48 protein-coding genes and 1 pseudogene (1 of these 49 running past the window's edge) are annotated in these 57,671 nt (G+C 49.4%); 24 read left to right on the top strand and 25 right to left on the bottom strand.

Features of this window, described 5'->3' with window-relative positions:
- Positions 1–334: 334 nt before the first annotated feature.
- The 4 genes from P2G85_RS17030 to P2G85_RS17045 all read right to left on the bottom strand — a co-directional run bounded on the left by P2G85_RS17030 (position 335) and on the right by P2G85_RS17045 (position 3,263).
- Positions 335–853, bottom strand: coding sequence for a sigma-70 family RNA polymerase sigma factor (locus P2G85_RS17030; protein ID WP_275865316.1), 519 nt, complete (start codon positions 851–853; stop codon positions 335–337).
- A gap of 82 nt (positions 854–935) precedes the next feature.
- Positions 936–1,184: a thioredoxin family protein gene (locus tag P2G85_RS17035; protein WP_275865266.1), complete on the bottom strand. Its 249-nt coding sequence runs from the start codon at positions 1,182–1,184 to the stop codon at positions 936–938.
- A gap of 50 nt (positions 1,185–1,234) precedes the next feature.
- Complete coding sequence (locus P2G85_RS17040) at positions 1,235–2,221, bottom strand: permease (RefSeq protein ID WP_275865267.1); 987 nt, start codon at positions 2,219–2,221, stop codon at positions 1,235–1,237.
- Between the two features lie 136 nt (positions 2,222–2,357).
- Positions 2,358–3,263, bottom strand: a complete 906-nt coding sequence (locus P2G85_RS17045) for a LysR family transcriptional regulator (protein WP_275865317.1) — start codon at positions 3,261–3,263, stop codon at positions 2,358–2,360.
- 117 nt (positions 3,264–3,380) lie between these two features.
- Between P2G85_RS17045 and P2G85_RS17050 the strand changes: the two genes are divergently transcribed.
- Positions 3,381–5,399 carry an alkyl sulfatase dimerization domain-containing protein gene (locus tag P2G85_RS17050; RefSeq protein ID WP_275865268.1) on the top strand — a complete coding sequence of 673 codons (2,019 nt, stop codon included), beginning with the start codon at positions 3,381–3,383 and terminating at the stop codon, positions 5,397–5,399.
- A gap of 60 nt (positions 5,400–5,459) precedes the next feature.
- On the opposite strand, the gene P2G85_RS17055 is transcribed toward P2G85_RS17050, so the two are convergent.
- The 6 genes from P2G85_RS17055 to P2G85_RS17080 form a co-directional block, all read right to left on the bottom strand.
- Complete coding sequence (locus tag P2G85_RS17055; RefSeq protein WP_275865269.1) at positions 5,460–8,300, bottom strand: AMP-binding protein; 2,841 nt, start codon at positions 8,298–8,300, stop codon at positions 5,460–5,462.
- A gap of 237 nt (positions 8,301–8,537) precedes the next feature.
- On the bottom strand, positions 8,538–9,164 hold the full coding sequence (locus P2G85_RS17060; RefSeq protein ID WP_275865318.1) for an START domain-containing protein: 627 nt from the start codon (positions 9,162–9,164) through the stop codon (positions 8,538–8,540).
- A 228-nt stretch (positions 9,165–9,392) separates the two neighbouring features.
- A complete protein-coding gene (locus tag P2G85_RS17065; RefSeq protein WP_275865270.1) occupies positions 9,393–10,238 on the bottom strand; it encodes an enoyl-CoA hydratase-related protein in 846 nt (281 codons plus the stop codon).
- A 24-nt stretch (positions 10,239–10,262) separates the two neighbouring features.
- Entirely contained in the window at positions 10,263–11,867 is a 1,605-nt protein-coding gene (locus P2G85_RS17070) for a carboxyl transferase domain-containing protein (protein WP_275865271.1), read from the bottom strand.
- Between the two features lie 28 nt (positions 11,868–11,895).
- Positions 11,896–13,065 (bottom strand): isovaleryl-CoA dehydrogenase, encoded by a 1,170-nt coding sequence (locus P2G85_RS17075; RefSeq protein ID WP_275865272.1) that lies wholly within the window; start codon positions 13,063–13,065, stop codon positions 11,896–11,898.
- Positions 13,066–13,187: 122 nt separating this feature from the next.
- Complete coding sequence (locus P2G85_RS17080) at positions 13,188–13,562, bottom strand: MerR family DNA-binding transcriptional regulator (RefSeq protein ID WP_275865273.1); 375 nt, start codon at positions 13,560–13,562, stop codon at positions 13,188–13,190.
- Between the two features lie 248 nt (positions 13,563–13,810).
- Between P2G85_RS17080 and P2G85_RS17085 the strand changes: the two are divergent.
- From P2G85_RS17085 to P2G85_RS17120, 8 genes and pseudogenes are all read left to right on the top strand, one after another.
- Positions 13,811–15,026, top strand: a pseudogene (locus P2G85_RS17085) (thiolase family protein).
- A 30-nt stretch (positions 15,027–15,056) separates the two neighbouring features.
- Positions 15,057–16,550, top strand: a complete 1,494-nt coding sequence (locus P2G85_RS17090; RefSeq protein WP_275865274.1) for a CoA-acylating methylmalonate-semialdehyde dehydrogenase — start codon at positions 15,057–15,059, stop codon at positions 16,548–16,550.
- A gap of 10 nt (positions 16,551–16,560) precedes the next feature.
- Positions 16,561–17,715, top strand: a complete 1,155-nt coding sequence (locus tag P2G85_RS17095) for an acyl-CoA dehydrogenase family protein (RefSeq protein ID WP_275865275.1) — start codon at positions 16,561–16,563, stop codon at positions 17,713–17,715.
- 26 nt (positions 17,716–17,741) lie between these two features.
- Entirely contained in the window at positions 17,742–18,530 is a 789-nt protein-coding gene (locus tag P2G85_RS17100) for an enoyl-CoA hydratase (RefSeq protein WP_275865276.1), read from the top strand.
- A 9-nt stretch (positions 18,531–18,539) separates the two neighbouring features.
- Positions 18,540–19,667: an enoyl-CoA hydratase/isomerase family protein gene (locus P2G85_RS17105; protein WP_275865277.1), complete on the top strand. Its 1,128-nt coding sequence runs from the start codon at positions 18,540–18,542 to the stop codon at positions 19,665–19,667.
- Positions 19,668–19,677: 10 nt separating this feature from the next.
- The gene (mmsB, locus tag P2G85_RS17110; protein WP_275865278.1) at positions 19,678–20,580 is read left to right on the top strand and encodes a 3-hydroxyisobutyrate dehydrogenase; all 903 of its coding nucleotides are present in this window, start codon (positions 19,678–19,680) and stop codon (positions 20,578–20,580) included.
- Between the two features lie 136 nt (positions 20,581–20,716).
- On the top strand, positions 20,717–21,475 hold the full coding sequence (locus P2G85_RS17115) for an SDR family oxidoreductase (RefSeq protein WP_275865279.1): 759 nt from the start codon (positions 20,717–20,719) through the stop codon (positions 21,473–21,475).
- A 159-nt stretch (positions 21,476–21,634) separates the two neighbouring features.
- Positions 21,635–23,197, top strand: coding sequence for a sensor domain-containing diguanylate cyclase (locus P2G85_RS17120; RefSeq protein WP_275865280.1), 1,563 nt, complete (start codon positions 21,635–21,637; stop codon positions 23,195–23,197).
- A gap of 84 nt (positions 23,198–23,281) precedes the next feature.
- On the opposite strand, the gene P2G85_RS17125 is transcribed toward P2G85_RS17120, so the two are convergent.
- Positions 23,282–23,917 carry a CatB-related O-acetyltransferase gene (locus P2G85_RS17125; RefSeq protein WP_275865281.1) on the bottom strand — a complete coding sequence of 212 codons (636 nt, stop codon included), beginning with the start codon at positions 23,915–23,917 and terminating at the stop codon, positions 23,282–23,284.
- Between the two features lie 884 nt (positions 23,918–24,801).
- Here P2G85_RS17125 and rbsD point away from each other — a divergent pair.
- The 9 genes from rbsD to P2G85_RS17170 all read left to right on the top strand — a co-directional run bounded on the left by rbsD (position 24,802) and on the right by P2G85_RS17170 (position 33,741).
- Positions 24,802–25,221, top strand: coding sequence for a D-ribose pyranase (gene rbsD, locus P2G85_RS17130; RefSeq protein ID WP_275865282.1), 420 nt, complete (start codon positions 24,802–24,804; stop codon positions 25,219–25,221).
- 24 nt (positions 25,222–25,245) lie between these two features.
- Entirely contained in the window at positions 25,246–26,751 is a 1,506-nt protein-coding gene (gene rbsA, locus P2G85_RS17135; protein ID WP_275865283.1) for a ribose ABC transporter ATP-binding protein RbsA, read from the top strand.
- Entirely contained in the window at positions 26,748–27,731 is a 984-nt protein-coding gene (gene rbsC, locus P2G85_RS17140; protein ID WP_275865284.1) for a ribose ABC transporter permease, read from the top strand. Before rbsA ends, rbsC begins: the two co-directional genes overlap by 4 nt.
- Before the next feature lie 202 nt (positions 27,732–27,933).
- Positions 27,934–28,812, top strand: a complete 879-nt coding sequence (gene rbsB / locus P2G85_RS17145) for a ribose ABC transporter substrate-binding protein RbsB (protein ID WP_275865285.1) — start codon at positions 27,934–27,936, stop codon at positions 28,810–28,812.
- 154 nt (positions 28,813–28,966) lie between these two features.
- Complete coding sequence (rbsK, locus tag P2G85_RS17150; protein ID WP_275865286.1) at positions 28,967–29,887, top strand: ribokinase; 921 nt, start codon at positions 28,967–28,969, stop codon at positions 29,885–29,887.
- Positions 29,888–29,912: 25 nt separating this feature from the next.
- A complete protein-coding gene (locus P2G85_RS17155; protein WP_275865287.1) occupies positions 29,913–30,923 on the top strand; it encodes a substrate-binding domain-containing protein in 1,011 nt (336 codons plus the stop codon).
- A gap of 505 nt (positions 30,924–31,428) precedes the next feature.
- The gene (gene pnuC, locus P2G85_RS17160) at positions 31,429–32,160 is read left to right on the top strand and encodes a nicotinamide riboside transporter PnuC (protein WP_275865288.1); all 732 of its coding nucleotides are present in this window, start codon (positions 31,429–31,431) and stop codon (positions 32,158–32,160) included.
- Between the two features lie 10 nt (positions 32,161–32,170).
- Positions 32,171–32,902, top strand: a complete 732-nt coding sequence (locus P2G85_RS17165) for a nucleoside phosphorylase (protein ID WP_275865289.1) — start codon at positions 32,171–32,173, stop codon at positions 32,900–32,902.
- A gap of 158 nt (positions 32,903–33,060) precedes the next feature.
- Positions 33,061–33,741, top strand: a complete 681-nt coding sequence (locus P2G85_RS17170) for a Crp/Fnr family transcriptional regulator (protein WP_275865290.1) — start codon at positions 33,061–33,063, stop codon at positions 33,739–33,741.
- A 55-nt stretch (positions 33,742–33,796) separates the two neighbouring features.
- On the opposite strand, the gene P2G85_RS17175 is transcribed toward P2G85_RS17170, so the two are convergent.
- The 3 genes from P2G85_RS17175 to P2G85_RS17185 form a co-directional block, all read right to left on the bottom strand.
- The gene (locus P2G85_RS17175) at positions 33,797–33,952 is read right to left on the bottom strand and encodes a DUF3012 domain-containing protein (protein ID WP_275865291.1); all 156 of its coding nucleotides are present in this window, start codon (positions 33,950–33,952) and stop codon (positions 33,797–33,799) included.
- Between the two features lie 219 nt (positions 33,953–34,171).
- Positions 34,172–34,558: a Cu(I)-responsive transcriptional regulator gene (gene cueR, locus P2G85_RS17180; RefSeq protein WP_275865292.1), complete on the bottom strand. Its 387-nt coding sequence runs from the start codon at positions 34,556–34,558 to the stop codon at positions 34,172–34,174.
- A 271-nt stretch (positions 34,559–34,829) separates the two neighbouring features.
- Entirely contained in the window at positions 34,830–35,078 is a 249-nt protein-coding gene (locus P2G85_RS17185) for a YgjV family protein (RefSeq protein WP_275865293.1), read from the bottom strand.
- Positions 35,079–35,475: 397 nt separating this feature from the next.
- Here P2G85_RS17185 and P2G85_RS17190 point away from each other — a divergent pair, with 397 nt between their 5' ends.
- Positions 35,476–35,661 carry a hypothetical protein gene (locus P2G85_RS17190; protein ID WP_275865294.1) on the top strand — a complete coding sequence of 62 codons (186 nt, stop codon included), beginning with the start codon at positions 35,476–35,478 and terminating at the stop codon, positions 35,659–35,661.
- A gap of 70 nt (positions 35,662–35,731) precedes the next feature.
- Here P2G85_RS17190 and P2G85_RS17195 read toward each other — a convergent pair whose 3' ends face one another.
- The 3 genes from P2G85_RS17195 to yccS all read right to left on the bottom strand — a co-directional run bounded on the left by P2G85_RS17195 (position 35,732) and on the right by yccS (position 38,649).
- Positions 35,732–36,025 (bottom strand): hypothetical protein, encoded by a 294-nt coding sequence (locus P2G85_RS17195; protein ID WP_275865295.1) that lies wholly within the window; start codon positions 36,023–36,025, stop codon positions 35,732–35,734.
- 78 nt (positions 36,026–36,103) lie between these two features.
- Entirely contained in the window at positions 36,104–36,304 is a 201-nt protein-coding gene (locus P2G85_RS17200; RefSeq protein ID WP_275865319.1) for a hypothetical protein, read from the bottom strand.
- A gap of 188 nt (positions 36,305–36,492) precedes the next feature.
- Entirely contained in the window at positions 36,493–38,649 is a 2,157-nt protein-coding gene (yccS, locus tag P2G85_RS17205; RefSeq protein WP_275865296.1) for a YccS family putative transporter, read from the bottom strand.
- Positions 38,650–38,926: 277 nt separating this feature from the next.
- Here yccS and helD point away from each other — a divergent pair, with 277 nt between their 5' ends.
- Positions 38,927–40,996 (top strand): DNA helicase IV, encoded by a 2,070-nt coding sequence (gene helD / locus P2G85_RS17210; RefSeq protein ID WP_275865297.1) that lies wholly within the window; start codon positions 38,927–38,929, stop codon positions 40,994–40,996.
- Between the two features lie 74 nt (positions 40,997–41,070).
- On the opposite strand, the gene P2G85_RS17215 is transcribed toward helD, so the two are convergent.
- Both P2G85_RS17215 and torT read right to left on the bottom strand, forming a co-directional pair.
- A complete protein-coding gene (locus tag P2G85_RS17215) occupies positions 41,071–41,526 on the bottom strand; it encodes a methylglyoxal synthase (protein ID WP_275865298.1) in 456 nt (151 codons plus the stop codon).
- A 60-nt stretch (positions 41,527–41,586) separates the two neighbouring features.
- Positions 41,587–42,591, bottom strand: a complete 1,005-nt coding sequence (gene torT, locus P2G85_RS17220; protein WP_275865299.1) for a TMAO reductase system periplasmic protein TorT — start codon at positions 42,589–42,591, stop codon at positions 41,587–41,589.
- Positions 42,592–42,679: 88 nt separating this feature from the next.
- Here torT and torS point away from each other — a divergent pair, with 88 nt between their 5' ends.
- Positions 42,680–45,640 carry a TMAO reductase system sensor histidine kinase/response regulator TorS gene (gene torS, locus P2G85_RS17225; RefSeq protein WP_275865300.1) on the top strand — a complete coding sequence of 987 codons (2,961 nt, stop codon included), beginning with the start codon at positions 42,680–42,682 and terminating at the stop codon, positions 45,638–45,640.
- Between the two features lie 40 nt (positions 45,641–45,680).
- Here the strand turns inward: torS and P2G85_RS17230 are convergent, their stop codons facing one another.
- From P2G85_RS17230 to P2G85_RS17245, 4 genes are all read right to left on the bottom strand, one after another.
- Complete coding sequence (locus P2G85_RS17230; RefSeq protein ID WP_275865301.1) at positions 45,681–45,872, bottom strand: hypothetical protein; 192 nt, start codon at positions 45,870–45,872, stop codon at positions 45,681–45,683.
- A 20-nt stretch (positions 45,873–45,892) separates the two neighbouring features.
- The gene (locus P2G85_RS17235) at positions 45,893–48,247 is read right to left on the bottom strand and encodes a fatty acid cis/trans isomerase (RefSeq protein ID WP_275865302.1); all 2,355 of its coding nucleotides are present in this window, start codon (positions 48,245–48,247) and stop codon (positions 45,893–45,895) included.
- A 160-nt stretch (positions 48,248–48,407) separates the two neighbouring features.
- Positions 48,408–50,024 carry a VRR-NUC domain-containing protein gene (locus tag P2G85_RS17240; protein ID WP_275865303.1) on the bottom strand — a complete coding sequence of 539 codons (1,617 nt, stop codon included), beginning with the start codon at positions 50,022–50,024 and terminating at the stop codon, positions 48,408–48,410.
- Positions 50,025–50,089: 65 nt separating this feature from the next.
- On the bottom strand, positions 50,090–51,325 hold the full coding sequence (locus P2G85_RS17245) for an OFA family MFS transporter (RefSeq protein WP_275865304.1): 1,236 nt from the start codon (positions 51,323–51,325) through the stop codon (positions 50,090–50,092).
- 588 nt (positions 51,326–51,913) lie between these two features.
- Between P2G85_RS17245 and P2G85_RS17250 the strand changes: the two genes are divergently transcribed.
- Positions 51,914–52,270 carry an NADH:ubiquinone oxidoreductase gene (locus tag P2G85_RS17250; protein ID WP_275865305.1) on the top strand — a complete coding sequence of 119 codons (357 nt, stop codon included), beginning with the start codon at positions 51,914–51,916 and terminating at the stop codon, positions 52,268–52,270.
- A 79-nt stretch (positions 52,271–52,349) separates the two neighbouring features.
- Here P2G85_RS17250 and dcuC read toward each other — a convergent pair whose 3' ends face one another.
- Positions 52,350–53,717, bottom strand: a complete 1,368-nt coding sequence (gene dcuC, locus P2G85_RS17255) for an anaerobic C4-dicarboxylate transporter DcuC (protein WP_275865306.1) — start codon at positions 53,715–53,717, stop codon at positions 52,350–52,352.
- A gap of 349 nt (positions 53,718–54,066) precedes the next feature.
- Complete coding sequence (locus tag P2G85_RS17260; protein ID WP_275865307.1) at positions 54,067–55,191, bottom strand: fatty acid desaturase; 1,125 nt, start codon at positions 55,189–55,191, stop codon at positions 54,067–54,069.
- Between the two features lie 359 nt (positions 55,192–55,550).
- Between P2G85_RS17260 and P2G85_RS17265 the strand changes: the two genes are divergently transcribed.
- Both P2G85_RS17265 and P2G85_RS17270 read left to right on the top strand, forming a co-directional pair.
- Complete coding sequence (locus tag P2G85_RS17265; RefSeq protein ID WP_275865308.1) at positions 55,551–56,099, top strand: GNAT family N-acetyltransferase; 549 nt, start codon at positions 55,551–55,553, stop codon at positions 56,097–56,099.
- A gap of 267 nt (positions 56,100–56,366) precedes the next feature.
- Positions 56,367–57,671 carry the 5' portion of a hybrid sensor histidine kinase/response regulator gene (locus P2G85_RS17270; protein ID WP_275865309.1) on the top strand. 741 nt of this gene lie beyond the right edge of the window, so 1,305 of the gene's 2,046 nt are visible here — the first part of the coding sequence; it begins with the start codon at positions 56,367–56,369; its stop codon lies beyond the right edge, outside the window.

Below are 57,671 nucleotides of genomic sequence, written 5' to 3' on the forward strand. Positions count from 1 at the left end.
TGACTACCTAGCACTTACCCGATTATGTGGTTATCAGGAGGATCGTCCTCTCACGATTTCAATCCCGATCGGTCTGTGACCAATCTTCGTTACATTGTCAGAGCCGCTGCTCTATTCAGGCTCTTAGGTTCATCTGGTGATACAGATGGTTCACTCGTTGAGCGGTGAACAGCGCTTCATACGACTTCACGTCGCACGTCCAAAAGTAAGTTGCAGGGTCGAACCCGACTAGATGTCACTGGCGCGCATGCCGACACCAGTGTTTCAGGGCTGCTCCAAATTCGTACTCGGCGGATTAATCAGGCCATGGTGGGTAAATGGCTGGTGGGTTAACTTATTTGCTATTGATAAAGTTTGGCCCGAAACAACAGACGCCGGTTTGATCCTGGGTGACTTTGCATTCAGTGATTAATATCGATTTCAGTTCGGCTCGCGCCCGGCGCAAACGGGCTTTTACGGCCGGTAAGCTCAGTTGATGTCGCTGTGCGTATTCTCGTTGGGTCATCCCATTTAAGTCGCACTGTTCTATCACATCGCGCTCTTGATCCGATAACTTCACCAGTACTTTGGGCAGGCAGTGTTGCAGCCGCGCCACGGCAGGAACGACGTCACTTGGCGCCGGCAGGTCATCGATATCCACCGCCTGTATTTTGCGGCGTAAGTTGTCTATCAGATGATTTTTGGTGATTTTGAACAGCCAGGATTTACCATCCTGCAGGCTACAAAAGCGCTCACTGTTACTCATCGCTTTGAGAAACACTTCCTGCATTATATCTTCCGCTTCATGGTGGCTGTGGGTTTGTTTTATCAGCCAGCCATAAAGGCTCGGTTCAGCGTGGTTCCACGCTTGCATCAAACATTTCATGGTACGGGTCTCGGTCATCTGCCGCGCTTACCCGCAGTTGGGTCAGCGCGGCGGATCTTGTTTGCTCAGGTTAAGCTACAACATCTTCTTTGAGCAGTTTGCGAACCAGATCAACTGATGGCACCGAGCCGGTGTGTTTTATCTCACCATTAATGCCGACCCCTGGGGTACTGATGATCCCCGCTTTCATGATGGCTTCCAAACTGGTGACCTTTTCAATCCGGACTTGTTGGCCAAGCTCCCGGGCGATGTCGGCAATCCGCTCAGCGGTGACGACGCAGTTTTTACAACCAGAACCATAAACTTGAATTGTTTTCATAACGGACTCCTGTGAGCATGCGCTCTATCTTTGGTTAATAGAAATCTTGATTAGTAGAAAGAGTTAAATAACCAACCCGTGATCGAGATGGCGATAAGCAGATAAACGGCAATCGCGCCGAGTAAGCGGTATTGCATCACCTGCTTTAGCATCATGAACTCCGGCAGGCTGACGGCTACCGCGCCCATGCAAAACGCTAACGTGGTGCCGAGCGGCATGCCTTTGTCGATCAACGATGCCATGACAGGGACGATGCCCGAGGCGTTGGTGTAAATCGGAATAGCGCTCAGCGTCGCCAGAGGGACGGTCCACCACTGGCCGTGGGCGAAGTTTTGCTCAAACCACTGTGCGGGTACAAAGCCATGAATAAACGCGCCGATGCCGACGCCAACAAACACCCAAATCCAGATCCGTTTAACAATGGTGGTGGTCTCGTTTACGGCAAATTCATGGCGCTGCTTAAGGCTCATCGGGTTTGTTTTAAGCTGTGCCTGAGTGGCTAAATCTGTGCCGTCGGCTTGTTGGTAGGCCTGGGCGAGAAACGGTTGTAGCCAACGGTGAGCCTGAAGCTTGTCCAGGATGAAACCTGCCAGAGTACCGAGCAGCATACCGATGGTAACGTACATGATGGTGAACTTAAGCCCCAGCACACTGCCAAGCATGATGACGACCACTTCGTTGATCAGCGGTGAGGTGATGAGAAACGCAATGGTGACACCTATGGGGATGCGCGCCGACACAAAGCCCATGAACAAGGGAATGGAACTGCATGAGCAAAACGGTGTGATCGCCCCAAACATGGAGCCAAGGAAGTAGCCCACGCCACGGTGTTTGCCCTGCAGATAGGTACGAACTTTTTCCACGCTCAGGCTCGCCCGCAAGCCGGAGATGACATAGATTAACACGAACAATAACACCAGGATTTTACTGGTGTCTTCAATAAAGAAATGGACCCCTTGCGCAACCGGCGTACCTGGCTCCAGACTGAAAATGGAGTAGGTCAGCCAGTCCGCAAGCCGGGTAAAAACTTGCAACATAGTGACATCCTTAAAACGGTTTACCTTTAACACGGATGAGGTCGCAAAAGGATGCACACTTTTTTAATTTATTTTTCCAACTGCTACTGCAACGCCAGCAGACATCTGGCTGAGTATGCCGGTTTAGAGCACCAGATCAGTTCGGCAGCTCAGCAAAGTAGCCGCGCAGCTTTTCCCTCAGCCAGCGATTGGACGGGCTATGGCGCATGCGATTATGCACCATCAGGCGATAGGTGATCGGAATATTGGTAAATGGTGCGTCGAGTACCTGAATACCGAGTTTCTCGGCAAATAGCCTGGCTAAGCTGGTGACGACGATAGCGACACAGTTACTGTTTGAGACCATCGACATTTGTGATACCAGTGAGTCACATTCTGCGGCCACGGTTCGTTCGCCCATTCTTTCTTCGGTGTAGTAATCCGCTAAATACGCATCTTCCCGGCGCATTTTCAGTGTGACGTGTTTTTCCCGGTAGAACTGTTCGAGTGAAATACTCGAGTGTAATCTCGGGTGATCTTTGCGCGCGATGATGCAGATATCATCCCGGAAGAGGTTTTCTGAAAAAAAAGACGGGGCAGAGTAGTTGGCGAAATCAATGGCGAGATCGGCCTGTTGCTGGTTCAGGCTGTGGATCAGTTTTTCTTCGCTCGGCAGGGTCGGGTGCAGTTCGATCGTGACATTCCCCAAGCTATTATCCGCCTCTATTTTGGGCAGCAGCATCAGCATGATTGGCTCGCTGGTGTACACCACAAATTTTCGGGCATGTTCGGTTGTGAAATGTTCGATGCCCTCGAGGGCATTGTCGATTTGGATCAGGGCGGGCTCGATTTGACGGATTAACTCCTGGGCCTGATGCGTCGGGGCAATACCACGTCCGGAACGGACAAACAGCTGCACGCCCAGCTGTTGCTGTAACCGCTTGAGTAACCCGCTAACGCCGGGTTGAGTAAGCCCCATTTCTTCTGCTGCCAGGGTAATGGAGCGGTGGCGGTAGACGGCGAGAAATACTTTTAAAAGATTTAAATCCAATGCGCTACCCATCTGCTGATTCACATAACACTTTGTGATGTTTTGTATACAGTTTCATGTATATATCAGTATGTGTCAACGAGCTACATTACCCCTGTACCCAAAACAGTGACATTAATGAGGCTCCCTATGAAAACCCGTTTTGCACCATCACTACTATCATTGGCGATTGTTGTTTCTTTTAACGCAAGCGCTGACTACGCCAGCCTGGAGAGCTACCAGGGAAAGGCCGCAAGTGACCACACCCAAAGTATGAATGCGCAACTCGCGCAGCAACTGCCGTGGAACGACACCACTGCGTTTGAACGCACTCAAAAAGGGCTGATTGCGGAGTTCGGCACCCATCAGGCCGGTGAGCTGAAAAATCGTTTTGCGTTTATGGCGGAGATGAGTGTTGAGCAGATCCCGACCACCGTAAACCCGTCGATCTGGCGCCAGGGCATGCTTAACTATGCCGCGGGTGGATTGTATGAGGTGACCGATGGGGTGTATCAAATCCGTGGTGCCGATCTGTCCAATATGACCATCTACCGCACAGACAACGGTTACGTGATACACGATCCTCTGTTATCTAAGGAAGCGGCAGCGGCATCATGGGAGTTTGCCAAAATGCACTTGCCGAAAATCAATGGCAGGCATGACATTACCGGTATGATTTACTCTCATATGCATGGTGACCATTTCGGCGGATCGCGTGGTATTTTTGAATCCGGCGATTTTGTCGAAGGCGCGCCGATTTATGCGCCCAAAGATTTCATCAAAGAGCTGGCGGATGAGAACGTGATTGCGGGTACTGCAATGAGCCGCCGCGCCAACTACCAGTACGGGACAACGCTGGACAACAATGCCAAAGGCATTGTCGATAACGCGCTGGGGCTGGGTACTTCCCGCGGGCAGGTCACCCTGGTGGCACCGACCCATGAAATTCAGGAACGGGAAAAAATGATCACTATCGATGGCCTGGATTTTCTCGCCATCAATATGCCCGGAGCCGAAGCCCCGGCAGAAATTGTACTTTATGTGCCGGAGTACCGCTCACTGAACACCGCAGAGCTGACCTATGATGGTATGCACAATATCTACACGTTCCGTGGGGCGAAAGTGCGTGATTCATTGGTTTGGACCAAGTACCTGACTGAGCTGAAACTGCGCTTTGTCGACAGTGGGTTAGTCGATAATATTCATGCCGCCCACTCCGCGCCGGTATGGAATGACCCAACGACCGACAGCAACGAAATTTCTGAGTACATTGCGCTGCAAAGAGATAACTACGGTTTTATTCACAATCAGTCGATGCGCCTGGCAAACCACGGCGTCAGCATTAATGATGTAGGCCGGGAGATAGAAAAAATCGTTCCACAGGCTCAGAAATCGGCATGGCATACCAATGGTTATCACGGTTCTTACAGCCACAATGCACGGGCGGTGGTGAACCTTTACCTGGGCTATCATGATCTCAACCCGGTCAACACTAACCCGCTACAAACCCAGGATAAATCTTGTGTTTATGTAGAGGCTGCGGGTGCAGACAAGCTCTACCGGGCAGGAATGCAACACTTTGACCAAGGTGAGTATCAGGCGGCGTCACAGCTGTTTAATGACTTAGTCCAGTGTGACCCGAATAATGTTGAATACCGCTTTGCCCTGGCAGACAGTTTTGAGCAGCAGGGTTATCAGTCTGAAACCATGGCGTGGCGTAACTCTTATCTGCAGGGGGCAGTGGAGCTTCGTACCGGTGAGATCCAGCCATCAATCAAGCTTGCGTCGCCAGATGTGATTGCCAACACCCCAACCGGCATGTTTCTGGATTTTGTCGCGGTACAACTTAACGCGACAAAAGCGGAGCAGGCAGGGCTTGATTTCACCTTTGGCGTGGTACATCCGGAGCTGAACGAGAGCTATTACGGTGAGGTATCCAATGCAAACATGGCGAATATCCAGGTAGCAGAGTTGCCGAAAACGGATGTGACCTTAAGTATTCGCAAAGCGGACCTGACTCAAATGGTGTTAGGTAAAACAACCCTGGATGAGCTGGTTGAATCAGGCAAAGCCAGCCTGAAAGGCAATGGTGAGTTGCTTAAGCCGTTTGCCGAGGCGCTCGACCACTTTGATGGCATGTTTGAAATTCTGCCTATGCCAACTAAGTAACCGCTGACCCCTTCGCTGACGCAACCCGCGCTACTACTCGCCGGGCATTGCGTCAGCGATTTACCTTACCGGGCTGTGGCCCATATCGGGTTCGCCGCAGTGACGGAGGATATCGCCTCTCGCTCTGTCTCGCAGGGAAACCGCCGCCTGCCAGTTTTTGCCCTCAGGGTAGAGTGGCTTGCCAATCGTGACACTGATGTCGCCCCGGCGCGGAAACAGCGAACTTCCCCGGAGTTTAGAGCGGGTACCGCACAGGGTAATCGGGATGACCGGCACGCCGGAGTGGACGGCCGCAATAAATGCACCCATGTGAAACGAGTGCAGACCGGCCATCCGGTACAGGGTTCCTTCCGGAAAGACAACCAGAGGCTGACAATCCTGTACGCCATCGTAGAGCCTTTTCGCATCCACTACGCTTTTTTCAACATTAAACCGTTCAACAAACTCCGTGCCCAGTTTGGTTAAAAATATGCGGGCAAACGGGTTACTCAACAGCTCACTTTTGGCCACAAAGCGACACTTTAATCCGGTTGTGGCAACTACGACCAGCCCATCGAGATAACTGCTGTGGTTCGCCACCAGGATGCAGGGCTGCTCATCAGGCGGCAAGTTTTCCTGTCCTTTGATGGTGCATTTTGTGCCGGTCAGCCGGATTAACGCTTTTGCGCCCAGTTGAGTCACTTTCCAACACAGGGCCTTACCGGGCAGTAGTGCAACCAGGAGCCAGACCACCGGCGCGAGTACCCCCATGATCAGCCAGTTATATGCTGCGTAGCCAATGTCTGACAGGGTGCGTGCGTATTTGCGCAGTTGCGGTGCGACGCCGGCGGCAGCCAGGTGGATTGCCTGGAGCCAGACCGCTCTTTGCCGCTGGGTTAATGTTCCCTGCTGGTAAAGCTCTTTACAGGCACTGCGGCGAATTTTCCCGCTGGAGGTTTTTGGTACGGTATGAGGCGGGCCAATCACAATGTCATCGACCGGGCTGCCAAGCAGACTCATCGCGAGGGCGTTTATCTGTTGTTTGAACTGGGTTATTTTTTCTGCATCAGTTTCGCGGCTTTCAGCCAGAACCACCAGTTTTTCCGTTCCGGAGCGGTGGTCCTGACTGCCAAAGGCGGCGACGCATCCTTTGCGTATGCCAGCAACTCCGCCTACCGCCTGTTCCAGCTCGTGAGGATAGATATTCCGGCCGGCTTTGATGATCATGTCTTTGCTGCGCCCGGTAAGAAACAGTTCGCCGCCGAGGGTAAAGGCGCGGTCACCGGTCACCAGCCAGTCATCATGATAGAGTGTTTTGGTTTTTTCCGGATTGCGGTAGTAGCCCTGAGTGGCAGAAGGGCCCTTAAACTCGAGATCGCCTTCTTCTCCTTCAGGCAGCTCTTTGCCTAATTCATCGACGATGCGGATCTGGTGGCCTGGAAGCGGGTGGCCCAGCCCGACCATGGGGATAGCGTCACTCTCCTGGCTCTGGGTGATAACCGCGCGGCCGAAGTGACTTAATGCTTCACGCTGGAAATACTCGATACGGGGCAGCCTGACTTTTACCGGGAAGGTCAGCCCGACAGAGGACTCCGCCAGGCCGTATACCGGCGACATGGTTTCCGGTTTAAAGCCATATTGGGCGTACTTTTCGGTAAAATTCTTAATCGACTGCGGGCTAACTGGCTCGGCGCCGTTCCACGACAGGCGCCAGCTGCTCAGATCCAGCCCGGCCAGATCGTCTTCAGCCACTCTCGCCACACAGAGTTCATAAGCAAAATTCGGTGCCGGGGAGAGGGTGCCGCGATAGTGATGAATCGCCCACAGCCATCGCTCAGGTTTTGCCAGAAAGAGCAAAGGTGACATGACCACCAGAGGAATGGCGTGGTATAAGCTGCCAAGCCACGCACCAATTAAGCCCATATCATGATAGACAGGCAGCCAGCTGACAAACACATCATTAGAGTTGGCACCAACGGTTTTACCCATCGCCCTGATGTTGGCTAACAGGTTGGTGTGGGTCAGCGTTACGCCTTTCGGTACGCCGGTACTGCCGGAGGTGTACTGTAGAAAGGCAATGTCACTGGCTTCGGCTTCACCAACATCAACCGAGGCGACATCACTCTCCAGATCCGTTGCAGTTACAATGGCATCGATTGACGGAACCTGTAATTTGAGTAACTGGGCGAGGGCTTTGGCTTCGGGGACCGTGATTAATAATCTGGCCTGGGCGTTGTTGAGGATACTGGCGTGACGTTTTAAGTGATCTTCGATTTGCTGAATTCTCGCCGGAGGGTAAATCGGCACGGGAACAGCCCGCGCATACAATATGCCGAAAAAACTGTAAAAGTAGTCATTGCTGGTCGGCAGCATAATGGCTACGCAGTCGCCCGCCTCGACCCCGGCATTTATCAGCCCTGCGGCGATCTCCAGTGCTTTCTCCCTCAGCTTCCGATAGCTGATTTCGTTCACCTCATCCGCGTTCTGAAAGACATAGAGATGAGGCCGCTCTGGATGGTGTTCCACATGCCAGTCGAGCAGAGCCTGAAGGGTATTGACCTCGGTGGGCTGGCGGTCGACGGTTTCCAGTTTGATTTGATCTGTTGGCGTACTCAGCAAAGCGGTTTTTTCTGAAGGGACGGCTTGTCTGATTGCATTAACAATATCTTCAGGGGTTTCGATACTGGCAAGAGCGTGTTCCGGTAGTGAGACTTTAAACTGGGTTTCCATACGGGTTAACAGCTCGGCTCGCGTCAGGCTGTCAAAGCCAAGGTCACGGTCAAGGTCAGTCTGCAAGCCAATCGTGCCAGCTGATGGTGCTTCGGGATCTAATTCAAGAGTCAGGGCGCGAACAATCTTAACAACCGATTTCGCTATATCCTCAGAATCTCTGCTTGTACTGTTATGGTTATTGTCAGACATGCTAAAGCTTCCTGATCTAAGAAGAGTGGCTAACGTTTTATTTATACCAATCTACACCATTATCTGAACACCTGATTATCCAGATAGGTATAAGTTATAAAACGTTCACTTTACTTAGAGTCTAGTCCAGTAATGACTTAAATAATAAACAGATTAAGCAGGCTGGTATGGCGGACTGGCTGAATATTAAGGGCGGCAAAAGGTTTACTGGAGTCCGTGAATTTAACGCTTTAATCACTACTCCTCAACATAGGGGTGGGTTTTACCCTGGTATTTGGGTAGTTCGCGCTGTAAGCCTAAAAATGTCTGGTAGGCGCTATCTAAGGCGAGTTGATTCACCAGCCAGTTGGGGAGGGCCCCACTTGGATCGGCAAATGCGCGGTATTCAATGTGCGTGGTGTTATTGGTGAGCTTTTCCAGCGTCCAGCTCGCTTTGACCCTGCGGATGCGAATAAACCCCGGTTGGGTCTCTAAAGCACTGGCCGGGGCATCGGTAATAGTGAGGACAAACCCGAATGGAGAGCGGCTGAATTTAGAATACGTGACCATGTCACGATCTTTTGCCGGCCAGGGAGCGTCAAAGCGGGTATACACGATATTCTCTGTGGGGCTGATTTGTTTAAGGACCTGCGCGCTGCTGACATTGTCAATCCACCTGGGAACGTTGTCTTCATCTTCAAGCAAGAGCAAAAACGCGCTGTAGCTGGTGGGGATAAAGGTTTGAGCACGGATCTCAACTAAGCCGCCGGCATGCTCGCGATAGTGCAGCACAATGTTGTTTTCACTTTTGTGAAACAGCCACTTGGAACTTGGCGAGGCCGGCGCGGTGGTAGTGATAAACAGACTGAGCAGCACGATAACCATCTTACGCACAGCAAGCCTCCTTCCTTGATATGGGATAATAAGTCAGCAGACGTTATTAATGGTACCCTAACTTCATATGCATATCGAGTCTATTCAAACAAATTGGCCACGCTAAGTTACTGGGCATTAAAGAAAAGTCTTTATGGCTGATGACGGCTGCGCTGCGTCAGGGAGCCATTTGAAGCGGTTGCCGCCCGGGTTCGTCAATGGTCACCGGTTCGGGCAGTCTCATTGCCGCTCCTTGTGACCGCTGGATGCCCAGTCCGGTGTGCGTTTCTCCAAGAAAGCCTGTAAGCCTTCCTGCCCCTGAGGGGAGGTACGCACCTCTGCAATCAACTGACTGGTGTAGTGGATAAGCTGCTCATCCATCGGATGGTGATCGCACTGGTGGCAAAGCATTTTGGCTTTGCGTTGTGCATCCGGGCTGTTTTGCAGTAAGTATTCGAGCTGTGTCGACAGTGCTTGCTCTAAGTCATCATCACCGTGTATTTGGTGGATGAGGTTTAACTGCTCGGCACGTTTGGCAGTGATTGGTTCAGCACTTAACATGTAGCGGCGTGCCTGCCGGCTGCCCATCGCTCTTATCACATAGGGGCCAATGGTCGCGGGAACCAGGCCTAACCTGACTTCACTCAGGCAGAAACGGGCGTTGCGGCTGGCCAGGGCAATATCGCAACAGCAAATCAGCCCGAGAGCCCCTCCAAATGCCGAGCCCTGCACCACGGCAAGGGTCGGGTAAGGAAAGGTATCCAGAGTCTGCATTAGCCGGGCTAGATTGGTGGCATCACCAATGTTTTGCTTACGGCTGCTACCGGCCATCGACTGCATCCAGTTTAAGTCTGCACCGGCGGAAAAATGCTGGCCATTTGCCCTAAGTACCAGGCAGCGGACATCATTTCTTAGCGCCAGATAGTCAAGCCGGTGGATCAGCAGATCAATCATACACGCGTCAAATGCGTTGTGTTTGGCGACACGATTCAGGGTGAGCGTCGCGATGCCAGCCTCGTCAACCTGCCACAATACCTCTTCCTGTCGTTGGGGGTCAGGAACAATACCCGGTTGTATCTCCCGCATTGGATTTCTCCTTTTCTCCTGGAATTACATTCGGAAAATACCGAACTGGCTGTCAGGAACAGGGGCATTGGCAGCGGCGGCTAAGGCCTGAGTTAATACCTGCCGCGTCTGCTTTGGATCGATAATACCGTCATCCCACAATCGCGCACTGGCATAATAGGGATGTCCCTGAGACTCATATAAGTCTACGATAGAATCCCGATAAGCCGTTTCATCCTCTTCTGACCATGATTCGCCCTGACGTTTTTTCACCCCTCTTTTTACCTGCGTCAGCACACCGGCGGCCTGTTCGCCGCCCATGACGGAAATGCGGGCATTGGGCCACATCCAGATCATCGTCGGATCGTAGGCTCGGCCACACATGCCGTAGTTGCCCGCGCCATAGGAGCCACCAATGATCACGGTAAATTTGGGCACATCCGCACAGGCAACCGCCATCACCAGTTTGGCGCCGTTTTTGGCGATCCCTTCGGCTTCGACCTTTTTACCCACCATAAAACCGGTAATGTTCTGTAAAAACAGCAACGGGATTCTGCGTTTGGCGCACAGTTCGATAAAGTGGGCTCCTTTCATCGCCGACTCGGAAAACAGGATACCGTTATTGGCCACAATGCCGATCAAATGCGCGTTAATTCGCGCAAAACCACAGACTAAGGTTTTGCCATACAGGGCTTTAAACTCATCGAAATCGGAGTCGTCGACGATCCTGGCGATGATTTCGCGAACATCAAACGACAGGCGCAGGTTGGCATTGACGATGCCGTAGATCTGGTGGGGGTCATAGCGGGGGGGCAGTGCCTCTGGCTCCAATGGCGGCGCTGTGGCTTGTTTGGTGTTGGCGATCGCTTCGCGAGCCAGGCTTAAGGCGTGCTGGTCGTTTTCGGCGTAGTAGTCGGCCACCCCTGATTTGCGGCAGTGCACATCGGCTCCCCCTAGTTCCTCATCGGTAACCTCCTCGCCGGTTGCTGCTTTCACCAACGGCGGACCGGCGAGGAAAATCGTTCCTTGCTGTTTGACGATGATTGAAACATCGGCCATGGCAGGGATGTACGCCCCTCCGGCGGTACACAGTCCCATGACTGCCGCGATCTGCGGAATGCCTTTGGCTGACATCCGGGCCTGGTTAAAGAAGATCCGGCCAAAGTGATCTTTGTCGGGGAAAACCTCGGCCTGATGGGGAAGATTTGCTCCGCCAGAGTCGACCAGATAGACGCAGGGTAAGCGGCAGCGTTCGGCAATCTCCTGTGCGCGCACATGTTTTTTTACGGTCAGCGGGTAGTAGGTGCCGCCTTTGACGGAAGGGTCATTGGCGATCACCATGCACAGCACGCCTGATACACGGCCGATCCCGGCAATCACGCCGGCACAGGGCACAGCCTCGTCATACACACGCCAGGCGGCGAACTGGCCGATTTCGAGGAAATCGCTGTTGTCGTCTAACAGCAGTCTGACCCGTTCGCGGGCCGGGAGCTTGCCTTTGCGGCGCTGATGTTCGATGGCCTTGGCTCCACCGCCTTGTTTAATGCTCTCAAGGTTGGAATGGAGGTTGTGTACCAGCCTGGTCATGTTTTCCTGGTTGGCGACAAACAGTGCTTCACCGGGTTTGATGTGAGTTTGGATGATTGCCATAAATACCGTCCTTGGGGTGAAATCGCGCCTAGCACGATTCGTTAAACAGCTCCCGGCCGATCAGCATGCGGCGAATTTCAGAGGTGCCGGCACCAATTTCATACAGTTTGGCGTCACGCAGCAACCTGCCTGCGGGAAACTCATTGATATATCCGTTGCCGCCCAGCAGCTGAATGGCGTCCAGAGCCATTTGGGTCGCGAGCTCGGCACTGTAGAGAATGACGCCGGCCGCATCTTTGCGTGTACACTCACCGCGGTCACAAGCCCTGGCCACGCTATACACATACGCGCGTGCAGCGTTCATTCGGGTGTACATGTCTGCCAGTTTGCCCTGAACCAGCTGGAACTGACCAATCGGGCGGCCGAACTGTTTTCGCTCATGAATATAAGGTACCACCAGATCCAGACACGCCTGCATAATGCCAAGCGGCCCGCCGGACAGTACCACCCGTTCATAATCGAGCCCGCTCATCAGTACCTCTATACCCTGATCGACGCATCCCAGGATATTTTGCCTGGGCACCCGACACTGGTTAAACACCAGTTCGCAGGTGTTGGAGCCGCGCATGCCGAGTTTGTCGAGTTTCTGCGCATGACTAAAACCAGGAAAACCGCGCTCGATGATAAATGCGGTGATGCCGTGTGCCTTAGCGTCCGGAGTGGTCTTTGCGTACACGACCAGGGTATCGGCGTCCGGGCCATTGGTGATCCACATTTTGCTGCCGTTGAGTAGGTAGTGATCGCCGTCCGGTTCGGCTTTAAGCTGCATACTGACCACGTCCGAGCCGGAATTGGCTTCGCTCATCGCCAGGGCACCGATATGCGAGCCGTCGATGAGCCCCGGCAGGTATTTCTCCCGTTGGCTGGGTGAGCCGTTACGGTATATCTGGTCGACACACAGGTTAGAATGCGCGCCATAGCTGAGCCCGACGGAAGCCGATGCCCGGCTGATTTCTTCCATTGCGACTACATGCTCGAGGTACCCCATGCCGGCACCGCCAAATTCTTCGCTGACGGTCACCCCGAGCAGCCCCATGTCACCGAAATGTGGCCACAGTTGGCGGGGAAACTGATTACTGCTGTCGATCCGGGCGGCGATAGGGGCGATGTGTTCAGTGGCGAAAGCATTAACATGCTGGCGCAGCATGTCGATGGTTTCACCTAACCCAAAGTCCAACGGTTGATAACTCGTTCTCATAACCGGTTACTCTTTCCTTGCCCCCTCCCTATGCCGATCAAAAGGCGGAGAGTGGCGTTGTTTAACAATCCATCGTGATACTGCTTACGGGCAATCGTGATTGCGAGCCGTTTTGTGTGGGGCTAGCGGTCCTGATGCCCCAGGGCCTGTTTGCACCTTGTGCGGGCGGCTTCCAGTTCTGCCATAACGACACGGATGTCATCCAACTGCCGCTCAAGATGGGCTTGCTTATCATCGATTAAGGCGAGCATTTTTAGCAGCTGGCTGTCATTGCGCCGGGTATCGTACAGCTCGAATAACTCCCGGATTTCAGCGAGAGAAAAGCCCAGCCGCTTGCCTCGCAGGATCAGTTTCAGGCGGATTCTGTCGCGTCGCTGGTAAACACGGGTGTTGCCGCGGCGCTCAGGTTCAATGAGGCCCATATCCTCATAAAACCGAATACTGCGTGTGGTGATATCGAACTCTTTGGCGAGGTCGCTGATCTTATATTTTTCCACCTGCCACCATCCTTTCAGTTGAAATGAAAAAATGTTCGCGTCAACCAAGCTTCTGACAAGGCTTTCCGGCATGAGATGCCGTGTTTTGGAATTGTTATTGGGTTGTTTCTTAACGTTAACGTAAATGGTAGTGCTATGCTTACAGAAACGTCAAGGAAGCCGGGCAGAAAAGTCCTGTCGTCGCTGGGGTGATAGAGGTCAGCGCCGCGACGCAGGGCTCGATGACAACTGGCTCGCGAGGACAAAGCATGCAACAGAAAGACATCTGGATAGTCAGCGCTAAACGAACACCTATCGGCTGTTTTCAGGGCCAGCTACAAGGCTTTTCTGCGCCTGAACTTGGCGCTTGTGCGATTGCGGCGGCGACAGAAGGGTTGCCCGCAAATGGCAGCGACGTCGAGGAAGTGTTGATGGGCTGCGTATTACCGGCGGGCTGTGGTCAAGGCTCCGGCAAGGCAGGCGGCATTAGGAGCAGGGTTACCCCACTCAACCGCTTGTACCACCATTAATAAAGTCTGTGGTTCAGGGATGAAATCGGTCATGCTGGCGTATGATTTGATCAAGGCGGGGTCTGTTCGTGTGGTCGTTGCCGGGGGGATGGAAAGCATGACCAATGCGCCGTATCTGCTCAAAGAATCCAGAAGCGGGATGCGCATGGGCCATAAAACCACCTTTGACCACATGTTTCTCGATGGCCTTCAGGATGCCTATGAAGGGCACCTGATGGGTGTTTATGCCCAGCGGATTGCTAATCAGCTGCAGTTCAGTCGCGAGCAGATGGACGAATGGGCCAGCTTATCCGCAACGCGTGCGCTGGCAGCGCAGGAGCAAAACCTGTTTGCTGATGAAATCGCCCCGCTGGAAATCGTGACCAGACATGACAACACACGGCTGGATTACGATGAGCATCCGTGCACCATTCAACCGGACAAAATCCCCGAACTGAAGCCCGCTTTCGCCAAACACGGCAGCATCACCGCCGCCAACTCCAGCGCAATTTCTGATGGTGCCGCGGCACTGGTGCTGATGGATGCTGAAAAGGCGCGCCAACAGGGCTTGGAGCCACTGGCGATCATCAAAGGCCATACCACTCACGCCCGCCAGCCGGCGGAATTTACCTTGTCACCGGTGTTTGCCATTGAGCAGTTGTTGTTGCAGCTCGACTGGTCGGTGGATGACGTCGATCTGTGGGAAATCAACGAAGCGTTTGCGGTCGTGACCCAGATTGCGGTCAGGCAGCTCGGCCTGGATAAAAACAAAGTGAATATCAAAGGCGGTGCGTGTGCGTTGGGCCACCCGATCGGGGCCAGCGGTGCGCGGATCTTGGTGACCTTAGTTCACAGCCTGCGCCAACTTCAGGCGCAGGAGGCGGGTAGCCAGCCCCGGCGATCCCTACGCGGCGTGGCGTCATTGTGTATCGGCGGTGGAGAAGCCACGGCGATTGGTATTGAAGTTGTGGTTTAACTTAATCATTACTCAGCAAAGGACTAGATTATGATTCGCTCGGTTCCCTTATTTATCAATGGTGAGTTTCGTCAGTCTCGGACCCCGGAGTGGGTGGAAGTCACCAATCCGGCGACCAACGAGGTCATCGCCCGCCTGCCGTGTGCGACGGAAGAAGAAGTACACAGCGCCATCGCCAGCGCCCTTAAGGCGTTTGACCACTGGAAAGAGGTGGCGGTGTCTGAGCGCGCCCGGGTGATGCTGCGCTACCAGCATTTGCTGAAAGAGCACCACGATGACATTGCGGCGATTGTTTCTCAGGAAACCGGTAAAACACTCGCCGATGCGAAAGGAGACGTATGGCGAGGCATTGAGGTTGTCGAACAGGCGGCCAATATTGCCGGCAACCTGATGGGCGAAACGGTGGAGAATGTCGCGCCGGACATTGACAGCTATTCACTGATCCAACCGCTGGGGGTCTGCTGCGGTATTACTCCGTTTAACTTCCCGGCGATGATCCCGCTGTGGATGTTTCCGCTTGCGATTGCCAGTGGCAACACCTTTGTGCTCAAACCATCCGAGCAGGTGCCACTGACCTCGATTCGTCTGGCCGAGCTGTTCCAGCAGGCAGGGGCGCCGCAGGGTGTGTTGCAGATTGTGCACGGTTGCAAGCCGCAGGTGGATTTGCTGCTTGCCCATCCGGATATCAAAGCGGTCTCGTTCGTCGGTTCCGTACCGGTTGCGCAGTCGATTTACACCACCGCTACCCGTCACTTCAAGCGTGTCCAGGCCTTTGCCGGAGCAAAAAATCACATGGTGGTCATGCCCGACGCGAATCAACAACAGGTAATCAATAATCTGGTTGGCTCTTCGGTCGGTGCGGCGGGCCAGCGTTGTATGGCGATTTCTGTCGCTGTGTTTGTCGGCAGTGCCAGCCAGTGGATCGGGGAGCTGAAAAACGAAATGGCCAAACTCCATCCGGGAGTGTGGGACGACGACAATGCGGCCTATGGCCCGCTGATCAGCCCGCAGGCCAAAGCGCGTGTGCTGAAATTAATTGAAGAGGGTAAACAGCAGGGCGCGGTATGTGAGTTGGATGGCAGTGGCTATAGCGTTAAAAGTTGCCCTCAGGGGAACTGGGTCGGGCCGACTCTGTTCAGTGGCGTTACCCCGGAGATGTCTATTTATACCCAGGAAATATTCGGCCCGGTACTGGTGTGCATGGAAGTCGATAGCTTAGAAGAGGCGATTGAGCTTGTTAACCGTAATCCTTACGGCAACGGGACGTCGATTTTTACCGCCAGTGGTGCTGCAGCCAGAAAATACCAGCATGACATTCAGGTCGGACAGGTGGGGATTAACGTACCGATCCCGGTGCCATTGCCGTTTTTCTCTTTTACCGGCTGGCGCGGCAGTTTTTATGGTGACTTACATGCCTACGGCAAGCAGGCGGTGCGCTTTTACACCGAAACCAAAACGGTGACGTCACGCTGGTTCGAAGATGATATCCCGGGTGGGCCTAATCTGACCATTCAGCTGCGCTAGGAGGCGGAAAATGGACTTTGAATTAAATCAGGATCAGCGTGCGTTTGCCGACACGGCCCGGCAGTTTGCCAAAGAGCGGCTTGCCCCGATGGCGGCAGAATGGGATGAAAAACAGGTTTTTCCCAAACAGGCACTGCGTGAAGCGGGTGAGCTTGGTTTTCTCAGTCTGTATACCCCTGAAGAGCAGGGCGGACTGGGCCTCAGCCGTCTCGATGCGTCGATTGTTTTTGAACAGCTGGCAATGGGCTGTACCTCCACCACCGCGTTTATGACCATTCATAACATGGTCACCTGGATGGTCGCAAGCTACGCCACACCAGAGGTGCAGGCTCAGTTCTGCCCCAAATTAATCAGCGGCGAGTGGCTGGGATCCTACTGTTTAACCGAGCCGAATGCCGGTTCTGATGCGGCTTCACTGACCACCAGTGCGGTCAAGCAGGGCCAGCATTACCGGCTGAACGGATCGAAGGTGTTTATTTCCGGAGCCGGTGAGACCGAAGTACTGGTGGTGATGGCCCGAACCGGTGGTGCCGGCGCGAAAGGGATCTCGGCTTTTGTTGTTCCGGCTGATGGCGACGGCATCAGTTACGGGCGCAAAGAGCCGAAAATGGGCTGGAACAGCCAGCCAACGCGTTCGGTCACCTTTGATAATGTCACGGTACCTGCCAGCCATTTACTGGGAGAAGAAGGTCAGGGATTTACCTTGGCCATGAAGGGGCTGGACGGTGGCCGGATTAATATTGCGACCTGCTCGGTAGGAACGGCGCAGCAGGCACTCAACCTGGCCCGGCAGTACATGCAGGAGCGCCAACAGTTCGGCCAGCCACTGGCACAGTTTCAGGCGTTGCAGTTCAAACTGGCCGATATGGCCACCCAACTGGTGGCGGCGCGGCAGCTTGTCCGCCTGGCAGCCAGTAAACTAGATCGCAGTGACCCGGACGCGACCACCTATTGCGCCATGGCCAAACGCTTTGCCACCGACGTGGGTTTTAACGTGTGTGATCAGGCGCTGCAGCTGTTTGGTGGCTATGGCTACATCAGAGAGTATCCGCTGGAGAGGCACTTTCGTGACGTGCGCGTCCATCAAATCTTAGAGGGAACTAACGAAATCATGCGCTTAATCGTCGCACGTCGTCTACTCTCAGAAGAGGCAGAGCTAATTTAATCACCAAAGAAAAAGGATTTTTGGTTATGTCATCAACGAAACATCCGGCCATTAGCCACTGTATCAGGCAACATGTTGCTTTGATCACCATGGATAATCCTCCGGCCAATACCTGGACGGCTGATAGCCTCAAAGCTTTGAAGGCGTTGGTGTTGCAGCTTAATGATAACAAACAGGTGTATGCCTTAGTGATCACTGGAAAGGGCGAAAAGTTTTTTTCTGCCGGCGCGGATCTAAACCTGTTTGCTGATGGAGACAAGGCGGTTGCGGTGAACATGTCACGTTGTTTTGGTGAGGCGTTTGAAACGTTGTCGGGTTTTCGTGGTGTTTCTATCGCTGCGATCAACGGCTATGCGATGGGCGGAGGGCTTGAAGTCGCGCTTGCCTGTGACATTCGGGTGGTTGAAGAACAAGCGGTTTTGGCGCTGCCGGAGGCGAAAGTCGGTTTATTGCCTTGTGCTGGCGGCACGCAGAACTTGACGGCACTGGTAGGTGAAGGGTGGGCGAAACGCATTATTTTGTGCGGTGAGCAGGTAACCGCGCAAAAAGCACTAGAGATCGGCCTGGTGGAGGAAGTGGTGGAACAAGGCACCGCGCTGGAAAAAGCGATGGCGCTCGCGACTTCGGTTGCTAATCAGTCACCTTTGTCAGTAACCGCGTGTAAAACATTAATTCAGAACATGCGCTCAGCGCCACACCAACATGGCCTGGTTAAAGAAAGAGAACTGTTTATTAATCTGTTTGACACCGAAGATCAGGCGGAAGGGGTTCAGGCATTTCTCGAAAAGCGTAAGCCAAACTGGAAAAATCATTAGGAGGCAAACATGTCGGGTAAGGTAAATATCACCGATTTGCTATGTGACGACGGTGTCCACACTATTGGCGTTGCCGCGTTAGATAATGTTGCATCACTCAATGCACTGACTTACGACATGCTGGAGCAGCTCAATGATCAGTTACTGGCCTGGCAGGACGATCCATACGTAGTGTGTGTGCTTATTACCGGTGAAGGTGATAAAGCATTCTGTGCTGGTGGTGATGTACGAACCATGTATCACGTAATGCACAACAAAACCAAAGAGGCCATCCAGTCCTTCTGCACTCATTACTTTTCTCTGGAGTACCAGTGTGACTATCTGATTCATACCTATGGAAAACCTATCATCGTATGGGGAGACGGGATTGTTATGGGGGGGGGAATGGGGCTGTTCATGGGGGCCAGCCATAAGGTTGTAACGACGAGATCGCTTCTGGCGATGCCTGAGATCCATATTGGTTTGTATCCTGATGTCGGCGGGACCTGGTTTCTAAATCAGATCGAACCGGAAGTCGGCCTGTTTCTTGGCCTGACCGGGGCTGTCGTCAATTCAACCGATGCGGTTGCTATAGGTTTGGCGAATCACCTTCTGCTTGAAGAACAGTTCTTGGCGTTACTCGAAGAACTCAAATACGCCGACTGGAAAACAGACAGCCACCATGATTTGGTGTCGATGGTGCTTGAATCTATGGCAAGTGACGTGGTTGACAGCAAGCCGAAATCGCAAATATTACCTTATATCACCGATATTAAAGAAGCTTGCTCGGGTGACGATTTGGGTCAAATCGCAAAGAACATCATGGCACTTGAAGGTGATAGCCCATGGTTACAGAACGCAAAACAGGCGTTTGCCGCGGGTAGCCCGATCACCGCACATATTTGTTTTCGCCAGGTGAAGCGCTGTCATCAGCTTTCACTGGCGGAATGTTTTCGGCTGGAACTGAGCCTATCAGTTCGCAGTGCACTGCTGGGTGAATTTGAAGAAGGAGTGCGATCCCGTCTGATTGATAAGGACGGCGAACCAAAATGGATGTATGGCAGCGTAAGTGAAGTGGATGAAAGTGTTATCGATACACTCTTCACTTCGATGTGGTTGGAAGGCGAACATCCGCTTGCTCAATTAGAAACACAATAGGAGAAAAAATATGAGTACTATTGCATTTATTGGGTTGGGTAACATGGGCAGTCCAATGGCGCAAAACCTGCTTGCTTCAGGGTTCAATGTCCAGGTGTTTGATATTGACAGCGAGCACGCCAAACAACTGGAACCATTTGGTGCGGTAGTGGCCGGGTCACTTGAAGAGGTGGTTGATGGCGCCAATATCGTTATCACTATGCTGCCGGCCGGCTCGCATGTTCGTTCCGTTTACTTAGGGGATCTGCACGGTGGCGTTGGCATACTTAACCTGGTGCCACCAAACACCCTGATGATCGACTCCTCGACTATCGATCCCGACTCCGCGCGGCTGGTGGCAAATGAAGCGGCCAACAAAAACGTCCACTTTGTTGATGCGCCAGTTTCCGGAGGAGTAACCGGGGCCAGAGCCGCCACCTTAACCTTTATTGTCGGTGGCAGCGATGAAGCGTTCTCTAAAGCCAATGCCATTTTGCGTTATATGGGTAAAAACGTTTTCCATGCCGGTAAGCCCGGTGATGGTCAAATGGCCAAAATTTGTAATAACCTGATGCTGGGAATCTTGATGTCCGGTGCCTGTGAAGCGCTTAATCTCGGTATCGACCATGGCCTGGATCCTAAAGTGTTATCTAATATCATGCTGCAGAGTTCCGGGCGCAACTGGGCGCTGGAACTGTATAACCCGTGTCCCGGGGTGATGGAAACCGTCCCGTCCAGCCATGGTTACCAGCCGGGCTTTATGAGTAAGCTGATGCTAAAAGATCTCGGGTTGGGGCTGGATGCGGCTTTGCAAACCCACTCTTCGGTGCCAATGGGCTCACTGGCGCGCAACCTGTATGCCATTCATAACGCTCAAGGCAATGGTGAACTCGATTTCTCAAGTTTGTTTGAGTTCTACCAAAAGAAAGATTGAATACGCGCGGTGACGCCGTTATCAGCCGGGCTATACACTTGTAACTGAAGAGTGAAAGACAAAGTGCTGCATAATAATCGGTATTTTGATGACAGTGTCACCTTACTAGCCCAAAACCAGATATGGCGAGGATGGGATGGATATCAGAAGCAGTGTAATTGCAATTACCGGAGCCGGGCAGGGGCTGGGGCAAATGATGGCCATAACCCTGGCACATGCCGGGGCTGATCTGGCGTTACTCGATGTCAATGAAGAGGGCCTGCGTGAAACGCAGGACCAGTGCCATATGTTGAGCGCCAAAGCGTTAACCTATCGTGTCGATGTCACTTGTGAAAGCGAGGTAGAGCAGGCCTTTGAGGCGATTTTGCAGGATTTTGGTCAGCTGAATGGCCTGATCAATAACGCTGGCGTACTACGTGATGGGATGCTGGTCAAAGTGAAAGACGGTGAGATGAGCAAAATGTCGCTGGAGCAGTTTAATCTGGTGATGAATGTCAATGTCACCGGGACATTTCTCTGCGGCCGTGAAGCGGCGGCCAAAATGATCCAAAGCCAGTCCAGCGGAGTGATCATCAATATCTCCAGTGTTTCCCGAGCGGGCAATATCGGCCAAACCAACTATTCCGCTTCCAAAGCGGCCGTGGCGACTATGGCCACTGGTTGGTCAAGAGAGCTGGCGCGATACGGTATTCGGGCTGCGGCTATTGCACCAGGGGTGGTGAGAACCGCGATGGCGGAGCAAATGAAGCCAGAGGCGATAGAACGGCTCAACAAAATGATCCCACTGGGAAGAATGGCGGAAGCGAGTGAGATTGCCCACGCGGTTAAATACGTCTTGGAAAACGACTACTTTACCGGCCGGGTGCTGGAAGTCGATGGCGGGCTGAGAATGTAGCAGGGCATTTTCGGCAATATTCTTATTAGTTGATTGAGCAACGATATCACCTGATGGCGAATGATAAGTACAACCTCTGACTTCGACTAATTATCGGTTGCTATTATTATTGTCGTCAATTAGATTGGCGGCGGTAATGAATGGTAAAGGATTAATCAGGTGTTTCGAAGAGGTAAAGATCAATTAAATTTAAGAGCGCTGATTCTATTTTTATGTGTGTTCAGCGTTGCCATTACACTTCTTAATGCTTTTTATTCTATCTACCGGGTACAGCGTGATCTGATCATTAGTAATACCATCGAATCAAACCGGGTTTACGCTGAAAAAATGGCAGAAATGACGGATGCATTCATTAATACATCTATGTCGCAACTGAAATACAGTGCCGATTTGCTGAGTAACAGCATGGCTGACCTTGCTGCGATAAGTTCAGAAGTAGATCGCCTCAAAAAGCAAACCGACTCTTTTAACTCCGTTGTTGTGGTTAATGCCGATGGTGTCGTTGTTTCTATTTCACCCGAAATTGCTCAAGTGAAAGGGTTAAAACTAACCCAAGAAGGCGCGTTACAATCGCTAAGAGCGAAACGTCCTCTGATTACCGATCCATTTATTTCTCCGGCAGGGAACTATCTCACCAGCATTTCTTACCCGATCTTTTCTGATAGTAGGGAGTACTTGGGCTACGTGAGTGGCACCATTTACCTTGAGGAGAGAAATGTCCTGACGACGTTACTCGGTAATCATGCATACCAGGATGGATCGTACCTGTACGTTGTTGACCGCAATCGTACTGTGATCTATCACCCGGATAAAAACAAAATCATGGTTGATAATGAAGCGATTAGCGCTGTCATTAGTGGGGAAAGCGGTGGCGTTGATTTTATCAACTCTAATGGCATCCCAATGTTGGCCGGTTATGCCCCGGTTAGTGCCTCAGGATGGGGTATCGTTGCTCAGCGTCCAAAGGCGCTGACATTGCTGGCACTTGAAGAACAGATGTGGAAGGTCTTCCTGAAGTCTATCCCGATCAGCTTACTCACTTTGCTTCTTATTTGGATATCGGCGCTGTTTATCTCCAGACCTTTATGGCAGTTGGCCAGTACGGTGCGGGGATTCGAAAATCACACAGAGACAATAGCTGAGCTTGGTCTAATTAAGCCCTGGTATTTTGAAGCGGCTCATTTAAAGCGGAGCTTTTTAAAAGCGTTTGGTATTGTGTCGAGTACCATTGATAAACTGCACTCAGACAGTTTGACGGATGCCATGACGGGGTTATTAAACCGCCGTGGGTTAGAAATGGCGATTGAGAGCTTTAGTGATCATAATATTCCGTTTGCAGTATTGGCATTAGACCTGGATTATTTTAAAAGAGTCAATGACACATTCGGCCATGATATTGGTGACAAACTGTTGTGTGAAGTCGCTACCCTGATGAAGGAACAGGCAAGGGAGCACGATATTGTGTGTCGCTCGGGCGGTGAGGAGTTTATTATCTTTCTGGCTAACACCGGGATGAACCGAGCCTACGATGTCGCAGAGAGGATCAGGAAGTCGTTGGCGGCCCATTATTTTCCCACGATTGGCAACATGACGATATCCATCGGCGTTTCTCATTGGCTGGGTAACTCCCAATCGATCGAAACGGTGATTAAGAATGCTGATAATGCCCTCTATCAGGCCAAAAATAACGGCCGGAACCGAACCGAAATGGCGCGCAGCTGAGAAGCGAACAGAGGCCTGCTTTAAACAGGCCTCTGTTGTATTTCCTGCAGTAGCAGAACTCACCATGGTCATTGGGGCGAGATTTTATTGACCATTATAGTGATGATGCGCTTTCTCCAGCGCATCAATATCGGCACTGCAAATCAAGTCTTTTAGTGCATTAAACTTCTCTTCTGGCCAGTTATAAATATCCAGGGCCAGCAACCGCTCAATAGTCTCTTGCGGGAAACGCAGGCGAATCGGTTTGGCCGGAGAACCACCGACAATGGTGTACGGGGGAACGTCTTTTGTGACCACACTGTTGGCTGCCACAACGGCACCTTCACCCACCGTGACTCCAGGCATGATCATTGAGCGCATACCTAGCCAGCAGCCATCTTTTAGATGGGTATCGCCTTTGGATTGATAACTTGTGTCAATCATATCCATGAACGGGTATAAACAGAACCAGTCATCTCGATGGTTATGGTTGCCACCCATTAAGATCACCACTTCGGCACCAATACAGACATAGTCACCGATATAGAGCTTATCTATTTCCCAGCGCGGCTCTCTGTGGCGTGTGGCTTCATCTCCGTGCAGATAACGAACAACGGATCGTTCAAAGCCATTGTCGTATGCATCGCTGTAATAACTGTGGGTACCTTTAAGGATAATATTTTTGTTTTGTACTGTCTCGTGGAGCATTTCCATGCGAGTCCAGTGTTTGATTCTTTCCATTCGTTACCTCGGGACATGCCCTTTAATCGTGGGTATTTCTCTGTGTTATAGCGGATTACACCAGTCTTCGTGTGACTCGGCGTTAATATGGTAAAAGTGCGGTCTGATAGCGAAGTCCGGCCCACCAACATGGTTACTTGCAGTTTTACACCTGTCTGATTTAGCTGCGGGCGCCTTTATCACTATGAAAGTGACGAATACTTGCACCGAATAGCCTGGTGGCAGTTATGGCCATAGCGACAAAAACTGTCATCTCCAGGCAACGCTTCAAATAAAAACACATCACCACGCTACCTTTTAAACAGCAGGCAAAAACGCGGGATTCGACCTGAACTGTGTAAGACGCTGGTTATTTCAAAATATCGTGTGTTTGGTCGCAGTGACTAAGCGTATTGCTCATCACCGCGGTAGCTAAGCAATATAAGGTTGCGTAAGGTAAGCAATTTTAACGGCAGCAGTGCATGCAGTGGCGCAGTAATTTACCGCTGGCATATGCACTCCTGAGAAAGATAGGGATTAAACACGGGCTGATTGTACTTAATCAGGTCTTTTGGTCAACAGTCACAGAAAACTGATGTGCCAGGTAAGAAAGGTGACGGTTAAAGCGCTGTTGGAAAAACGCCTTTGCTTATCCGGATAGCGGCTCTATTTGTGTTGCCATCGAAACGTTTCGATGATGCAGTGTGATCTATACGCTTTTTTGATGTTGAGTATTTAATTAATAGCAGATCACTATCACACCTTGTCGTTTTGTCGCTGGTCAATTTGCCGAGCGAGTTTATTATGACATCGAAACGTTTCGATGGGTTTGCGCCAGTGAATATTATAACGAGCAAGGCGACAAACACTCGGCAGCGTAAACGTGCAAGTGAAAGGTCGTTAAGATGAAAAAAAGTACCCTAATAAATTCAGATATTTCTTACCTGGTGGCGACACTGGGGCATACGGATGAAATCACGATTTGTGATGCGGGCTTACCCATTCCGGAACACGTTCAACGCATAGATTTAGCTCTGACTCATGGTGTTCCCGGTTTTTTAGAGACGGTTCGGGTGATGTTGTCTGAATCGCAAATTGAAGGGGTCATCATTGCGGAAGAATTTTCGCAGGTCAGCCCGGCTCATCATGATGCCTTGCTTTCAGCATTGAGTGCAGAGAGTGAAGCTAACGGGAAACCAATTCAGGTTTCATACCTTAGCCATGAAGAATTCAAAACCCGTACCGGGCAAAGTCGTGCGGTGGTTCGTACTGGCGAATGTACGCCATACGCGAATGTGATTTTCCAAGCTGGTGTGGTGTTTTAAGCCAGACATTATAAAGGAAAGATTATGACTCAAGCCATCCTACAATTGAGCGAGATTGAAAAAGCGTTCCCTGGTGTGAAGGCTCTGGATAAGGCCAGCCTGAATGTGTATCCGGGGCGTGTTATGGCGCTGATGGGAGAAAACGGGGCAGGGAAGTCGACCTTGATGAAAGTGCTGACCGGCATTCATCACCTTGACTCTGGCAGTATCCAGTATCAGGGCCGCCCAGCGGCTTTCAACGGCCCGCGTGATTCGCAGGAAGCGGGGATCAGTATTATCCACCAAGAACTGAACCTGATCCCGGAACTGACGATTGCGGAAAATATTTTCCTTGGGCGTGAAATTACCGGAGCGATGGGACGCATTCAGTGGGCGGAAATGTACCGGGAAGCGGATCGTTTACTGGCCCGGTTGAATGTCAAACACAGTTCAAAAACCTTGTTGGGTGATCTCAGTTTGGGTGAGCAGCAAATGGTGGAGATCGCCAAAGCGCTGTCTTTTGAATCTAAGGTCATCATTATGGATGAGCCGACGGATGCCCTGACCGATACCGAAACGGAATCCCTGTTCAGCGTCATCAATGAACTGCGTGAACAAGGCTGCGGCATTGTTTACATCTCACATCGATTAAAAGAAATTTTTGAAATTTGTGATGACATTACGGTGCTGCGGGACGGCAAGTTTATTGGTGAGTGTCAGGTTAAAGATACCGATGAAGACGGTCTGATCGAAATGATGGTTGGTCGTAAGCTGGAAGATCAGTATCCACGTATTGATGTCCGACACGGGGAAACGTGCCTGGAAGTGATCGGTTTAACCGGGTCAGGCGTGCATGACGTAAGTTTCAAGCTTGACCGTGGTGAGATTCTGGGTATATCCGGCCTGATGGGAGCCGGGCGTACCGAGTTGATGAAGGTGATTTATGGTGCACTGCCGAGTGAGAAGGGCGTGATCAACCTGGACAACAAAACCATTAACCCGGTGAGTCCGCAAGATGGCCTGGCAAACGGCATTGCCTATATCTCGGAAGACCGTAAAGGCGATGGTTTAGTACTGGGCTTGTCAGTAAAAGAGAACATGTCTCTGTGTGCACTTGACCAGTTAACCAAAGGCATTCAGATCCAGCACGGTGAAGAGATAACGGCGGTCGAGGACTTTATCAAACTGTTTAACATCAAAACCCCGACCCGAGATCAAATCATCGGCAACCTGTCAGGGGGGAATCAGCAGAAAGTGGCGATAGCCAAGGGCTTGATGACCCGGCCGAAGGTGCTGATTCTGGATGAGCCGACGCGCGGTGTCGATGTCGGGGCCAAGAAGGAAATTTATCAGCTGATCAATAAATTTAAAGCCGATGGCATGAGTATCATCCTGGTTTCGTCCGAGATGCCGGAAGTGCTGGGCATGAGCGACCGCATCCTGGTGATGCATGAAGGTCGCATTACCGGTGAATTTGATGCCAAAGACGCCGATCAGGAAAAACTACTTGCATGTGCCGTTGGCAAACAAATGAATGAGGAAGCAGCATGAGTACCAATACCATGAGCAAACCAATTGAAACGAGCAGCAAAAAATGGCTCAGCAAAGAGTGGTTGATTGAACAAAAATCACTGATTGCACTGTTGTTTTTGATTGTTGTGGTGTCGTTTTTAAACCCTAACTTTTTCACCGTTGACAATATTCTGAACATTCTGCGCCAGACCTCAGTCAATGCCATCATCGCTGTCGGTATGACCCTGGTTATTTTAACGGCGGGGATCGATCTGAGTGTCGGTTCTGTGCTGGCACTGTGTGGTGCTTTCGCTGCCAGTATGATTGCACTGGAAGTGCCGGTGCTGGTGGCGATACCAACTGCGTTGTTCGCCGGTGCTGTGTTGGGGGCTATCAGTGGTGTGATTATCGCCAAAGGTAAAGTGCAGGCGTTTATTGCCACACTGGTTACCATGACGTTATTACGCGGTGTGACTATGGTCTACACCGACGGCCGACCAATTTCGACAGGTTTTACCGATACCGCGGATGCTTTTGCCTGGTTTGGTACCGGTTACGCTCTGGGTATCCCGGTTCCGGTGTGGCTGATGATGATTGTGTTCGCGGCTGCCTGGTACTTGCTTAACCACACTCGCTTTGGCCGCTACGTTTATGCCCTCGGTGGTAACGAATCGGCGACACGCTTATCGGGCATTAATGTCGATCGTGTCAAGATTGGTGTGTATGCCATCTGCGGTATGTTGGCGGCATTGGCTGGCATCATTGTTACCTCGCGCTTGTCTTCGGCGCAGCCAACAGCCGGTATGGGTTATGAGCTCGACGCAATCGCAGCGGTGGTACTGGGTGGTACCAGCCTGATGGGTGGTAAAGGCCGCATCATGGGCACCCTGATTGGTGCACTGATCATTGGCTTCCTGAATAACGCGCTTAACCTGCTGGATGTATCTTCTTACTACCAGATGATTGCCAAAGCAATTGTAATTCTGCTGGCAGTACTGGTGGATAACAAAAATAAGTAATGACGAAGCTTAGCCGTAAGTTTCGATAAAACATAGACTTACGGCTAAAAGAGAACGTCATAATAAATTGGATTATAAGATTTTTGTCTGACTCAGGCATCACTCAGCCCTGATACAGATAGCGATAATTGAATGTCACCTTTATTGGTGAAATCAAAACAAAAGAATGCTCTAAGCATCCCCTACACAAAGGACTTTAACGATGAAAAAACTTGCAACTCTTATCTCTGCTGCGCTTCTTTCCTCCACTGTATCGGTTGCCGCTCATGCGCAAGATACAATGGCTATCGTGGTTTCTACGCTGAACAACCCGTTCTTTGTCACAATGAAAGACGGCGCAGAAGCGAAAGCGAAAGAACTGGGATACGACCTGATTGTCCTTGACTCGCAAAATGACCCGAGTAAAGAACTGTCAAATATCGAAGACCTGACGATTCGCGGTGTGAAAGCGATTTTGATTAATCCAACTGACTCAGATGCGGTCTCCAACGCCATCCGCATGGCCAACCGTTCTGAAATCCCGGTGCTAACGTTAGACCGTGGTGCCAGCCGCGGTAAAGTGGTCAGTCATATCGCTTCGGATAACGTGATTGGCGGTGAAATGGCCGGTCACTTCATCATGGAAAAAGTAGGTGAAAAAGCCAAAGTAATCCAACTGGAAGGTATTGCCGGTACTTCTGCGGCTCGTGAACGCGGCGAGGGCTTTATGACCGCGGTAAAAGGCAGTGAGATGGAGCTGCTTGCCAGCCAGCCAGCGGATTTTGATCGCACTAAAGGCCTTAATGTAATGGAAAACTTACTGGCAGCTAACCCGGATGTACAAGCTGTGTTTGCACAGAATGACGAGATGGCGCTAGGGGCAATGCGTGCTGTGCAGGCTTCCGGTAAACAGATCACGATTGTTGGTTTTGACGGCACTGAAGACGGCATTGCGGCGGTGCAGCGCGGTAAGTTAGCCGCTACCATTGCTCAGCAGCCTGATCTGATTGGTGCTTTGGGCGTCGAGACGGCAGACAAAGTGCTTAAAGGTGAGAAGGTTAACGAGTACATTCCGGTACCACTGAAAGTCGTCTCTAAGTAATACGCAGGCATTTCTTTGCTCTCTTCTCCTTTTTCTGTCGTTGGGCGGAGAGAGCAAGAATAGATGCCTCTGGCTTTTTATCAGGTGAAAACCCATAGCCATCTATTCTCTCTGTTTTTTTATAAAGGGTTCATACAGAACCGAGGATAACCGTATGAATAAGTTAGTGGTTTTAGGTAGTGTTAACGCTGACCATGTTCTTCAAGTGCCTTCTTTCCCTCGCCCAGGCGAGACGCTTTATGGTCACAACTATCAAGTTATTCCTGGCGGAAAAGGCGCCAACCAAGCCGTTGCTGCGGCGCGTTTAAATGCGGATATCGGATTCATCGCCTGTGTGGGTGACGACTCCTTTGGTATCAATATCCGTGAGAATTTCAAAATGGATGGCATTGACATCGCTGGGGTGAAAATGCAGCCCAACTGCCCGACCGGGATCGCGATGATCCAAGTGTCCGACAGTGGTGAAAACAGCATTTGCATTTCGGCTGAAGCGAATGAGAGATTGACCGCTGAGGTGATTGAACCGGACTTAAACCGCATTCGTCAAGCCAGTTACCTGCTGATGCAACTGGAAACGCCAATCTGTGGCATTGAAAAAGCGGCACATACTGCAAAAGAGGCGGGGACTAAGGTCATTCTCAATCCGGCACCGGCAAGGGCGTTATCGGACGAGCTGCTGGCCAGCGTCGATGTGATCACCCCGAATGAAACAGAAGCCGAGGTGCTGACCGGGGTGACGGTGACTGATAATGACAGCGCTCAGGAAGCGGCGAATGTTCTGCACAGTAAAGGCATTGACGTAGTGTTGATCACACTGGGTGCGAAAGGGGTCTGGCTTAGCCAGAGCGGGCGCGGCCAGCTGATCTCCGGGTTCCGGGTTGATGCAACTGACACCACCGCAGCGGGTGATACGTTTAATGGGGCATTAGTGACTGGTTTATTGGAAGATTTGCCCTTAGAATCAGCGATTAAGTTTGCACACGCTGCGGCCGCGATTTCGGTGACGCGTTTTGGTGCGCAAACGTCGATCCCAAGCCGAGAAGAGGTTGAGGGGTTTTTAGCACAAACGTATTAAGTAAAAGATTTAGGAGAGGAATAACATGGCGACGATGAAAGACATCGCAAAATTGGCTGGCGTATCGACGTCCACAGTGAGCCATGTTATCAACAAGACCCGTTTTGTCAGTGAGGAAATTTCGGAGCGGGTCAACAAAGCGGCAAAGGAGCTGAATTACTATGCGCCTTCGGCGTTGGCGCGTAGCCTCAAAGTGAACCGAACCAAAACTATCGGCATGCTGGTGACGACTTCAACTAACCCGTTTTTTGGTGAAGTGGTCAAAGGCGTTGAGCGCAGTTGTTATCAAAAGGGCTACAGCCTTATCTTGTGCAACACCGAAGGGGACAACGAGCGCATGCGGGATTCGATCAATACTTTGCTGCAAAAGCGTGTTGATGGCCTGATCCTGATGTGTTCTTCGCTGGAAGGGGAGCGGATTGATGTATTTGAGCGCTATCCGGACATTCCGGTTGTGGTGATGGACTGGGGTCCAATGCTGTTTACCAGCGATAAGATCCAGGATAATTCGCTGCGCGGTGGTTACCTGGCAACAAAATACTTGATCGATTGTGGCCACAAAGACATCGGTTGTATAACCGGTCCGCTGATAAAACATCAGGCACAGATGCGCTATGAAGGTTACAAGCGGGCGATGAACGAAGCCGGTTTAGCGTTTAATGCCGACTGGATTGTGGAATCGGATTTTGAGTGTGAAGGAGGTTATCAGGCTCTTAACACCATGATCGGGCGTGGTTCACTACCCAGTGCGATTTTTGTTTCTAATGACATGATGGCAATGGGCGTGATCAACGCGGCCAATGAACAGGGATTACACATTCCACAAGATTTGTCCTTAATTGGCTATGATGACATCCATATTGCCAAATACATGTCACCATCACTGACTACCATTCACCAGCCCAAGTACCGCCTGGGCCAGGCCGCAGTCGAAACATTATTGCATAAACTGAATGACAAATCTGATGAAGCTCAGGTGGTCCAGTTAGAACCGACACTCGTTGAACGAAAAAGTGTCAAGGTTTTATTGAGTTAATTGATCACATTAACCGTTGTGATATTTTACCAAAAAATGAAGTAAGTCATTTCTCTTTTAATAATAAAGGCTTAGAATTATCCCTCACTACAGATAAAAATATTAATTACATGTTTTTGGACGAGCAATATGTTGTCAAAGGGATACGCAAAGTTTTCGGTTAAGCACCCACGGTTACACTGCGTTAACGTAATTGCAGTGGTGTTTATTTTCTTATTGAGCTGCTATCAGCTACTGGTGAATGAGGCGTTTGAGTACTCACTGGGTTTTGTAATTACGCTGCTTCTGTCATTGCTTTTTGCTTCAGCATCAGCTTTCAAAAAACGTTATTTAGGTCATGGTTCATAACGTATTCCATATATGATGGTCGAAAATAGTACGTTAACCAAAGTATTGACCTGTTTTATGATCCGTTACATCGAAGGGAGGACAAATGTCCTCCTTTTTGTTTGCTCCGGCACCATAAGATAAGCGTATTCCAAGCACAATAACAAAGGACCTCTCTATGGATTTATTTGCCTTGCTAGACATTAACAACAGCCTCATTACTATCCCGGTTGGCGGCGGATATGCGATGAGCTGGATCGAGGCGTTCGGCACCGTTTTCGGCTTGCTGTGTATCTGGTTCGCGAGCCAGGAAAAAACCATCAACTACTTATTTGGTTTACTGAACGTCACTTTGTTTGCGGTTATCTTTTTCCAGATTCAGCTATACGGGTTACTGCTGCTGCAGTTGTTTTTCTTCTGTGCCAACATATATGGCTGGTATGCGTGGACAAGGCCAAATGCACAGGGTGAAACATTAGAAGTTCGTTGGTTGAGTAAACAGAAACAGATTGCAACCGGCTCTGTTTGTGTGGTGGCGATTGCTTTACTGACCATTTATATCGACCCATTCTTTTTCGCACTGGCAAACATTGCCGTAGAGACACTGAATCTGTTTGGTGCCAATCTTGTTGAGCCGGTACTTGAGCCGGATGCATTCCCTTTCTGGGATGCAACGATGACGGTATTGTCTGTGGTTGCTCAAATTCTGATGACACGTAAGTACGTAGAAAACTGGGTTCTCTGGGTGGTGATCAACATCATCAGTGTCGGCGTTTATGCGACGCAAGGTGTGTATGCGATGTCGGTGCAGTATGCGATTCTTATGTTTATTGCCGCTAACGGCACGCGTGAATGGGCTCGCAGTGCGAAACGCAATGGTGAGAAAACACTGATTCAGGCAACGGCGTAAGGATAGTCCCATGGTTAAACAACCCCATATTGGAGTGGATGAAACACAAGTTGCCCCGTTAGTTATTGTCTGTGGCGAGCCCGACCGGGCGAATCGCATCGCAGCCTTGTGTGATGATGTTGAGCTGGTATCGGAGAACCGTGAATATCGCCTATTTACCGCTACGTACAAGGGTAAGGCGGTGTCTGTCTGCAGTACCGGAATTGGCGCTCCGTCGATGATCATCGCCGTGGAAGAGCTAAAACAGTGCGGTGTAACGCATGTGGTTCGTGTTGGTTCAGCCGGGGCAATGCAGTCGGGTATTCTGCTCGGGGAGTTGATTGTTGCAGAGGGCGCAGTGAGAGACGAAGGCGGCTCGAAAGCGTATGTCGGTGCGGCATACCCGGCTTATGCCAGTTTTTCTTTGCTGAAAGAGCTGGACTCCTATTTGTCAAAACAAACCACGCCATATCATCTCGGTGTCGTTCGTTCACACGATAGTTTTTATACCGATGAGGAAGACGCGATATGCCAGTACTGGAACAAGAAGGGCATTCTTGGTGCTGATATGGAAACCTCAGCGTTATTTACGGTTGGCCGTCTGCGGGGATTACAGGTTGCCTCTATCCTGAACAACGTCGTACGTTACCAACAAGATGTGAAAGAAGGGGTAGGTCAGTACGTAGATGAAGCGCAGGTGATGATGGCGGGAGAAAAACTGGCATCCCTGGCAGCGCTGGAAGCTCTTATTGCACAAAGCTGAGCCAATCTCATTTGATCAACGTTCAAAGCGGCACCCAGTTGTCGCTTTTTTATTATCCCAATCTGGATAAGTAAGTGTTCAGATTGGGATTAGCTACCATCGGGTGGATGTAGCAGTTACAATCGACTTGAGTTTGCTATCAATAAAGAGAATGGCGCGTGAAAATTGCCCCTTACCCAAATGGTCGTTTTAAAAGCTATTTAGAGCAGAAACGTGCTGAGTTTCGGAAATTGATTTATCAGTGCCAGATCAGTAGCCGATATTTTGATGCCGGTGAAGCGATCCTGCGCCAGGGTGAGCAACTCCAGTATCTTTATGTTGTTCCTGTTGGCCGTGTTTCGATGAGTATCATTGCCGCCAATGGTCGCCGGTTTCAGCTCGGTGAGGCTAATTGTGACTATCACATTTATGGTGAGATGGAGTATTTTACTCAGACCCCGTGCCAGTGGAATGTAGTAGTGGATGAACATATGCAGGTGGATGTAATTTGCATACAAAAACTCACTGAAGCATTGCACAAACATCCTGAAATGTTGTTCTTTTTTGCTTCTGCATTAGCAGAGGACTATCAGGATTCGATGGATATTTATACCAATCGGTTGTTGCATCCGATCACGTACAACATTGCTTACGACTTGTTGGTACAAAAACAGGCCAACACTTTGCTGGGTGGGTTTGGTAAGGTCAACCAGGAAGCAGAGCGTTTTGGTACCTCTGGGCGAGTCTATCGCCGTGCGGTGAAAGATCTAATGGATAAGGGGCTGATCCGAAAAGAGGAACATGGATTAGAAATCGTCGATGAGGCTGGATTAAAGGCATTTATCGAGACTTACGAATAGCCCGCGACTAATGCTGCGGGCTATCGGGTCTCTGCGTTATGTTGTAAGGCGGTTTTTAGAAAACACAGTGTTTTGCGAAATCGGACGCTTCATTGGCGGTCCATTCACCTTTTGGCTTTTCTTTCATATCATTACACCATTCTTCGCTGCCAACTTCAGTGCAGGCCATCAGTGTTGTCGTTACGAAGAACATCAAAATCAGTTTTTTCATCATCTACTCCATGTCGGTGACTCAGTTTCTATTACACGGTGCTGAGTACATAACAGTTATTGGTTCCGGTTATAATGGTTTGAGAATATATAATGTTGCTACGCTTAGAAAGCTTGGAGGCCGATAAATTAGAGGTTAACAGAGCAAATCCTCGTGTCTTTCATCGAAGAAAGATCAAGGCTGGTTTGTTGTGAATGTTCTCGCCCAACAGCAAGGCTACTATTTGATCAGTTCATCAATGATGGGGCAGCGACTTTTCGCATCACCCGGGCAGGCAGATGCCCAACTCTCTAACTGCTGTTTTATTTCCATCAAATGAGCAATTTTCTGCTCAACTTCATGTAGTTTGTCCAAGGTTTTTGATTTGACTTCGCTACTCTTGCGGTTGGGATTGCCAGCCAGTTGGACGAACTCCCGGCATTCTTGCAGGGAAAAACCGGCACTTTTGGCTCGTGATACCAGGTTAAGCTCTTGAATATGTGTGGCAGAATATTCCCGGTAACCCGCGTCACTACGTGCAGGTGACGAAATGATGCCTTTCTCTTCATAAAGTCGAATCGATTTTGCAGAAAGTCCGGTCAGTTTTGCGACTTCACCAATATTCATAATAATCTTTCTCAATGACGCTGATGATCAACGGCTTGAGTATATCCTGTTATGTGTTTTTGGCAATCTCAGACGAGGTGTATTCAACGTTTGGGCCGCCACATTAACAGAGTGGGCCAGGCAAGGGTAAAACAAAAGTCACGCTTGAAATGCGGGCTTATGTGCATGATCGAAAAGGGAAAGGTGCGTTGGTCCGGAGGCGAGAAGAGGGGGAATCATAAAGAAAAAGCCCGCAAGCGTTGCGCTTACGGGCTTTGGTAATTCTTTTTGCTTAGGCTTTTTCAAGTTCTAGGCTTTTTTTTTCACGTTGCATTTTCGCCAGGAAGTAGACGTTAACACAAGCGATAAAGCCGTTGGTCAGTACTACTGGCCATGAATCAATCGCCAGGCCGTAGGCGGTAAACAGTGCACAACCGATAAAGTTTAGAACACGTAACTTCACGATGTCTTTCATTGTCAGCGAGATTGCGACCATGATAGATGCAGCGTAGCCTAGAATCTCAACCATATTCATTTCCATTATTTGACCCTCTTAAATCTGCCGAATTCTGTCGGTACCAATTCTTCTCTTCTTGAGATAAGTGAGGAAGCTCCGTGCCTCGAATGGTCTAGTTCGTTCTGATGGCAAGACTATAGCAACTGAAAAACCGTGATGAAAGCATCAATTTAAGGTTAAGAGAAGGTTAGCGATTACGCAAACGTTTAAGGGCTAAATCGGATGCGATTCAAATTATCGCTATGGCTTATGGTTGTTGTGCGACTGGTAATGAAAATGATATTGAACAGAAAGGTAAAATCAGGCTATCATTGCAAATGATAATCATTACCAACAAAGGTGTACCATGCCTGCAACGATAAGCCTGTTATTTTCTTTTATGTTGATACAACGAATAAAACCAGATATGTGGAGTTGCACGGTGCATGTTCTGACGCATCTTATCTTGCTGTGGTATTTGCCGCCAATGTATCCGATACACTACTTATTATTGTCTTTTTTCAGTGCACCTTTAATGATCTGGCTGGCGAAACAGACCCGAGTGTTTGATGTGGTGTTTGCTTTTGTGCCTTTGCTGATTGGTAGCAGTGTCTATGCGCTGCTATAGCAGTTAATCTGGGGAAGCCTGTGAGAGAAGGGAGTTGAAAAAATTAATCAGTGGCGGCCAGTTTACGGCGCTATACATGAATGTCGAGTAGGCTACCGATCACTTCGTTGTTTTTTTCTACTACTGACGCACCGATACGATTGTAACCGGCGGCTTGAGTCAGCGCGATGACCGGGACAATGGCTTCTGACCCAACGAGTAATGGCGCATGTTCAATGCCGGTCTTTACCAGTTCAGCCTTGTTAAAATTGAGTGCGTCATCGACTTTGGGTATTGCCTGTTGTAGATCATGGGCTGCTTCTTTAACCATGTTCTGCGATGACTGCAGTATTTGATGTCCCGCCTGAATTCCTGATATTGACATAGCTCCTCCGCTCCTTATGCTGCGGATAGCATATCTTGAGGCGAAAAAATATTCAACTCATTGACAAGAAAGATGAGATCAAGAAAACAGCTTAGATAACATCTCACGTTCTTCACCAGAGAGTACGGGGGAAATATTGTGATTCAACTTCTGGTTAATTTCGCCCTGCAATGATTTCAGCTGGTTGGCAGTCAGCTCACTAATTTTTTGTTTCAGTTCATTGAATTGCTTGCTTGTCATCGCTTCACCCTCATGATACCCGGTCTTTTCCATAACCATACCCACCACCTTCATTTACTTGGTAATAGCTAGTTACATCTGATCCAATAAGGTTAGAGTAGGGCGAGAGTGATGGATTTTTGTCCGAAAAATGTCAAAGGCTGTCAAACTGCTGGTAAGAGATTTGCGAGTCATAAAAGAATCAGGCGGTTAGAGAAAAGTACCCGGGTACTTTTCTCTAAGCCAGATCATGAGTGTACTCGTACTGCAAATGTTGACGCCAGTGAGTGAAGTTCAGGCAGCATACGATAAATCAGGTGGAGTTGCTGGAGTGCCAGGCGGGCCGAGCCATCGTCTTCGTCACGCCACTCATTCAAGCGTCGCTCAATATCCGAGTCATCAATGACAGAAAGGTCACACTCTTCGCATTGTTGGTGTAACTGGCGCTGTAGAATATCCAAGTGCTGGTGAATACTGCGGTGCGCATCCAATACCAACTGATGGATTGCCTGGTCTTCGATGCGAGTGCGGTGCGCACCCAGAGCGGAGATGTAGTTAAGCATGGCATGGTTGAGGGTTAAAAAGCGAAAGCTCTCCTCTGTCGCAGTACGATATTTACCGGGTTCAGCTAACATGTTGCTAATCGCAGATGACAAGCTGGCATCCGCGTTATGTGCCTGACGGCGCGCGATACGGTAGTTGAGGCTGTCTTTTTTACCAATACGGTACTGACCAATAATTTGACCAAGGTAGTCTTTGTTGGCATTGATGGCGTCTGCCATCGCTCGGTGTAACCGCTTGGATTCCCAGTCCGGTAGGATAAACATCACCGCGGCTACGGCGAGGGCACAGCCAATCAGGGTATCCGCCAGCCGTGGTAATACTACGGCATAGCCTTCACCAAGCTGGTTAAACAAAAACAGCACCAACAAGGTGATAAAGCCTGTGGCGTAGCCATAGTTATTGATCCGAAATGCAAAGAACATCACCCCGGATACCACGATAAACACCAGCTGGCTCTCCTGAGACGGGAAGAAAGTCAGCAGTGGAACACCAATCAGCAGCCCGGCCAGAGTGCCAATCACCCGTGCGGTCAGTTTGTTCCGGGTTGCGCTATAGTTGGGCTGACACACAAACAGTGTGGTCAATAAGATCCAGTAGCCGCGATCGATGCTGAAAGCCTGAATGATGCCGTAACCAATGGTTAAAGCGAGCGACATACGCAGAGCATGGCGAAACAGTATCGAATCCGTAGTTAAGTTCGCTAAGATACGTTGTCCCATCGCTTTAAGCGTGTGTGGGTTAGTATCATCAAGCGTGTCTTCCTCTAACCGTTCAGCATCGGGGTTGTTAATATTGCACAGTTGCTTTTCTACCGTTGCAAGGTTACGAAATAAATAGCTAAGTTGTGCCAACAATCGTTTCCAGTGGCCGTGTTGCTGCTCTTGCAGGTAATTGAGCGAGTTTTGCAGTTCAGCCAGAGCGCTAGCGCACTGGGCGGTGTGGCTGTACTCATTGCCCAGCTTGATGGCATGGGCAATATCACGGCATGCCTGCGCCTGTGTTTCCAGCAAATATTTAAAGCGGAACAGAACATCTGAGCGTTCAAACTCCCGGGCCAGATCCTGATAGCGGTAATGGCTGGAACTGACGCGCTCGTGGATATCCTGGGCAATAAAGTAGATATTCAGGAAACGGTCACTCGGGCCATCTATGTGACCGCGCTTTGAGCGGCTGAGTAACGTCGCTTTGCATGCATTGAGTGCGGTGACGGTGGCAGCATTAAGCCGCGCAGCTTCAATGCGCATCGGTTGCGGGGTTAGGTCCGTGACCGGGTGGAACAGCTTTGCTTTTGCATCTAAGTAGTTTGCCAGGTGGAAAAATACTGTTGCCAGGCTTTGTTGCACCGGTTGCAGTGGCCAGAACATTTGCCACAGCATTGACATGAGATAGTACCAGGCGGCACCGCTGAGCAGCCACAGCGGCTGAAACCAGATAGCGGGGCTTTCATGAGCGCCGAGCATGGTATAGATGGCGATCAACAGCGAGCCAAACGCGATGCTGGCGTATTTTGGCCCTAAGGCGCCGAGGATGATGAACCCGAAGGTCGAAATGAACAGTCCGCCGGCAAATAGCCACGGGGTGTTGAACAGGATCTCAATGGAAAAGGCGGCGAAAGCGAAACAAACAAACGTCAGAAGCAGCGCTTTTAATCGCCCCATGAAGCTGTCGTCGCTCTCTGCGAGTGCGGCGGCGATGACACCTAAAATCAGCGGTGTGATCAGCGTGTTTTGTTCAAAATACCAGGCGGGAATAACCACACCCAGTAAGGTGATCAAAATAAGGATACTGTAGTTAATGGTTCTATTAGCCCAGTAGAGGCGAAGTTTTAAAGCCGGTTGCACAATGCGCCTTTATATATGATGAAAACAATGCCAGTTTAGCAATCGCACTATAGCGTGTTTAGGTCAAAATATAAGAAAAAAAGTTGTTTGCGCATGAAATAAACAGCAATGGCATCAAATGAATGTAAAGCCGGAAAAAAGATTATAAAAACAACAGTAATGTGATTTTTATTTAAGGAAAGGGGCAGAACATCGCGCTCAAGGCATCCTGAGCTACAATTCACCTGGCGAAAATGATATAAACCGACAAGATTATGACGAAAAGGCTCTTCGACACATGCAACTAACAGCCTCTGATAAAGCACAGTTTTTTATTCAAAATGAGTACTACCAGGTTGAAGTTAAAGAAAACAGTGTTTTATTAAGTTCGGTAGGCAGTGAAGAGCACATTCCGTTCACTGTCTGGAATGGCAAGGTTTCGGTGAAACGCGGGTTGATCTGGAGTACATTACAGTTTTTCGCCCATGAGCAGGATGGTCAGCAACATTCATGGCTGGTTCAGGGGCTACCTTGGCCACAATGTCGTAAATTTGCTCAGGATGCCGTGCGCCATTATCAGCAGTGGCACAACAATCAGTGCCGTATGCTGGCCCAATATCTGCCCAAGTGGGAAGAGGGGTTATATGGGTTACAGCACCTCCCGGCTTACTTATCCAATTCCCGGGTTCGCTACTGGCTAAATCAAGTCAATACAGATCTTACAGAGATTCAAACCAGTCTGAGTGAAGCTAAGCTGCGGATGCCAAATCGCATAGGGGTACTTGAACCTTGGCTGTTGGCAACCTGCCAGACACTGGCAGAGCGCAACCATGCATGGCTGGAAGAAGAGCGCACCAACTGGGAAGTGCTGTTTAATCAGGTCGAATCCTCGCCACTGAATCTTTCACAGCAGTATGCGGTATTACTCAATGATGACCATAACCTGGTGTTGGCCGGGGCAGGCTCAGGTAAAACCAGTGTGCTGACAGCAAGGGTTGCTTACTTATTACAAAGTCATCAGGCTCAACCAGATGAGTTGCTGATGCTGGCATTTGGCCGCGATGCCGCGACCGAAATGGCACAACGGCTGAAAGATAAAGTAGGTATGTCTGCGGAAAACGTACGCGTCAACACTTTTCATCAGCTGGGGTTAAAAATTCTCAATCAGGTAGAGTCTTCTGCGGTTGAAATTAGCCCGTTGGCGCTGGACAGCAACCAAAGAACGGCGTGGTGCATCGACTGGTTGAAAAAGCACTGGATGACACCAACCAACTTCAAGCGCTGGCAAAAGCACCTGGCTAAATGGCCGATAGCCTATCTGGCAGGCGATGATGAACTGGGCAGCCATTCTGAAAACCCGAAGCTTATCGCGTGGTTGGATGCCCAGCTGTCGCAACTGGCTGCGATGGGGCTGACAAAAAAACAGGTGCAGGAAAAGCTAGTCAGCCACCCGGACTATACACGCCTGAACAGCGAACTCGCTCTGTGCTGGCCGTGCTACAGCGCGTGGCAAAAAATGCTCAAAGAGAGTGGGCAGGTGGATTTTCCTACCATGATCAGCCGTGCGACAGATTATATCCGTAAGGGCAAGTTTGTCTCACCATGGCGCTTTATTATGGTGGATGAGTATCAGGATATCTCACCAGATCGCCTGGCTTTGATCGAAGCCTTGTGTGCCGAAACAGGCAAACAAGCCGGTGCGACACTGTTTGCTGTTGGTGATGATTGGCAATCAATTTACCAGTTTGCCGGCTCAGATGTGGATTTGACCACCGGGTTCGAGCAACGGTTTAAGCACGCAACGGTACACCGGTTGGATACAACTTATCGTTTTAATAATCAGATTGGTGATGTGGCTAATGTATTTGTCCAGCAAAACCCATCTCAACTGTCAAAAACGTTGAACAGCTATAAGCAGAAGAAGCAAAAGTGCGTCTATTCCGCACCGAGCAGTCAGGTGGAAAAGATTCTGGATCAGCTGAACTATCAGGCGAAGAAAGTGAAGTCTGTACTGTTATTGGGACGTAATCACTACCATAAACCGGATTTGTATGATGACTGGCAGAAGCGTTTTCCCAACCTGGATATCCGTTTTATGACGTGCCATGCCAGTAAAGGACGCGAGGCGGACTTTGTGGTTATTTTGTCAGTGGACGAAGGGCAGTTTCCGGCCAAAAAGAAAGCGGTGCACATTGATGGGGCATTGACAGCGTCAGGTGATGATTATCCTTACGCGGAAGAACGCCGTTTGTTTTATGTTGCGCTGACAAGGGCGAAGGAAAAGGTATGGATCACTCATACCGGAGCTGGATCTGGTTTTGTTCAAGAACTGGTCAATGGTGATTACCCGATCGTGCTGTCAAAATAGCGGTTTTGCCGATCAAAAAAGGCGATAGGTAACTATCGCCTTTTTTGTTGAGTTGATGCTGGGGCCGCAGGCGATTACGTCCGCTCTGCCAGATAGGCCTCGTAGTCAGGCACTTCCACGTCAACTTCCTGTTCAATTAACGGTGAGTTAAAGATAAATTTGGCCGTTGCGCGGTTTGTGGCGACTGGAATGTTCCATACACTTGCGATACGGAGCAGCGCTTTTACGTCCGGATCATGCGGTACAGCATTGAGTGGATCCCAGAAAAAGATCAATACGTCTATCTTACCTTCAGAGATCAGTGCACCTAACTGCTGGTCGCCGCCCATCGGGCCGCTGATCATGCTTTTAATCGCAAGGCCGGTTTCTTTGCTCAGCATATGGCCGGTTGTGCCGGTGGCGTACAAAAAGTGGCTTTGTAATGCTTCTTTGTTTTCTTTTACCCAGCGTAATAGTTCAGGCTTACAGTTATCGTGAGCGACCAGCGCGACGTGTTTGTTTGCTGGCATGGTACGAGTCTTCTTTTGCATCAAATTGTTTCCGTTGTATTGATTTTCTTTCTGGCGTTTATAGAACACGTTTTTCTACTATCAATCAACTGGTTTAACGCGAAATGTCGGCCTGTACTCGGATGGAGATAACGAATCTTGAATTGTATCTTTTCTTAAGTTATCCGGGGTGAGTGGCTCGATGGTTGGACTGGCTTGTTTTTCGTATGCTTGATTACGCAGATAACGGGTCGCCTGGAGCAGTGACAGGCGTCCTTGCTCGACCATTTTATCGGTTGGCGCAAACAGGATTTTATCGCGCAGCAAACCGCGGTAAACACCGTGACTTAAATAGATGGATACTAAACCAATTTCATTGCTTTTGTTCGCGCTACGCAGTTCGCTGATGGCGGCTTCCATTGCCACGGCACTGCCGACGATATAGTCGACATTGCCCTGATCGAGAGTCCTCTGAACTAAGTTGCGTTGCAGTTCTTTGTCATTGTCTGCCCAAAGCCGATGGCTTACATGGATGTCGCTGTCTTTAATGGCATCGTTAAGCCCCCGGGTTACGGGCTTGGTTCCGCCTTTGGTGCGTGGGCCAAGCAGGAGCGCGATGTTAGTCTGACCGCTGCCGGCAGGATGGCGCTCAGCCAAAAATTTCCCGGCTTGATAACCCATCCAGTACCAGTCCACGCCAACGACCCCTTTTAACAGTGTCTGTTGGTTTTCATCCAGTTCCAGGTGATTGACGGTAGCAAAGACTGGCGTATTGCCGACCCAGTTTTTCAAGTTATGTTTATACGCTTGCGGATCGACGGTGCCGAGGATAATGGCATCTGCGTTCCATTGGGTACATAAGGCTAATTGTTGCTCTTGGCGTGTTTTGTTCGGATAGCCTCCGGCCTCAAGAACGCGCAATTCGATCCCCTGCTTTTGCGCCTCCTTGACCATACCGTAGTTCACCGATAGCCAATAAGAGTCTTTAAGATGGGGGTAGATGGCACAAACCTTCTCCGCCGCTATCGTCGGTAAAGCTAGCAGCATGGAGAGCAGGAGCAGGGATTGCTGGAAAACTGTTAAAAAAACACGTTGATTGATAACCATGAAATGAAGTTCGTTGGCATAGATTAAGTAAACACTGCAAAATATAACGTATTATGACGCCGAAAACGAATAATAAGGTCAGGAAACTATGTTGTTAGCTACCGCAAGCATCGGACGCAAGCTGCTGCTCTCCTTCATTGCCATGGCAATGTTGGTGTTACTTTCTGCACTGATTGGTGTATCAGGCTTTTCTTTGGTGGCAAGAACAGAGAGGAATGTAGTCGAGGGCGCAATTCCCGCCATGCTGGAGGCCAGACAGGTATCAGAGTTAAGTACCCGGATTATTTCTTCGGTGCAAATGCTGTCTAATGCGCAAACGGAGCAAGAGCGGCAACGAGCCGGTAAAGTACTGTTTGAGCAGTTAGAGTCGCTACTTGCGCATATAAAACAGCTTGGTGGTGAGTCGTTTGATGCCACTCTGTTATCCGCACTGGAAGCTAATGTACAAAACGTGATTGATAACCTGGCGGATCTCGGTGTTTCGGTTGAGCGCAAGCTCTGGCTGGCCAAAGAGATTGATTCGCGGGTTGAGCAGATGCGTTTACTCAGTGAGGAGCTCGAACAACTAACCCGTACCCAAGTGCAGAATACCAGCACGATTGCGGTTGCTAATGTCACTCACATCTATGATTTGCTTGAGCAGGGACGTGGTGAAGCAGTGTATAAGGCTCTGGATACTTTGGTCGAAGTAGACCTGGATCTTGCTGAACGCCTGCATGAGCTGCATTTACTGGCGTTTAAAATGCTTAATCAGATTGAGGAGGCGCGTACCCTTACGCATATCGAGCGTATTCAGGAAATTCAAACCGCGTTTCAGGACAATCTGAGTATCATGAAGCGCCGGGTCTTAGCCGTAGAAGATCCAACCCGGTCGGTGCAAATGACGCGCTTACTGAACGAGCTGGGGCAACGTCAGGTGGTGTTTACCATTTTAATGCAGCAGTACGAAAACAACGAGCAGGCGCAGCGACTGATGCAAAAAAACCTGGCGCTGTTCACTGAGTTAAACGCGACAGTGAACGAGTTGGTCGACGATTCGAACCAAACCACAACACGGGCTGTTCAGGAGCTAACCCGTACCCTGCAGCTTGCCCAGTGGTCTCTGACCTTTATTTCTATTGCCGGCCTGATTGTGGTGGTGGTGATCCTCTGGCGTGTGGTGTACACCTCGGTGATCAAGCGCCTGACCGAATATTCCTCTGCTTTGCTTTCGGTCGCACAGGGTAACCTGGCTATTAATCTGGAAGTCAAAGGCAAAGATGAGCTGGCCCATATGGGGCAGGCCATTATCACCGCACGCAATACTGCCCAGGCGCTTAAAGTTGTGGCTGAAGGGGAGGCCAAAGCCAAGCGCGAGCTGCAAGAGCATAAAGAACATTTGGAAGAACTTGTTGAACAGAGAACTTCTCAGCTTAAGCAGGCCAATCAGCGCTTAAACGAAGAAGTGACCAACCATGCAAAAGCGCGCTCTCTGGCCGAGCAGGCCAACCGGGCTAAATCCGCGTTCCTGGCGACAATGAGTCATGAGATCCGCACACCAATGAACGGAGTAATCGGTACCGCGCGTCTGCTGATCGACTCGGGACTGAACCCACTACAGAAACGCTATGCTGAAATCATCAACCGAAGCGGCAAAACCTTGTTGGCAATTCTTAATGATGTACTGGATTACTCTAAAATCGAGGCCGGTCATTTAGAGATCCGTGAGGCGGGCTTCGATTTACATCAAATGGTTGAGGATTCCTTCCAGCTGATGAACGGCCGGGCACAAGAGAAACAGCTGTTGTTTTCATACCACATTGAGAGTGAAGTCGGTCAGTATTGGCGGGGTGATGTGACCCGCATCAGTCAGGTGCTGAACAACCTGATTGGTAACGCGATTAAGTTTACCGAACAAGGCGAGATAGATATCTATGTCAGCCTCAATCCGGATGATGAAACGCAGGTTTTGTTTGAGGTCACCGATAGCGGGGTGGGTATCGCCCGACAAGATCTGGCAACCTTGTTTGATGCGTTTACCCAGGCTGATAGTGGTTCGGCGCAAACGGGGGGAACCGGGCTGGGATTGGCGATCAGCCGTCGAATCATCGAGGCGATGGGAGGTGAACTCGGGGTTGAATCAGAGCTGGGTGAGGGCAGCCGCTTTTGGTTCTCGGTTCCTTTGTCACTGAGTCAGCCGATTGAAATCAGCACGAGTTCACAACCACAGGGCCATATTCGTGCCAAGGTATTGTTGATTGAGGACAACGAGGTCAATCGCGTAGTCACCGAAGGTTTTCTGACCAGTATGGGGCATCAGGTGGTCATGGCTGAAAATGGACGCCAAGCGAAGCAAATCATTGCCCAGCAGGATTTTGATATCGCGTTAGTGGATATCAACTTGCCGGATTGCAACGGTATCGACCTGATACACAGTCTCAAGCGCATTGAGCGAACTATTTCACCGGAGCGAGCTCGGACACCTATTCCGATGGTTGCGGTTTCAGCTCACGTGTTTAACGAGGAGGTGGAAAGCTATCTGGCGGCCGGGTTTGATGGTTATTTGCCTAAGCCGTTGGACAAGGAAGCACTGGCTTCATTAATTCAGGGTATGCTGGATGGCAAACATTTGGTGTTGTCTCAGTTAGAGGTATTTTCTCCGGATGTACCTGAGTTTGAAACAGCGGAGCCGCTAACTGCACAGCCGGTTCTGGCAGCAAACCGCGAGGTGGTACTGGTTAACCGCCAGGTGGTGGAGTCCGACATGAGTGTACTGGGACCTACTCAAATGCTTAAGTTGGTTGAACTGTTCAAACAATCCAGTCAGCAGGCTATGTGTCAACTTGAATCGGCGGCTGAGCGTGGTGAGAGCAATGAGATCAAACAGGTGGTACACAAATTGAAGGGCAGTGCTGGTAGCCTTGGTTTGGAAAAGCTGATGGTATTGTGTCAGGCAATAGAGAGCAGTTCTGATCCGCTGGCCAGCTACCAGGAGCAGCGCTCTGAACTGGAGTTGTTGGTCAGTCAATCCGGGCTTGCCCTGGACGAACTAATGGCCCCGTCATCTTAAGCGGATATAAAAACCTCCGGTAATTACCGGAGGTTTATTACTATTTGGTCAAATCGTCATCCCATTCGAACTGAGTATCTAAAGCGTAAGGGTCGTCATCGAGAGGATGCTCCACTTTTCCGCGTAAGTATTCGAGTTGGTGTTCCAGCATATTGACCGTTTCATAATCCCCTTCTGAACAGGCGACATAAATCTGTTGTTCCAGGGCTGCAATGTTGTCTCGGATACTCATGAGAACCCCCTAACCGTTAATTACCGATTCTCAAACCGATTATAGTCAAGTAAACCAAATTCGATCGGTTGTTTTGTACGATACCACTGATGAACTCGATCGCTGAACGGCCAAAATTGTTCAGAGCTGCGTCTAATTGCGAAACGATCCAGTAACTTAACGTAATCTTCTTCGCTTTGAATGGCAGCAAAACTTTTGACAAATTCTTTTATCTGCTTCTCTTCGATGGAAAAATATGCCGCAGGATAGCTGCCTACCACTCCCCGGACGATGGTCATGTCGTCGTTGGCGTAGTCGCGATTGCCCTCCTCATCGAACAGGCAGGAAATATTAATATGGGCGTTATTGTGTAACAGGGTAAACAGTTCATCGTGACCTGAGGTAGTGTGAACCATCAACATAGTGATTTGTGGAATGGTGGCTAATCCAGTCCCGCGAACCTGGCCCAGTGATGCGAGGTGCCGTTCGTTTTCTCGAGAAAGCCTGGTACCGGTGATGTTATAGCGGTCGGTTAATACTGGCGAAACCTGGTTACGCAGCATAGCGAGTAATTCAGATTTAGGATCGTCTGTCTGATACACCACGCTAGTTGGTTGGTTAAACGGTTGGACGTTACGTTGTAAAAAATCACTTAGTTGAGGGCTTTGATCCTGATACCAACTGGCATGCTCGACATGGCGCATCTCCTTGGGCAGCAGCGAAATGAAATTACTTTCGCCTTCTAAACGCAGAAAGTCCATGAACATCCGGGTGATAAGCTGGTGGCCGAAGTTACCGTAGACATCGAAACCCGCAACCAGTAAGTAATGGATACGTTCCAGCAATGCGTAGTCCAGCACCCAGGCAGTTTTGGGTTGTTCGCCGACTAATCCTTGCACCACCGATGCACTGTCAAAATGACGGAGTATGGTCAGAGCCGCATTCTGGTTGGTGCCATTACCGTCCCAAATCACATTTGTATCCAGGTGGGTACCGTTATTAAACCATTGGTTGGTGAACTCCGATTTGGCCTCCAGATAACGGGCCTGCTGGCGGGCATATTTCACCCAGTTGGTCACAGGTACCGTATTGCTTTCCAGTTCACCCGGGAGCTTCAGGTTGTCGGCCTGTGAACGATAGAACTCATTAACTTCCGGGATGTCGGCTTTATCCGGATCGAGGAAGAAGATCCAAAAACGGTCGTTGATCACGTTCAGCGCCAGCTGGCCACGACATACCGGGCCTTTGATGAAAGCCATGATGGTGTTCTGGGCGTTGTCCAGCATAAACTTGAACCGTGACTTAACAGGCAAGTCAATAAACGCAGTCATAGGGTTGGCCGCTACCTGCACTTCATAGCTTGGCAGCTGACTCACGTTGTAGTCGGCGTGAATGAACCATGTTGTCCAGTCGCTCAGGTGTTGTTGATTAAGAGCAAATGGCATATGGGTTTTATCGACAATGGTGCCTTGTTCAGGGATCAGGCGGTAGTAGACCCGCTCAACGCCCGGATCATCATAGGGACGACGGGTGGCGATACGTTTAACCGCTGTTCCCGGCGGCGTTGATGAACGAACCAGAGTGAAAAAGCGCGGTTGACCACCGTGTTCCGAAAAGTAAAGGTGGGACAAAAACAGATGCTCATAGATATAGCGTGCTGCGAGCTGGTTTTTTAATCCTTCATCATTAAGAAAAACTTCAAAGCGGGCGATATCGGATTTTTGCTGCTGGGTGAGTGGCTGGTGGGCATTCATGAACGCGCCATTTTCCAGCCAGGTAAGCAAAGTATTGTGTTCGCGTTCACTTAAATTAGGCATCCCGAATGGCATCCCCCATGTGGGATGCTCTTGCTCATACTGGTCGAACTCATTAATTGTCGGGCAGGTTTGCTCGCGGTCAATTGAAAAGTCAAATCCGTCGAGTTGCTTTTGATCCGGTTGAGGATAGCGCTCTTTCTGTAGAAGTAAGCGCGCGATTAACCCTGCGTCCAGGTTAGCCGCCGTGCTTTGCTCACGTTCGTTTAATACCGGGTGGAAACCAGCATTACGCCACTCCTGGGTGGTCTCCGCGTCCTCAAACAGGCGGGTGGGTGCGACAGCGGTGAGGCGGGTACCTTCATAAACCAGTTGTTTACTTGCTCCCCGGTCTATTCCTTCAACTGACGAAAGCTTCAATTGACAAGGTGCATCGTAACAGGCGTGGCACACAACACAGCGATTATCGATGATTGGCTTCACTTCTTGTAGGAAGAAGTCCGCATGGGGGGTGTCAACGTCGCTTGTGCGCAGACGGACCAGTTCCGGGCCAAAAAGAGCGTTATAGTTTAGGCCGGCATAAGTGGCACAGCCCGCGAAAAGTGAGGCAATGCAAAGCAAAAAAATCAGTCGCAAATTCATGACGTTATTTTTAGTAAATTCAATTTACTTTAATTAAAGCAAAATTGAGGTTCAAATACCAAAGGTCATCGCAAAGGACAGGGGGCAAATAGCGATAAACAGTGGCCGTAAGAGGAATGTTCTTTTTTTTACCGGCTGTGGATTGCCAGGGCAGCCGGTTTTAAACTGTGTGCTCGACGTAACAAACAGAAAAAGGGACATTCAGCCGTTGGAACTGTTTAAACCAGCGCAGCTGATTGTCTTGCAGTTTATCCCCCGGACCTTTGACTTCTATCCATTCAAATTTATTACCTTTAAAAGCAATCAGATCGGGCATACCATTACGGTATAACTTGAGATCTCTTAACTGAGTACGAATTAACGCCACCAGCAGCCGTGATGGAATGGTATCAAGGGTAAGTTTAAGTAATTGGGGTTCAATTTTGGCCCACTGTATAAATGGGTTGCTGAGTCCGAGTTTGGTCTGATAGGTGCGGTAGAGGTGATGATACTCACCAGCGGCGAGGTGATGTAATGCCGATTCTATTTTTGCGCTGCGTTTATTCACAAAGTCCGAATGATATAAATCGAGTGGTCGATGTTGATACGCGTTAATGAACGCGCCTTCGACCGGGGCAAAGATTGCGTCCCACAACGTCAGGCCGAATAAAGCGTTGAGCAAGGTGTTTTCCGTGTAAAATACGCTCCAGCCTTGTTGCTCAAAATAGGACTTCACTGCCAGTTCAACGCGCTGCTGGGTTAAATCCAGCACCAGGTTATGCGTTGTGAATTCCGGTCTGGCTGTTCTTGGGATTTTCATCCCTTGCTTACGCTGAAGCCGTTGTTGTAACTTCTGCGCGATCTCTAGCTCAGAATCATCAATAGGGCACGTTAGCATACCTGTGACAACGTCACTAAATTTCTGGTTTTGATCCAGCTTGTCGTAAATTCGTGCCCGTCGCTCGCGGCTGGGAGTCAGAGTGGTCTGTTCAAACCAGTATAGCGCCGTGTTCCACTCTTCCAGGCGTTCATAATCACGCGCGATATCATTGATGAGGTGCTCGCGCTTTCTGTCGACATAGTGGTGCCCGACAGCACCAGTGAGCTCGCCTGCCAGTGCATCAAGGTTAGCTTTTTGTTTCCGGTCAGTTTGCCAGTACTGCTCAGTGAGCAAGCTTAGAGTGATAAGGTGCTGGACTTGCGAGCGGTTATCAAAGAATCGACGGGCTTGACTGAGTGAGTAGTTTTCAAATTGCTGTAGGCCTAGGTCATCCAGGACAAACTGACTCAGATCCTGCCGGGTGTTAGCAAAAAATAACGTCAGTAATAGGTCGATCATCTGCGCCGATTCGAGCCGGATGATTTTGAACGATAACCTTTCGAACTGATGGAACTCTCCGTGCTCAAGTTGTTCAATCAACAGGTCCTTTTTTTGTGTTTTAGGCAAACCAGGCCAAAGGGCGAGGATTTCGGCTTTGGTTAACAGGCTATTGGCCAGTTGCGGGATCGGTAAGCAAGGGTTAAGGGTTATAAAGCCAGATTGGTACAATTTTGCCAGTGCCTGTTCAATTGAGGAAATCTCGGGATAGTTCAGCTTGTCACTGCGAAACCAGCAGCCTTTGCGGCTGTATAGTCTGACCAGTAGGCACTGTGCGGAATGGGGAAGTCGGGAAAAATCAGCCAGCCACTGATGCTCCTGAGAGGAAAGCAGGTCCTCATACCATTGCGTGGCATGTTCAATCAGTTTATAGAAATTGGTCAAATAGTAATCTGGCGCGAGTTCGGCAGAGGTTTCCATTATGAGTAAATATCAAAAAGGCTTAACCCTTAGGTTAAGCCTTTTTGTTCGCAAATCAATACCGATTATGCATTCACGGTAGCTGCGGTTGTTTTTGTTAAGGTAACAGGTTTGGTTACCAGTGCCAGCACGATGCATACCCCCATCATAACGGCTGAGGTGGTGTAAGCCAGGCCGTAACCACCGCCATGAGTCATGGAATAACCAACTACTGCGGCTCCGATTGCGCCGCCAATGCCCCACGCGGTGTAAAGCACACCGTAATTGGTGCCGTAGTTTTTCAGCCCGTAATACTCTGCAGTGATCGATGGGAATACTGCCAGCAGTGTTCCATAACCGACTGCGGCAATCGCGGTACCAATGATAAGCGAAAGTTCAGTTTTAAAAGTCGCAAACAAAGCCATGTTCAGGCCTTGTAGGATAAAGGCGATCAGCAGGGTACGCACACCGCCAATCTTGTCGGACAGAATACCAGCAGCGACGCGTCCACCGGAATTGAATACCGCGAGAATTGACGCAAGGTAAACCGCGTTTGGCAGATTGGCCTGAACACTGGCGATATTGGTAATGTTGCCAATGATCATCAGACCGGCGGATGCGGCAAATGCGTACATGATCCACAGAGAATAAAACTGAGGTGTTTTCAACATTGCTTTCCAACTGATGTCTGCTGCCTTTTTCACTGCTTTTGGCGCCTGGCCAGCTTTCATTTTTGGTTCTTCAGGAACGTAACCTGCAGGTGGGTTGTTGATTGTGAAGGCTAGAGGAACAGCAATCGCCAGTACGCCCGCGCCCAGAATCATAAAGCTGGTGTTAATACCAACCTGGCTGATCAGTTTGGAGGTTAATGGGGCCAGATATATTGCGGCCAGACCGAATCCTGCCGCGATAAGGCCGTTCACCATGCCTTTTTTAGATGCATGGAACCACTTCATGGCGGAAGGAGATAAACATGCATACCCGAAACCGATACCGGCACCGGTAATCACGCCAAAGGTGATGTTCAGCATTAATACTGAAGAGACAAAACCAGAAGCAATCATACCCAATCCGGTGAGTGTTGTGCCCAGGATTAATATTTTTCGCGGACCCATGCGATCTTGAAGAATGCCGGCAACGAGGAGACAAACTGAAAAGGTGATTGTTGCAATAGCATAGGGAGACGATGCGTCAGCTGCACTCCAGCCAAAATCGGTAACCAGGGCTTTATTAAATACACTCCAGGCATACAGAATGCCAAGGCAAAGGTTAATGCAGAACCCCGCTAGTAGAATGCGCATCGCTTTATCAATCTTGCTCATTATATATCTCGGTATTGCCTCTTGCTTATCGCAGAGGAGATTTAGTTAAAAAGGTGCTTTACTCAAAATAAGTTTGCATTTTTCAGCGCCAGGCGTGGTGCGCGCGGATTATAGCGAATATAAGTGTGATTGGAATCAATTTTCACTGTCTGCAATAAAAAAAAGTTTAAGTATTTAAACATTATTTACATTGCTTATGGATTGATAGTTACTGGTTTGTTGGATTAATGTTTTAATGATGCTTATTTGCCTTGGAAAAATACGAAGAGGTGGCATGCGGCCTTTTGATTGCTAACTTTGTCGCCAGGTTCACAGTTCAGGAATAAAAAGAAAAAAAAGCGCAATTGTTGGTTTTGTGTAACAATTTGTAATGATTGGGCATCTTGGATAGACGGTCGTAGGTATCTGAAGGGTTTATAAATGCCAGTGTGTTAGTTATTTGTAACCAATTGATGCAACTTGAGGCGTGTGCATTAAAATGCGCACGTGAGGGGGCTTGAAATTGGTGGTTAAACGGGCAAAACTGAATGCAACGTGAGATTGCATTTATGAAAGTGCAGTTTTCGGACTTCTTAGAAGGTTGCTGTTATGAAACTATTCATACTATTAATGACTTCGGTTTCAGCAGGCATCGCGTCTGCCGATCACATCAGTTCTTTTATGCTGGGTCTTTCTCTGGCTTCTTTAGCGGTAGGGAGTTGTTATTTTTTCGCTTTTCGTAGTACCCGCTTTCCACAACTGGCTCTGTTTTTGTTGATCTGTGGCGCGTTGTCAAAGCTGACCGTGACTGTCGTCGGGGTCATGTGGGGGCTGTCGGCGAATCTGATTTCTTCTCCGCTTGTATTTTCGTTGTCATATCTGTTTTTCTCGATTGTGGTTACCTATTTGTGGTTTAGTTACCGCCAGAGTATTACTAAGATTCCACAGGCACTTCAGGGAGCTTGAGTTGCTTCTCGGCCGACCAGATAGCAAAAAGGCCAGTAAGAAAACTTACTGGCCTTTTTGCTATAGGGGGAAGCGTTATTTATGCAGTGACTGGTACCAGGAACAGGGTTCCAATAATAACGGTAACCAAGCCTGCTAATACCGGTACAGAAGTCCGTTTCACCACTTCAAATGGGCTGATGTTCGCCATTCCTGAAGTCGCTACGATTACACCGGAAACCGGAGAAATTGTGCGGCCCAAATTGGAAGCTTGTAGCATAGGGATAATTAAGAACGCAGGGTTGAGCCCCATTTTGTCTGCCAGTGACGGTGCTAATTCAACGAATGCGTAGAATGGTGCGTTACCTGAGCCGGTAGCAATTGCAGCTGCGACAGTCAGGCCGGTTAAAATAAGCATCAGGGCGATACCGCCAGCCCCTGCTTTGTCCGCAAGGTGAAGCAGGTTATCAATTGCACCAATCGACATCAGGCCTTGTGCGAACACACCAGCTGCAACTAACAACATGACCACGCCTTTAAATGCATCAGCCATCCCGACATAGCATGAATCGAGATCGTCTAATGATTTTTTACCATCAAATTTGTTTACAACGTAGTGAATCAGGGCTCCGACGAAAATTGAACCGACAACAATCGTATAAATATCCAGGCTCAGGCCAGGAATCGTGCGGCCGTTGAACAGAAAAACACCGAAGATCGGCAGAAATGGCAGTGCTGCATAAAAAGCCGGCGCATCGGCTTCAATTTCAGACACGTCGATTTTTTCCATTGGGGTATTCTCTTTTTTATCGAGATACTTGTTCCAGAAAAATGCCGCGCCCGACATCACAATGATCGCTGCAATGGAAACAGGCAGTACTGTCTGGACGGCAAATACGTCTAATGCTAAGCCAGATTTTTCGGCGGCAATGACGACATCTCCTGAGGTAGGAGAAAGGATGATTGCGGCAGGAGAGGCACACACGGCAACCGCTGCCGGGCGAGAGATACCCATAGCGGTCATCATCGGGAACAGAGTAGCCATTAATAGTACGCCCAAGCCTGTTGCTGAGCTGACGGCTAATGACATCAGACAGGCGACAATATATGCAGCGACCAATAGAACGTAGGGCGATTTGATCACAGACAACGGTTTAGAAAACTGTTTTACGACCACGTTATTGGCACCGATGTGTGTCATATAAGATGCAAAACCACACAACAGCATGATTTGCATACCCAGACCACCCCCACGGTACTGCAGCATGTATTTCACATACTCTAACGCATCGGTAACCATGTTACCTGTCGAGGTGATTTTTGACGGCAGAATGTCATGCCCGAGAATGCCGGTTAAAAGAAGTAAGCTGATACCTGCAGTCAGCAAAACGCCGGCCGCTTTGTAGCCTTTGACAATGAAGTAACCCACAGCAATGGTCACGAGCAAGCCAATTAAAAGCTCTAACATAAGGTCTCTCCAGATGTTATGAAAAAAAGAAACAAACTGTTGCAATATATGACGGTGAATTTACAGAAATCTTCTTTGTGGCACGAGAGAAAATTGGGGTCGGCATGATCTAAAACAAATAATAGAATAATAAACAATCCCGGGAGAATATCTTGTATTAAATGCGTTTAAATAGTGTTATGTGCTAGTTTGCTCTCAGTAAGCAAAAGGATGCAAAAGGCTGATGTGGTAGAAAAGCGGGTGTGTTGATGAGTATAAACAGAGAGTGTGGCGGTTTGCGGCAGTGTCGGTGAGATAAGGGCGTTTTGTCAGGGAAAGCCCCTCAATCGGGGCTCTTACTACCGGAAGGTTAACCGTAACGGCGGACTAATAAGGTCCAGCTGCGCTGCTGATGTCTGAATTTTTGCTGAATCTGTTGGTATTTTGCCAGTAACACTGAACGTTCATATTTTTCTACAACATTAGCGGTCTTTTCTTCCATGAGCTGTTTGCGAATCTCGTAGTATTCCTGCATCTGGCTGATAAAAGAATCAAACTCAGCCTGAAGCTGGTACATCAGGGACTGGGCATTGGGTTTTGCCTGTAACTTCTGCTTGGCTTGTTTCAACATTTGCGTGGCGCGGGCTTTTTCGATACGAAACGTCGATGTTGTGCGCAATTTAGAGGTCATCCCAATCCATGAGCAACCTTTAATTAACCATTTGGTTGGGTCGTATTGCCACCAGTAAATACCGTTGCGATAATCGTTTTCAAACAGGTGGTGAAAGTTATGGTATCCCTCGCCAAAGGTGAAGAAAGCCAATAATCCATTGTCGCGGGCAGTGTTCCGGTCGGTAAACGTCTGCTTACCCCAAATATGCGCCAGTGAATTAATAAAAAAGGTGGTATGGTGGCTTAAGAACAGGCGTACTGCGCAGACCACCAACCACATACCCACGATATCGCCATGGATCAAACCAAGCGCGATTGGAAAGCCTAAGTTAGTGGCGATTGCTAGTGGCACGTAATGTTTATGTTGCCACATTACGATCTTATCTCGCTTAAGATCCCGGCAATTGGTGTAATCATTTTGCGCTGAATTATTGTAGTCGCGCAGCATCCATCCAATGTGAGAAAACCAAAATCCACGTTTAGCAGAATACGGATCCCTGTCATTGTCATCTACATGTTTGTGGTGGACGCGATGGTCTGACGCCCAATGTAATGCACTGTTTTGCAGGGAAAAGGCGCCGCCAACAGCAAATATTATCCGTAACAGGGGATGGGCGTTGTATGTTTTGTGGCTCCACAATCGATGGTAGCCGGCAGTGATGGACAGGTTAGTGAAGCTAAATGCGATAATTAACCAAACCAGGTGTGGCCAAGCCAGTCCGTACTGATAGGCATACCAGGGTGTAACAAAAAAGGTGAGTAAAAAGCTACTGGTAAATATGACGATATTTAACCAAAGAATTGGGGGGGTATTGTGTTTCACGATGTCTTCCTAACATTTAAGCTTACACCTGTAAGCTAGAATATCAGCGTACATGTGTAAGTCAAACTTATTCTGTGTCAACAAGTGTCAGCAGTATTTATCCCGAGAGCTTAAGCTGGGTTTGTGCCACCGCTAATGAAACGCGGCTGTGGGTAGGTAACTAAACAATAGCCAGGGGCAACTGTTGCTCTGTACCAGAATGCGCATGGTATGTTTTGCTTTTAATGGAATTATGGGTAGTATTAAAAATCTAGGCTATGAGTTTGTAGCTGTCATATCTGCTAAGAAACTGCAAACTAGTAGATGAAAAACACTCAAGCTATCTGAGTGGTGCAAAAATAAGTAAACAGGAAGACGTAATGGAATTACGAATTGCAGAATATAAGGATTATGAAAGAATCGCGCATTTGCATGCCGAAAGTTGGAAATGTCATTACAGTGGCATTTTGAATGATAGCTATCTAAACAATGATCTGATCAATGACAAGTTGCTGATTTGGCAGGCTCGCCTGACTAACCCCCCATTTAATCAACACATCGTACTGGCTGAAGAGGGAGGGCTGCTGCTTGGTTTTGTCTGTGTCTTCGGTAATCATGACTTTGAGCGCGGCAGTTTCATTGAAGCGCTGCATGTCGATCATAATTACCATCGACGCGGTATTGGTAAGCAGTTGCTACTGGAAGCTGCGCAATGGCACGCACAATTTTTTGCAGGCAGTGGTCTATATCTGGAAGTGTTCGCGCAAAATGAGCCTGCGGTAGAGTTTTACCGCCATATTGGCGGCCAGGAAGGGGCAGAGCGCCTGTGGTCAGCACCCGACGGAAAGGAAGTGATGGACAAAGTATTTCGCTGGCCGAGTGCTCACTCCTTGGTCAGTGGGATTGAATCACATGTCATTTACTCCTAGAATTGCTGGTTATTCCAACTAGTGAGTAGGGCAGCTTTACACAGCTGCCCTTTTTCATGCCTCTAGCAACGGCCTTCCTGGTGGAACAATGTCACATAACTATTGGAAGTGTCTGCATTAATTGAAGACTGGTGTCGCGAATTTGTAACACCCCCTCCCGCTGCATGTGCAGATTAACTAATATATAATTATTAAGCACGTTTATTATGAGTGCGCAGACAGTAAAACTAAGAACATATTAATTGGCGAGTTGACAAAGTAAGAAGTATGGAAGCGATACGCAAGGTTTATCAGTATGCGGAACCTAATCTAACCCTGGTTGGGTGGATGGGCTTTTTAGGCTTTCCGACGTATTATTTTGTCTGGGCGAACTTTTTTCCTCAGCCTTATGAAAACTGGTGGCTCAGGATGGTGTGTGCCCTGTTGTTTCTGGTGATTATCTTTCGCAATAAGCTTAGCCATACCTGGCGCAAGCTTATGCCGTATTATTACCAAGGCGTGATCACCTTGTGCCTGCCGTACTTCTTTTTCTTCATGTTATTGATGAATGACTGGTCAAATGTGTGGGTGATGTCATTCATGTCTGCTATCTTCCTGCATATTTTGTTAGTCCATGTCACCCGGGTGATGTTTATTCAGACGTTTATTGGTTTGACGTCGGCGACTTTTTCAGTGTGGGCGTTGAAAGGCTTCCATCTGGAGCTGACCCTGAACTGGGCTCATGTACCTATTTTCTTCTTCATCTACCTGTTTGGTAATTTGTTCTATTTCCGCAATCAGGTTGAACATGAAGCAAAAGTGTCATTGGCTAAGTCATTTGGTGCGGGGATTGCGCATGAAATGAGAAATCCACTTAGTGGCTTATGTACCTCTATTGATATCATTCAGTCCATCGTGCCTGACCCGAAGTCAGCCAAGCAATCTCGTTATGAGTTGAGTTTTGAAGATATTACATTACTGAGAGAAGTCAGTGATGATGCAATGAAAATCATCCACTCAGGTAATGAAACCATCGACTTGTTATTAACTTCTATTGATGAAAACCGGGTCTCGCGTTCCACATTTAAAAAGCACGCTGCACGAGAAGTGGTAGAGAGTGCTATCGAGAGTTTCAGTTACAAACGGGCGACCGATCGTTTTGCTGTTTCTCTGGATGTTCGTGATGAATTTGAGTTTCTTGGCAGTGATACATTGCTTAAGTACGTGGTTTATAATCTGTTCAAAAATGCCTTTCATCACAGAGCCAATGATGACTTTCATATTCACGTTGAAATGAAAGTCGCCCAGCATGAAAACCGGATTGTCGTCACCGATAATGGCCCCGGTATTCCACCGGAGATCATTGGTAATATTTTCCGGGACTTCTACACCACCGGACGCAGCGGAAACTATGGTTTAGGTTTGCCTTTTTGTAAAAAGGTGCTGCGTTCGTTTGGCGGAAAAATTGAATGTGAATCAGAGCTGATGGAATGGACCAGATTTACGCTCAGATTTCCGCTGATTGATTCGGACAAAGTCAGTGAGATAAAAAGTGACCTGACCAAACTCAAGTCAGTACTGTTCATCAGTGAT

This window comes from Vibrio sp. CAU 1672, assembly GCF_029223195.1.
In the GTDB taxonomy this organism is placed as follows: Bacteria; Pseudomonadota; Gammaproteobacteria; order Enterobacterales; family Vibrionaceae; genus Vibrio.

Coding starts and splice junctions, on each gene's coding strand:
- P2G85_RS17200 (WP_275865319.1), bottom strand. CDS start 36,304: ATGGTTATGGAAAAGACCGGGTATCATGAGGGTGAAGCGATGACAAGC.
- P2G85_RS17235 (WP_275865302.1), bottom strand. CDS start 48,247: ATGAATTTGCGACTGATTTTTTTGCTTTGCATTGCCTCACTTTTCGCG.
- P2G85_RS17185 (WP_275865293.1), bottom strand. CDS start 35,078: ATGGAAATGAATATGGTTGAGATTCTAGGCTACGCTGCATCTATCATG.
- P2G85_RS17045 (WP_275865317.1), bottom strand. CDS start 3,263: ATGGGTAGCGCATTGGATTTAAATCTTTTAAAAGTATTTCTCGCCGTC.
- P2G85_RS17075 (WP_275865272.1), bottom strand. CDS start 13,065: ATGAGAACGAGTTATCAACCGTTGGACTTTGGGTTAGGTGAAACCATC.
- P2G85_RS17035 (WP_275865266.1), bottom strand. CDS start 1,184: ATGAAAACAATTCAAGTTTATGGTTCTGGTTGTAAAAACTGCGTCGTC.
- P2G85_RS17240 (WP_275865303.1), bottom strand. CDS start 50,024: ATGGAAACCTCTGCCGAACTCGCGCCAGATTACTATTTGACCAATTTC.
- mmsB (WP_275865278.1), top strand. CDS start 19,678: ATGAGTACTATTGCATTTATTGGGTTGGGTAACATGGGCAGTCCAATG.
- P2G85_RS17155 (WP_275865287.1), top strand. CDS start 29,913: ATGGCGACGATGAAAGACATCGCAAAATTGGCTGGCGTATCGACGTCC.
- P2G85_RS17050 (WP_275865268.1), top strand. CDS start 3,381: ATGAAAACCCGTTTTGCACCATCACTACTATCATTGGCGATTGTTGTT.
- P2G85_RS17265 (WP_275865308.1), top strand. CDS start 55,551: ATGGAATTACGAATTGCAGAATATAAGGATTATGAAAGAATCGCGCAT.
- P2G85_RS17065 (WP_275865270.1), bottom strand. CDS start 10,238: ATGCGGGAGATACAACCGGGTATTGTTCCTGACCCCCAACGACAGGAA.
- P2G85_RS17100 (WP_275865276.1), top strand. CDS start 17,742: ATGTCATCAACGAAACATCCGGCCATTAGCCACTGTATCAGGCAACAT.
- dcuC (WP_275865306.1), bottom strand. CDS start 53,717: ATGTTAGAGCTTTTAATTGGCTTGCTCGTGACCATTGCTGTGGGTTAC.
- P2G85_RS17115 (WP_275865279.1), top strand. CDS start 20,717: ATGGATATCAGAAGCAGTGTAATTGCAATTACCGGAGCCGGGCAGGGG.
- P2G85_RS17095 (WP_275865275.1), top strand. CDS start 16,561: ATGGACTTTGAATTAAATCAGGATCAGCGTGCGTTTGCCGACACGGCC.
- P2G85_RS17195 (WP_275865295.1), bottom strand. CDS start 36,025: ATGTCAATATCAGGAATTCAGGCGGGACATCAAATACTGCAGTCATCG.
- rbsC (WP_275865284.1), top strand. CDS start 26,748: ATGAGTACCAATACCATGAGCAAACCAATTGAAACGAGCAGCAAAAAA.
- P2G85_RS17245 (WP_275865304.1), bottom strand. CDS start 51,325: ATGAGCAAGATTGATAAAGCGATGCGCATTCTACTAGCGGGGTTCTGC.
- P2G85_RS17250 (WP_275865305.1), top strand. CDS start 51,914: ATGAAACTATTCATACTATTAATGACTTCGGTTTCAGCAGGCATCGCG.
- P2G85_RS17215 (WP_275865298.1), bottom strand. CDS start 41,526: ATGCAAAAGAAGACTCGTACCATGCCAGCAAACAAACACGTCGCGCTG.
- P2G85_RS17040 (WP_275865267.1), bottom strand. CDS start 2,221: ATGTTGCAAGTTTTTACCCGGCTTGCGGACTGGCTGACCTACTCCATT.
- cueR (WP_275865292.1), bottom strand. CDS start 34,558: ATGAATATTGGTGAAGTCGCAAAACTGACCGGACTTTCTGCAAAATCG.
- torS (WP_275865300.1), top strand. CDS start 42,680: ATGTTGTTAGCTACCGCAAGCATCGGACGCAAGCTGCTGCTCTCCTTC.
- P2G85_RS17230 (WP_275865301.1), bottom strand. CDS start 45,872: ATGAGTATCCGAGACAACATTGCAGCCCTGGAACAACAGATTTATGTC.
- rbsB (WP_275865285.1), top strand. CDS start 27,934: ATGAAAAAACTTGCAACTCTTATCTCTGCTGCGCTTCTTTCCTCCACT.
- P2G85_RS17175 (WP_275865291.1), bottom strand. CDS start 33,952: ATGAAAAAACTGATTTTGATGTTCTTCGTAACGACAACACTGATGGCC.
- P2G85_RS17070 (WP_275865271.1), bottom strand. CDS start 11,867: ATGGCAATCATCCAAACTCACATCAAACCCGGTGAAGCACTGTTTGTC.
- P2G85_RS17165 (WP_275865289.1), top strand. CDS start 32,171: ATGGTTAAACAACCCCATATTGGAGTGGATGAAACACAAGTTGCCCCG.
- rbsA (WP_275865283.1), top strand. CDS start 25,246: ATGACTCAAGCCATCCTACAATTGAGCGAGATTGAAAAAGCGTTCCCT.
- P2G85_RS17090 (WP_275865274.1), top strand. CDS start 15,057: ATGATTCGCTCGGTTCCCTTATTTATCAATGGTGAGTTTCGTCAGTCT.
- helD (WP_275865297.1), top strand. CDS start 38,927: ATGCAACTAACAGCCTCTGATAAAGCACAGTTTTTTATTCAAAATGAG.
- P2G85_RS17060 (WP_275865318.1), bottom strand. CDS start 9,164: ATGGTTATCGTGCTGCTCAGTCTGTTTATCACTACCACCGCGCCGGCC.
- torT (WP_275865299.1), bottom strand. CDS start 42,591: ATGGTTATCAATCAACGTGTTTTTTTAACAGTTTTCCAGCAATCCCTG.
- pnuC (WP_275865288.1), top strand. CDS start 31,429: ATGGATTTATTTGCCTTGCTAGACATTAACAACAGCCTCATTACTATC.
- P2G85_RS17125 (WP_275865281.1), bottom strand. CDS start 23,917: ATGGAAAGAATCAAACACTGGACTCGCATGGAAATGCTCCACGAGACA.
- P2G85_RS17105 (WP_275865277.1), top strand. CDS start 18,540: ATGTCGGGTAAGGTAAATATCACCGATTTGCTATGTGACGACGGTGTC.
- P2G85_RS17030 (WP_275865316.1), bottom strand. CDS start 853: ATGCAAGCGTGGAACCACGCTGAACCGAGCCTTTATGGCTGGCTGATA.
- P2G85_RS17055 (WP_275865269.1), bottom strand. CDS start 8,300: ATGTCTGACAATAACCATAACAGTACAAGCAGAGATTCTGAGGATATA.
- rbsK (WP_275865286.1), top strand. CDS start 28,967: ATGAATAAGTTAGTGGTTTTAGGTAGTGTTAACGCTGACCATGTTCTT.
- rbsD (WP_275865282.1), top strand. CDS start 24,802: ATGAAAAAAAGTACCCTAATAAATTCAGATATTTCTTACCTGGTGGCG.